Source organism: Paenibacillus sp. NAIST15-1 (assembly GCF_001894745.1).
Lineage (GTDB): Bacteria > Bacillota > Bacilli > Paenibacillales > Paenibacillaceae > Paenibacillus_B > Paenibacillus_B suaedae.
Genome location: NZ_BBYF01000007.1, coordinates 115,344 through 173,014 on the forward strand (window position 1 = coordinate 115,344; position 57,671 = coordinate 173,014).

A 57,671-nucleotide genomic window follows, 5' to 3' on the forward strand; every position below is an offset into this window, starting at 1 on the left:
TTTGCCGGATTGCTTCAATTGGTTGAATGCTTCAGCGACTTCTTCTGGTTCCATCAGAGGATCAGGACGGTGCAGCAGCAATATGTCCAAGTATTCAATACCGAGACGGCTAAGAATGCCGTCGACACTCTCTAAGATGTGAGACTTGGAGAAATCATATCTTCCCGGAATATCACCATCAGCGAAACGAATGCCGCATTTGGATTGGATAATAATCTTCTCGCGTAATCCTGGTTGCGCTTTCAGCACGTCGCCAAATACTTGCTCCGCTTTGCCGCGGGAGTAAATATTCGCATGGTCGAACATATTGATGTCAATCTCAAGCGCCGCTTCAATAGCAGCTTCCGCACGCTTCACATGTTCATTTGTATACGGCTCATTATCCCAGCTTCCGCCCATTCCCATGCAGCCAAGCACGATGCGGCTTGCCGGAATTCCACGTTCATTCAATGGTAACGTTGTCACAAGCAATCACTCCAATGTAGTAGTCAATATTAATAGTAATCGTGTTGCTTCCTAGAGTTCGTCCAAATCATATCTGGATGATGCATTACTAGTTTACTACAGCAGAGTGCTAGATTCCACTATCACATCGACTAAGAACCGCATCGGTTGTAAAATAACCTGAATGTGGTTCTTCTCAATTGGAAGGGTTTGTGCCAAGATAAGAAAGGGGAGTTGAGCACATGTTCCAAGATTTTAAGCTGATCCCGGGGAGACCAGCTTATTTGCAAGTTAGAGATTATTTGCGATTGCTCATTAATCGCGGATGGCTTACAGCTGATCAGAAGCTTCCCTCGACAAGGGAGCTTGGCAATGTATGGGGTGTAAGCCGCAACACCGTTATTGCAGCTTATCAAGAACTTGCTGATGAAGGGCTCATCTATTCAATCCCTGGGCAGGGCAGCTATGCTTCACCTGCTGAACGAGCCGATACAATTGTAGCAAATATGGACTGGAACAAGAGAATGAGCGAGAAGGCGCAAACTGCTGAGCGCATGGATGTGATGAAACACGGTGTACGCGGCGAGCGCGGAATGATCTCGTTTATGAGTATTGCGCCAGATGAATCATTATTTCCACTTCAATATGTTAAGCAGGCATTGGTAGACCGTATTGCAGCCGAAGGCGAGATTATGCTGAATTACGGATATGCTCAGGGATATCAGCCGCTAATTGAAGAGTTGAAGCGATATATGGAATCTAAGGGCATTGATATGAAGGGCAAGGATATGCTCATTACGAACGGCTTCACGGAAGGACTCGATATTGTCCTATCTGCTATGGATAAGCGTCATGGGCGTGTCATTTGTGAGAATCCTACCCATCATAGTGCCATTAAATTGTTCAAGATGCATGGCCTCGAGATCGAAGGCATTGCGATGGAGCACGATGGGATGAACATGGAACAGGTAACGAATGCATTAGAGGAACGTTCCTATGATCTGGCATACTTAATCCCATCCTATCAGAATCCTACTGGAGTGGTGATGTCTCCTAGCAAGCGGATGACTGCAATCCGCTTATTTGCCAAGCATGGCATACCCGTAATCGAAGACGGCTTTAGTGAGGAACTGCGCTATTCAGGTGCGCATGTCGCACCACTTATTGCCTGCGCTGGCGGGGCTAATCATGTTATCTATATCGGGAGTTTCTCTAAAATTTTGTTTCCAGGAATGAGAATCGGCTGGATTATTGCAGATGAGCAGCTCATTTCATATCTCGTTAGTATGAAGAGGGCTCGAACGATCCATACCTCAACATTGGATCAAGCGGTACTCTATCAATACTTACACAATGGGCATTTTGAATCTTATTTGAAAAAAGCCAAATCCGTATATAAACGCAAGTACGAATGGGCTGTACAGTGTTGTGAACAACATATTCCACTCCGCAGATTATGGGGCGATGGTGGACTCCACTTATTTATTGAACTGGATCCTTCGGTTAATGTTGAGGATGTACTTATGAAGTGCCGTGAACAGGGCGTTCTATTTACACCTGGAAGCCGATTCTACACAGATGGAGGAGGCGCCAACACATTCCGAATTGGATTTTCACGCGTATCGGAGCCAGACATCGAGCGAGGGACTCGAATCATAGGGAACGTAATAAAGCAAATCATCCAGGGGGGATAACAGATGAAGGTTGGTATCATTATGGGGGGCGTGTCTACAGAACGAGACGTCTCGCTTATGACAGGTCAGGAAATGATGAAACACCTAACTGGCAAGTATGAGGCGGTACCTATTGTATTGAACAGCAAAGCAGAGCTGATTGACAAGGTTACAGGGATTGATATCGCGCTCCTCGCGTTGCATGGGGCGTTCGGAGAAGACGGCACCATTCAAGGAACACTTGATACGCTCGGGATTCCGTATACCGGGGGCGGGATATTATCAAGCAGTTTATGTATGAATAAGCTGCTGACGAAGAAGCTAGTGAAGTTTGAAGGCTTCGCAACAGCGGATTGGCTTATGCTGCGATCGAATTCCGCCTATGATATCGATCGGATTGAGGCAGACCTAGGTTATCCGCTCGTCATTAAGCCAAACGCAGGCGGATCCAGCATCGGTGTACAGTTGGTGCACAATCGTGATGAGCTTGTCGCGGCCTTAGAGGAAGCGTTCCAATATGATTCGGAAGTGCTGATTGAGCAATATATTCGGGGCGAAGAGATCACATGCTCCATATTAGATGGAGCAATGCTGCCAATTCTATCGATTAAGCCGAAGGGGGAATTTTTCGATTATACCTCCAAGTACGAGGATGGTGGTGCGGACGAGGTAGTTATCGAGCTGCCGGAGCAAGTGATGCAGCAGGTTAGCCGGACTGCTCTTGGCGTATATGAAGCTGCGCAATGCAGTGTATACGCTCGTATTGATATGATTTTACATCAAGGAACTCCGTACGTGATTGAAGTCAATACGCTTCCTGGGTTGACGAAAAACAGCTTATTGCCTAAAAGTGCACAAGCAGCGGGGATATCGTACGGTGAGCTGCTTCATCGTATTATCGAAATCTCACTGCAAGAACGGACTTATATAAACAGGAATGCTGCTGTAGTGAATTCCTAATCCACTACGAACAATGTGATGGATAGGTATGGAAATGCATGTTCATGCACATAATAACCTTCGATCCTAGGTTAGGGAAAGGAGGGGCAGCAATGAACAACAAGCAATCTCAAGATGATCAAGTTGCTACAAAAGCAGAGGTTCAATCCACGAAGCTGAATAAGCTTCCTGTTCCTGAGCAGGCCAATAATGTGGAGTTTAGTGCAGAAGCTTTCGAACAAACGGGAGCGAACCGTTCCGCAGCGAAGGACAACGATACCGTGTAATCGTGTAGGCACCTTGCCTCAGTCTTATCATACAAGACTGGGGCATTTTCCGATTTGACGCGGGCTAAGAAGGATTTTTCTTGCCATTTACTTACAGGTTACAAGGAAACACTTGAAATGTTCGGTTAGTGCTGATAGTGTGTTCTTTAGATAAAATCGATCGCAACTTGGAATAGGAAGGCGATCCGGTTGGCATGGAACGGAGGAACAGAGATGGAAGAGAATAAGAACGATCAATATGATCATCAGAAGGAATTGTTTGAGCAGTTAGGAATTACGCTGGATGCATTCACCATTCATCAGAAGGATTTTCAGATTAAATTCCGTGGATATGATCCCGATGAAGTAGACGCGTTCTTGGATGATATTATTAAGGATTACAGCCAATTCTATGCGGTAATCTCTGATCTGTTGGAGAAATACAAGGAATTGAAGCTGCAAGAACGAGCAAATAAGATCTCAATGATGCATCGTGAACGTGAAGAAATCGTAAACACGGAGCCGTCTGTGGATGTTAAATTCATTGAGGAAATCGTTCGTAAAATGGAGCAAAATATTACGGAACTGAAATATCGTATGACCATTGGTCAGGATTCGAACAAAGAAATGTAAACAGACTAGGCGATGCACAGCTGCATGTTGTACCGCAAGTCGAATACATAAAGATACCCGCGGAGTCGCGGGTTTTTTGGCATGTTCTAAAGTTCGTGTTCTTATCCGGTAAGTCTCTGCGTGCTTCATGGTAATACAGCAGTGTGCCGCAATATCATATTGGCATGCTATATGGATTCGATTCAGAAAAGTGATAGCCGCTTTCAGATTTCTGGCAGCTGCTTGTACTTAGAACGAGACCGATCGATACCAACAGCTAATGACATAGTTAATGCACTCCAATCTTTCTTTCATGAGTAAACCTCGTTTTCCTCTTTATATTTTTACTTTCAGCCTGTTGAGTCTCATAGGTGTAGCGAGAGATGTTCAGCAGCATGCCAACCGAAGTCATACACACAATCAGGGAAGAGCCTCCATAGCTGATGAAGGGAAGCGGGATACCTGTAATCGGCAGAAATCCAGTGGCAGCACCTATGTTCATCACAAGTTGGATGCCTATCATAGAAATAATCCCCGTACCAAGGATTAGTCCGAACGGTTCATTGCAACGCAAGGCTACAAGCAGTCCACGAGCCAGGAAGAGGAAGTAGAGCAAGAGAAAACAGATTGTACCTGATAACCCCCATTCCTCCGCAATGATGGAGAAAATGAAATCTGTGTGTGCCTCTGGCAGGTAAGACATCTTCTGTATGCTCTGCCCAAATCCAGTCCCAGCAATCCCGCCATGGGATACAGCATATAATGATTGAATCAGCTGATAGCCGCTTCCATCAGGATCGTCCCACGGATTCATAAAGGAAGTAATCCGCTTCAACCGATAGCTTTTGAACACGGCGAGGAATATGATAATGGGCGCCAGTCCTAGCAGGATCGAACGAAGATGGGACAGCTTTGCACCACCGACATAGATGAGAACCCCGGTTACAATGATGATAAGCAGGGAAGATCCGAAATCCGGCTGTTTCAATATTAATAAGGCGATGCAGCCAACCACGAATAGGAGTGGAAGCAGCCCGAGCTTGAAGCTGCGAATCTTGTCTCCCTTGCGGGCAATGAGAATAGATGCATATAGCAGCACAAATAGTTTGATGAACTCTGTCGGTTGTATGGTGAAGCCGCCTATCATAAGCCAGCGCCTTGCACCATTTACATCCTTGCCAATGAGCAGGACGAGCAGTAAGGTGGCAATGGAGCCGAAGACAAGCAGGACAGATAGCTTCTTGAGTTTCGGGTAGGGGATGCACATAAACAGCAGCATAAGAACGAATCCCACACAGGCAAATCCGAGCTGGCGATCAATGAAATACCAGGGTTGTTTATAATATTGCAACGCGGTATATGAGCTTGCGCTAAATGTCATCATGATTCCGAAGCTTACCAATAAGACAGTTAGCAGCAGTAGGAGAAAGTCCGGTCTTGTTCTCCGTATTTTCATACTAGTTCCACATCCAATCTACCTAAGACGCTATGTACTGTGATTAAGAACGTATATTCTAGATCTACAAATTGAAAATCCCTCTATATACGCTAGAGGGGGATTCAATTATGCATTCGAAGCTAAACAACAAATGAGTTGCAGTGAATGAAAGGAACGTCCAAAGTCAGGGAGTCGTAAGGATGGAGACGATGTAAATTCCAATATATGGACATATGAACAATCATATCGTAGCTGTTCACGATTGAGCTTGTCAACTAGATTTTGGACTGTTTTACGAGGGAGAACGTGATTTCGAAAGTGTATTTCAAATGTAACATTTACCCACTGATATGATGATATAATCAACAGTGGTGATGTCATATAATGGCATCTCTACTAGCTCTAGTTGAAGTAATCTTGGGAGGTTGCGGTATGATTCGTACAATCCAAATTGAGAAGTATCGACCCGAATTGGCAGCAGCGATCGCCGACATGTGGAATGATAGTCATGAATCATTCGGCGGCGGAAATTCAAGGATGACGGCACAGCAAGTGCGGCAGAGGGAGGAGAGTGCGGATACTCTAGCCTTATACTTAGCGCTAGACGGCGAACGGGTCGTAGGCTATTGCAAAATATGCGAGTATCGGGAAGACACGGGCGCACTGTATGTGCATTTATTAAATGTCCATCCCGACTATCATGGGCAGAAGATTGGCAAGCAGCTCTTACTTCAAGTCATTGATGACACGATTACATTAGGATGGCCAAGATTGGATTTGTACACGTGGCAAAGCAATACGAAGGCGGTTCCTTTATATAAAAAATGCGGGTTCTTCTGGGAGGATCGGGATGAAACGACACATCTCATGAACTTTATCCCAACGGTAGTCCGCACAGAAGCATTGGCATCTCATTTTGAGTATTTTGATTGGTATCAGGATTCCGTGAGAGAAATCACCCTCGCACCAGACGGCATCAAGCAAAATGGGTTCGACTATTATCGGTATGAGTGGGAGAAGTCCGGCAAGAAGCTGAGAGTGGAATTTGAACGAAGAGGACGCGGTATGAGGCTGATTGATACGGATGATTATATATTGACGGCCGAGATCGCGCAGCCGGATCTGATTTGCGGAAGAACCTACTCGATTCACTACCATCTCGTAAATAAGTCAGGGAAACCTCTTCATATCGAACTTCAAGGGAAGAGTGATCGCAATATTCATTTTGATTGGCAGTCATCAATTGATGTAATTGGAGAAGCAACCCTCCAGGCAGAATTCAATGTTCAGCAATTGCAGGAGGAAATCAGCCAGTGGAGAACGACTCCAACTGTATGTACAGAGCTGTTGATCAATGGGAAATCCGCACAGTTCCGAGTCGGTGTTGTTCCGAAACAGCCCGCTGCTGTGGAATTGAGGCTTCCTGATCTCGGCGCCTTCCATAGGAAGCAAGGCGTTGCCTATCTTGACATCGCAAGTCACCTGGCAGAGTCAGCGACGTTCCGCTTCATGCTCCCTTCTCAAGATCAGATCGATTGGGAGCACAGCCAGTTCGAAATTCAGATCGAGCCGCTCTCCTGCAAGTCCATTCCACTCCGGTATCAAGTTCTTCAATTCGGTTATTACCAAACCGAGCTTCTTATACAAGTTGAGACAGGGTCTGGAGAATCATTGTCATTCCTTCCGTTAATCAGTGCGTCATTCCCAGGGATAGGTGCAGCTTACGGGGGGCGTTGCAACTCAGGATGGCAGATTGGACATGGAAAATATGCAGTATCTCTCATGAAGGAGCATAACGACACAACGCTTAGCTGCGTCGGAATGGACAAGCACATGAGTCTCTTATTTCCGAAACTAGGCAAGCCATTTTCGGATGAGTTCTCCAAGGCAGCGCCTAGTCATGTGTCTTTTGCAAAAGAAGAGAACGGAGCCATGGTGAAGGAAGTGCATTACCGCTCCTCAGCTTTCCCGGGCGTCTTATTGAAAGTAATGACTCGGCTTCATGGTGATGGCATCGTTGAACGCTGGTTCGAAGCAACGAATGAAGGGGATAAGCCGCTGCTTGAAGATTTATGGATATCCCAATCCGTTCGGCATGATCTCTACCGTGCAATCATTCCTTATGCGGGTCAGTTTGTAGAAATGAATGATTCTATCGGAAGTGAATATGAGTTCTGGGATAGCAACCTAATAACGGAACGTTGGTTATTCAGCCGCGGAGACGAGCTGCCGATCGGGATAAGCTGGGGTAAGAAATACGAATTGAAGTTTCAAGGCTGGTATATGGATTTGGATACGAATATAGGGATGCTTGATGCTTGGAAGACAGTGAAGAGTGAACCCATATTCATTTCACTGGGAAGCTTTGTGGATTGGAAGGCCTTCCGTGCTTGTACCATGCAGGAGGGATGGGATGAGCATATCGAACTTACCCCTCAGACGCATCTGCAGACAGTCGACCGGAATCCGTTCGTGAAGGGCGAACCTACCATGATCTTGGAGGATCGAAAACAAAGCATATGGAGTGGCAATGTGCAGATGTCATACCGCTATTCGGCAGAGATTGAAGCCCAGTGCTCCATAACGCCTGAAGAAGAGGTGACGCAAGCAAGCGTGACGTTGCGCCCACTACTTCAATCGATTGATGTTGTTGATGCTCACACATGCTTGGATGTAGAGCTAGGGCAGTATCATTCAGCAATCTTCCGTCAGTTATCGAGCCCGATTGATTGCACCGAGACGGTGGATTCGGAGTATACCGTATACACGGTTGATAACGGAGTTATTCGGATGAAAGCGGCACCTGACTATTATTCTTCTCTGTTCTCGCTCGAAGTTGAAGGGGAAGAATGGTTAATGAGTAATTTCCCGGATCGGGACGTTAAGTCATGGTGGAATCCATTTGTCGGTGGGCTTTATTCCAGCCTCGATCAGCTTACGATGCTGTCAGCCTTAAAACAAGAACGGTCTGCACAATTTGTTAAGCTGTTTGATCAGCATCGTAATGAATGGCAGGGAATTCGGGTTGATCTTCATATTCGTGAGCATGAAAAGTATAAAGGAATTCGATTGAGCAATTATTATTTACTGTTGCCAGGTGTACCAGTATTATGCCATTTCACGGATGTGCATCAAGCTTCTCAAGCTTATTTGAATGATCGATTGGAACAAGAAATGTTCATTTATAACGGGGAACCTGAGCAAAATAGCTGGCTCGAAGCGTATTCTTCGAACGGAAAGCCAATCGCTTTCCCTCAAGGTAAGGGAGTTGTCGATGTTTACGAAAATTCTGATTATCGATTCGGTTCCAGCGATAAGACAGCCATTATGCACATCGTGACAGATCATACGATTTCTCGCTCGAGCGTGTATGCCAATAAAGAAGTGACACATACAAATGTGATTCACAAGCTGCACATCCCGAACGGTCATACTCAGCGTACTTCTCCCGTTATGCTGATGTTCTCGATGGAAAGAATCGAACCGGAGGCGTTAACCGATCTTCGTGCTATTCGTTTTCCGCAATCTGAGCCGGAGGTGGTCAAGGGGTGAAAATCATTGATGCCCATATGCACCTGTCCCGAATCGAGGAGTTCCAGCGTACGGCAGACGAATTATCCAAGGTAGATTACAGTGTGAAGGGGCTTCTGCAAGAATACGCACAGCATGGTGTTGTCTTTGGTATCGGAATGGGGCTGGCAGAGACGAAAGCAGAGGGATTCCCTGATGCTGAGGCCCATAACCCGATGGTACTTGATCTTGTTGATGAGCTCCCTCCTTCGATTGCTTATTGTATTGGTATCAATCCCAATCAATGCGATGAAGAGGCATGGGCACGGATAGAGCTCGAACTGCAGAAGCCGCAAGCAGTGGGATTGAAATTATATCTTGGCTATTATCCATTCTATGCATTCGACAGTGTCTATGATCGGGTATATGAGTTGGCTGCCAAGTACGAGGTTCCGGTTGTATTCCACTGTGGAGATACGTATTCAGAACGGGGGCTGCTGAAATACGCCCATCCGTTAACGATTGATGAAGTGGCCGTGAAGCATCGTGATGTGACGATGATGATGGCACACTTCGGTGATCCATGGGTACTGGACGGAGCAGAAGTCGTATATAAGAATCGAAACGTGTATGCAGATCTGTCGGGGCTGCTTGTGGGAGATTCAAGGCGATTTGCACGTTTGGACGAGGAGTCGCCATTATTTTTTCAGCATTTGCGCCACGCCATCGTGTATTGTGACCGCTATGATAAGCTGCTCTTCGGAACAGATTGGCCACTTGCACCGATTGGAACCTACATTGACTTTGTGAAAACGGTCATTCCGGAGCGTCATCATGAGGAAGTATTTTATCATAACGCCTTGCAAGTATTTCCTAAGATCAGACCCCTAGTTGGGTGATGGCACAAAAATACGAATAAAGAGATAGATACCTATACGAGCTGTTGCGGGAGTGCATAGATTATCTTGTAAGGCTTCCGCTCTACCAAGAGTGGAATCACCCATACAAGCAGAGGTAAAGGATGGTCGTCATCATGAGAACGTCTCGACGCAAAGGCTCGAAACCCAAGCACAAGCTGTCCGCCTCGCCTAGAGCAGCCTCACGATCTATCAGCAAGCCGGGCAGAACGAAAGCATCTGCGCCTTACATGAATCAAAATGTAATGGGGCTAACAACCCCAACGGATCCCTCTGCATCCAATGCAGTTGCGAATCAAGAAGCTGCAGGCAACGCAGGCGGTGGTTCTTACACTTCATTGAACAGACAATATGGAATCGATGACCTGATGAATACGTTCGGCAAAATTCAGAAGATGTTCGGCATGTTCCAGCAAGCACGATCCATGTACAGCACTTTTCAGTCATTAATGGGCCCAATTGCGCTCACAAAAGGAAATCGTGCAAAAGCAGGAGGTCGCCGTCATTCTGGAAAGCCAGTACGCAAGTCACAGCCGTCGATCCAATCTCGTTCATCTCGCAGCAATGCCAGCAAAGGACAACGGGGCGCACGGAAGTAGTGCAGCCCCTGACTCCTTACAACGTTCCTTAGGCTGCGAAATCACCTTAAGCCGATAAATAGAGTGCTCACCAGCACATCAGCATGATTACGTGATTCCCATTGATGGGTTATATAAAATAGAACAGGGACAAAAGAAGGAGCCAGCCTTCTATTGTCCCTGTTATCAAATATATTAGCTTATGAGTTAGCTTTGAATTTTTTCAGGCTCCGGATACGTGATGCCGAATGTATTTACAGTAACCTTTTTCATTTTTTGGTCTTTCTCCGGCTTGTCGTTAGCCCCGGTTGGTACATTCACGATCGCTTGCGCGATTTCCATCCCTTTGATCACTTTGCCAAAGGCCGCGTAATCCCCATCCAAGTGTGGTGCGTCTGCTACCATGATGAAGAATTGGGATCCTGCTGAATTCGGATCCTGAGAGCGTGCCATTGATAATACGCCTTCCGTATGCTTCAGGTCATTCTCTACTCCATTGTTCGCAAATTCTCCCTTAATGCCATAACCAGGCCCGCCAATGCCGATGCCTTGAGGATCTCCTCCTTGAATCATAAATCCTGGAATAACACGATGGAAGATCGTCCCGTCATAAAATCCTTTGTTCACGAGAGAAATAAAGTTGTTTACGGTGTTCGGAGCTTTGTCAGGATACAGCTCAATCTCAATGCTGTCTCCGCTTTCCATTTCGATCGTGACAATCGGATTTTTGGAATCGGAAGTCTTTTTGCTATCGCTGTTATCTTTCGGAGCCTCCTTGTTCGTCTCTTGACCAGACTTGGTTGTGTCTGCCGCTCCATTTTGCCCAGTACTTGGCTTGCTGCCGCAACCAGCCGCGATAAGCAGTACGACTAGCATGAGCGTGAAGAATGTAATGGATTTTGTGCGATTCAAAAATATTTCCTCCTTGTCCTTGCTGCAGCAACGCTGCAGTTGTCTCTCTATCACATTACCACATATGAGCAGCGAAGCATAATCTTGAAATGATCGTATCACCAAGTTAATGAGAATGCTTGAATCAGTTATCATGGATTCAAGGGGACGAGTACATCCTATAATTGAGCAATGAATCCCTCAATTTGTCAGTGTTGTTCTCTTTCGTTGTGTGCTAATATGGACAATGTGTTCAAGAAGAATACATATGTATACTGTGTGAGGACATATATATTGATTTGTTTGCGTGCACTGGAGGGGAGTACTTCATGAGAAAACTAGGATTATTACCGCGTATTATTATCGCAATCCTGCTCGGTACTGGAGCGGGACTAATTATGCCAGATTGGTTTATAAGAATATTTGCTACGTTTAATCATTTATTCGGGCAATTTTTGAGCTTTCTCATACCGTTAATCATTCTTGGCTTTATTATCCCAGGCATTGGAGAGTTGGGGAGGGGAGCTGGCAAGCTTCTTGGCATAACGGCATTGATTGTATATGTATCCACGGTATTGTCTGGCATGCTGGCATACGGCGTCGCCAAGACAACATTCCCGTGGCTGCTGTCTGGAGCATCTGGCCTTCGGGCGAGCAATCCAGAAGAGATGCTGCTAACAAGTTACTTCAAATTGGACATGCCACCGGTATTCGACATTATGACTGCTCTGCTGCTGTCCTTCGTGATCGGTGTCGGCATTACGTTTGTGAAGTCTAATGTCTTGCTTACCGCATCGTTGGAGTTCAAGGAGATTGTAGGCAAGGTAATCAATGCGATATTGATTCCACTATTGCCGTTCCACATTGCGGGGATCTTTATGAACATGACACAAGCAGGCGAGGTTGCATTCATTCTGCAAGTGTTCCTTAAAGTTTTCCTTGTCATATTGTTGCTGCATGCTGTGGTCATTGTTGGACAGTATACGATCGCGGGCATATTGAACAAGCGCAACCCAATCTCGATGCTGCGCACGATGCTCCCGGCGTATTTAACAGCGTTAGGGACGCAGTCTTCTTCGGCAACGATACCCGTGACCATGTCTCAAGTGAAGAAGCTTGGTACCGATGAAGAAGTATCGAACTTCGTGGTACCGTTATGTGCAACGATTCATATTACTGGCTCAACGGTTACGATTACTTCCGTAGCAAGTGCGATCATGTACATTAATGGCGCGCCATTATCGGTTAGCACAATGATGCCGTTCATCTTCATGTTAGGCATATCGATGATTGCAGCACCAAGTGTTCCTGGTGGCGGCGTCATGGCGGCAACCGGATTGTTCCAATCCATGCTCGGCTTCGATGAAGCAATGATTAGTCTTGCCATTGCACTGTATATTGCACAGGACAGCTTCGGTACGGCTGCTAATGTAACTGGTGATGGCGCGATTGCCCAAATCATTCATTCGATTAAGAACAAGTGGCAGGGGAAGACAAGGGCGGTAAAAGCATCTGAATAACAGAGATAGGTTGATTATAAGGAAGGGATAGGCGATGCACAGCTTGTCCCTTCTTTTTATATATGTTACATGTGGTAAAATGTAGAAGGGTAGTAAGGCTGCGTTCTATGAAATTCATTCACCAGGTGAGGTACATAAAGGAGGTTGTCATCGTCTTGAAATGGAATAACTCGCTCCCAATGATGAAAATGATCATATCCATGTGCATCTTTGGCTCTATCGGATTTTTCTCCGAGCATACTGGATTACCGTCAATGGAGCTTGTCTTCATACGATGCATTTGCGCAACATTATTTCTGGGAATTTGCTGGGCGGCTTCAGGCCAATACCGGCGTGAACAGTGGAGCAAACGGGAATTGCTGCAAACGATAGCTTGCGGTGTATTTCTTGTGGGCAATTGGGTGTTCTTGTTCAAGTCCTTCGAGTGGATGTCGATTACGATTGCGATATCGATATATCATTTGGCTCCGGTAATTGTCGTGCTAGTTGGAAGTATCTTATTCAAGGAAAAATTAACGGTCTGGTCTATTTTATCTGTGGGGATATGCTTCGTCGGTACTGTTCTTGTTATCGGTATCGAAGGAGGCGCAAGCATGGACGAGCTGTTCACATCAGGGGTAGTGTGGGCATTCATGGCAGCCGTGTTTTATGCAATGACGACATTGTTAGGCAAGGGTGTTGTTCAACTAAGTGGGTATGCGATTACGATTGTGCAGACGAGCCTCGGGATCGTATTGCTGCTGCCATTCGTTGATATGTCGTCTTATGGTGCATTAACATGGAGCAATTGGTTCGCAATTGTGGCGACTGGGTTCATTCATACCGGATTTGTATATTTATTGTTTTTTGACAGTTTGAGAGAGCTGCCTACACGAGTCATTTCAGTACTCGTATTTCTCGATCCCGCCGTGGCAATTTTACTGGATACGTGGATCACTGGATTTCGGCCGACAGGGATGCAGATAGGGGGAATCGTTCTCATCTTTGCAGGTATGGCATGTGCAATGATAAAACCTAAAGCCAAAGCGAGGCTTAGCTATGATGGAACGCAGCATTGAATACATGACCATATCCATTTTGCAGCGATCATGCAGTGATCACCGCAGGAAAGAAGTATATAGCACGATCATGGATGAATGACGGTTCCTATATGGATGAATCCATATAAAATAGCTTGTCCGATGTTAAAAATTCTTGGACAGAAGGACAAGATGAACGAATATACGAAGACGGTAGCGAGTGCTTTGTACGCCATACCGGGAGGGTGTGCCCAAGGGCAATATATCGCCTAGGCATTATTTGAATCCTAATAGGTGAAGTAGTAGGAGATAGAAGAACAACCCCGGCTGAAACAGCCGGGGTTGTTGGCGTAAATTAGAAACCGAAACCGCATCCAAGAGAACGGGTAATAATGACGAGCAAAATGAAGAGAACAAGAATTACGCCAATGCTAGTAAAACCTCCACCACAAAAGCCTCCAATTGATCCACATTCAGACATGTTCATTGGCTCCTTTCGTCATGCATTTATCTTACGTAATAAGTGTATGTAGGTAAGGAGCACGGTGACTAGACGAATGTGGGAAAGAGAACGTCTAATTTGAGCGAGTGGTTGTGCTGTTTGACAAGCCGTTCGTGATGCAACATAATAGCACTATTGTGCCTATTATTCGTGAATTCAATAGGCGAAGAACGATAGTTATGGGGGAAGATGCAGTGATGCAATTATGATGAGTTGGCTTTACTTAATCGGTGCGATTACATTGGAGATTATCGGAACCATCTCAATGAAGATGTCGAACGGCTTCACAAGACCGGTTCCTTCCATTCTCATGATTGTTTGTTATTTGCTTGCGTTTACGAGCTTGAATTTCTCACTGAAGCAGATTAATGTCAGTGTCGCTTATGCGATATGGTCAGGTGTTGGTACTGCAGCCATTGCCGTTATCGGATATTATTTCTTCTCAGAGTCAATGTCTTGGATTAAGGTTATATCGATCTTGCTTATTATTCTCGGCGTAATTGGTTTGAATTTGCAAGGAGGCAGTCACGAAAGCCGTCCAGCCGAGGTGACGCCGCAGTCCATTGATACAGCTGCTTCTCCGGTGACTGCAGAGGACGCATCAACCACTATCTAAGGGAATATATTTAGCGGGGAACCAGACAATTGTTCTGCACAAGGTCAGGAGGAAACACCTTCTGCCTGTATAACTTTCTTAAGGAGCTTGATAGGAAGGGTGAAGGAATTCAACATGTCTGATCCCATTATAGCTATAATCTTTCACTCTCATGAACTGAACGGCAGCCCTCGGCGAGTTACCTCGTCTGAGGGCTTTTTTTGTAGCTGGCAAGAGAAGTATGGGGAGCACAGGGATTGGAAATGGAGTTTGACATTCTGGAGTCGAGTAGAGTACTATGGATTTTGACTAATAAGTCGAAAATAAAACTCACGGGTTCTTAGAAGAGGTGGAGAACATTGTCAACAAAAAAGAAAGGTTCAGGTTCGCTTGTTATCCTCATGGTTAACATGTTCATTGCTATGGTTGGAATGGGGCTGATCATTCCGATTATGCCGAAATATGTGACGGCGTTTGGGGCTACGGGTCAAGCAATGGGGTATTTGGTGGCGGCATTTGGATTAACGCAATTTCTGTGCTCTCCGATTGCAGGCGAGTTGTCAGACAAATATGGCAGGAAGCTGCTAATCGTAACGGGAATTGGATTATTTACCGTTTCACAGCTACTGTTCGGTATGGCTGAACACATGTGGATGTTGTATGTATCACGACTGCTAGGCGGAATGTCAGCAGCGTTAATGACACCTCCGATGATGGCCTATGTAGCGGACATTACAACGGAAGAGAAACGGGGGAAGGGGCTCGGCATGCTGATGGCTTCCATGACGCTCGGCGTTGTCATAGGGCCTGGTATCGGAGGTATGTTGGCGGAATACGGAATACGAGTTCCTTTTTACGCAGCAGCAGCACTTGCTGGATTGTCCACGGTAGTCTCTTTGTTGTTCCTGCCTGAATCTCTGTCTGTCGAGGAACGGATGGCAGCGAGAAGCAACACGAAGAAGAAGGAAAATTTGCTCCGACAGATGGCCGCTTCTGCGAAGGCGCCGTATTTCATGCTGCTTGTGCTGGTGTTCGCATTAACGTTCGGATTGCAGAATTTTGAAGCGATATTTGGTTTATATGTAGATGTGAAATATGGATTTACGCCGAAGGATATTTCCTTAATGATTACACTAGGTGCGATAATCGGAGTCATCTGTCAAGCTGTCCTAATTGAGCGCCTGTTGCGAACATTCGGTGAGAAGAAGATTCTGCTCACGATGTTTGGATTATCTGCCATCAGTATGATTTTGCTATTGTTCGTTTCGAATTATTTTCTTATTTTCTTTGTTACGATGTTGTTCTTCGTGGCAACATCCATCGTACGGCCTGCTATCAATACGCTATTGTCGAAGATGGCAGGGAATGAGCAAGGGTTCGTTGCAGGAATGAACAATGCTTATATGAGTCTTGGCAATATTATTGGGCCAGCGATTGCAGGAATCCTGTTTGATATTCATGTTCAGATCCCCTATGCATTTGGCGCCATTGTGTTGTTCGCAAGTGCGGGCATGCTTATTGGCTGGAAGCGGGATGCATCTTATACCAGTGCAGCACAGCGGGGCGAAATAGTCCGATAAAAGGTGTATCTTGGCTCAATCGGAGTAGATGATAAGTGTATCTTCATATGTCCAAACCCATGTGGTTGCAGGTAATGGCCACTTTTTGTTATGATATTGAGAACTCAATAGTCATATTAAGAACTTGTTAGGAACCAAGTGTGGAGGACAGCGAATGGAAGAGCATATGCCAGAGAAGAAGAAGCAGATTCTATTATCGGCTATGAAATTGTTTGCATCCAAGGGATACGTACAGACGACGATGCAGGAAGTCGCTTCCTTCTGTAAAATGTCAAAAGGAAGTGTGTATCAATATTATAGTTCCAAGGATGAGCTGCTGCTGAACATCTTCATGTATCAATCCAAATTATTGAAGGATCGCTTGCTGATGTTGGAGCGCGAGAAACAGCCTAATCCTCGTGAACGGTTAATAAGCAAAATCGGGGTTTATATTCACATCTGGAACGAACATCCTGAGTTTATCAAGATGCAGATACGGGATAATACGAAGCATACCGAAAGCAAAGAGCTTCGTGAACACATGCAGCAAATGAATAAGTTTAATATAGAGACGCTGATGGAATCCTTGCAAGATATCTATGGGGAGCAATTCAGCCCTTATATGCTTGACAGCGCAACGTTGCTTAGCAGTCTGATTTTTACCTATATGTATATGAAGCTATTCGACAATTTCCCCATCGAGATGGACAGCCTCAGTAGGTACATTGTTACGATCATGGATTATGTAGCCGAGGGGATGTTGAAGCATGGACCGGAGCCAATACTGAATGGAAGCATGGTCGGATTCGATGAGGAGCATTTGAAGCCAAAGCAATTGCATCCGCTTGTGCTTGTGAAGCAGCTGAGAGAGGCTGTAGAGAGTATGGACATGGATTCGAAGGAGAAGAAAAGCTGGAATAAGCAAGATGTTCTGGATTCTATTCAAGTGCTGGAAGAAGAACTGCTGCAAGTACGTCCCCGTAAGGTGATTTTGCTCGGAATGCTGTCAAATTTGAAAGAGATTGCACCTCGGACTTCCTTGTATGAGCGTCTATGCAAATCTATTGAAGCGTTGTCCGGAACGGCACCAAGCACTCTTCGCTAATACGCGGAGAGAGTATTTTTTGCTCACTACGATGTATGTATGAAAATGTCACAATATCGTAGCTTAATAGGGACGCAGATGGTAAAAATAGACTTGCAATTACGATACAATAAGAGTAAAAACGATGTGGTATCGTAATGTGGAGGTCGGTATGAAGAAGATACTTGTAAGTAGTGTAATCGCTATGATTATGATCGTCCTAGTCGCCTGTGGCGGCAAGCCGAAGCCGAATGATTACGACTGGAAGGTTACTGCATTTGAGGCGGTTGATCAAGACGGACAGCCTTTTCGTACCGAACAAATGAAAGGGAAGATATGGCTCGTTAACTTTGCGTTTACAAGCTGCACTACGGTATGTCCACCTATGACCTTCAACCTGACAGAAATTCAACAGAAGCTAAAAGAAAAGGGAATTGAAGACGTACATATACTATCATTCAGTGTCGACCCTTCTATTGATACGCCGGCGAAGATTAAGGAGTTCCTTGGTAAATATAAGGCTGATACGACCCATTGGCGCTTTGTCACGGGCTACAGTCAGGCAGCGATTGAAAAATACAGTCTTGAGATGTTCAAATCACAAGTGCAGAAGGTGGAAGGCGATGATCAGGTGATCCATACCACCTCAGTCTTCCTCGTTGATCAAGAGGGGACCGTGCTCACTCGCTACAATGGATTAGAACCGCCAGAAGATAAGATTGTCGAGGATGTTAAGTCACTGCTAGAGTGAAATCTTGACGGAGGTAGAGTGCATGCTGCGGTCAGCTTGATCATGTACTGAAATCCCATTAGAAAATAATGCGCATGGAACAATCGCAATTAATAGGCTGATTTATTCATGAAACGCAATGATAACGGCACAGGAGCTACTGCTCTTGTGCCGTTTTTTTGTTGAAGGAGTTAGCGGTCAAGAGTCAGTCAAGAAGACGGATAAAGGTGAGAGGGTTCGCAACGAATGAAGCGGGAATAGTGTGTATATGTAACCAAATTGTGGTATCATTTCGATAATAAATCAATGTGATATTCTGAGTCGAATAGAGGGAGTTAACATGGAAGATATTTCGTTTCGACCAGCAATACCGATATTGCGAATATTCGATGAGCATAAAGCGCGTGAATTTTACGTAGGTTTCTTAGGATTCCGAATGGAGTGGGAGCATCGCTACGGGGAAGATTTCCCATTGTACATGCAGGTAGCACGCGGCAATTGCATACTTCATTTATCAGAGCATCATGGGGATTGCTGTCCTGGCTCGGCAGTACGAATTGAAGTTAGCCATATACGGCAGCTGCACGCTGAGATGTGCGGCAAGCAGTATAAATACGCGAAACCTGGACTCGATCCGGATGAACATGAAATGTGTGTCACTGATCCATTTGGCAACCGAATCATTTTTTATGAGCGGGCAAGTTGTTAGAGGAACGTATCGTGCGGATCATTTCATTTACAGATAGATGGCGAGGTGCTCGAATGTGACAAGACGCATCCTTTTTACTGGTGGAGGAACGACAGGACATGTGGCTGTGAACCTTGCTCTCATCCCTAAGTTTATCAACAGAGGATGGGAAGTACGATACATTGGTTCCCGGCATGGAATCGAGGCCGAACTGATTGTTGGCTTAGATGGGGTAGAATACTGTAAGATTGCAACGGGCAAGCTGCGCCGATATTGGGACTGGAACAATGTAAAGGATCCATTCCGTGTATTGAAGGGGACATGGCAGGCGTATCAATATATCCGTACATATCAGCCTGAGGTGGTCTTCTCTAAGGGGGGATTTGTAACGGTCCCTGTTGTCATTGGTGCTTGGCTGAATCGTGTACCGGTTATCATTCATGAATCAGACCTTACCCCAGGATTGGCGAATCGGATGGCCTTGCCCTTTGCCACGAAGGTATGTGTTACGTTTCCGGAGACGATTGAACATGTGAAGCAGCGCAAGTCTATCTATGTGGGAGCAGTTGTTCGTTCCGAGCTGCTGCTGGGCAGTCGATCCAGAGGGTTAAATGCATGCGGCTTTACGCGTACGAAGCCAGTACTCCTCTTCATGGGCGGAAGTCAAGGTTCTAAACGATTGAATGAGCGAATTCGGAGCAGTCTGCCGAAGTTACTGCAACAATATCAGATTATACATTTATGTGGAAAAGGGAATATAGATCCTTCCATTACGTATCGCGGCTATCGACAATACGAATATATGAAGGAAGAGCTTGGCGATGCGCTTGCAGCTGCTGATCTGGTCATTTCAAGAGCAGGTTCCAATGCAATATTTGAGTATTTGAAGCTGCAGATTCCTATGCTGCTGATCCCGTTGTCTATGAAGGCGAGCAGAGGAGATCAAATACAGAATGCCCGTTCCTTTCAATCCGCCGGTTATTGCCATGTTCTGCTTGAAGAAGAAATGGAAGGGTCTGCATTTATCGAAGCCATTCATAGCGCTTATGCCAATAAAGAAGTGATGCGGGAGAAGATGAGACATTATCGTCAAGACGATGCGATCGAACAGCTGTTAGACGTAATCCACTCTGTGGCCGAGCGGTAGCCAGGTAGGGGATAAATGTGTTTGGATTACATTGGTTTTCATAATTGTTTCATACCATTTCATTTTGGTTAAAAAAAGAATAGAAGGACATGATCAAATATGATTATCTAACATGGCATGAACGTGGCTCGCTCACAGAAAGGGGCAACAAATGGCTAAACTTGTACTGATTCGACATGGACAAAGCATATGGAATTTGGAAAATAGATTTACAGGTTGGACGGATGTCGATCTGTCTGAACAAGGACTCATTGAAGCGAGACAGGCAGGCGAGATTTTGCGCAAGCATGGGTTCGTCTTCGACACCGCTTATACTTCTGTGCTGAAGCGGGCCATTCGAACCCTTTGGATCGCACTGCATGAGATGGATCAGATGTGGATTCCAATCCACCATACATGGAAGCTGAATGAACGTCACTATGGGGCGCTGCAAGGATTGAACAAGGCGGAGACAGCAGAGAAGTATGGGGAAGAGCAGGTTCATCTGTGGCGGCGATCGGTGGATGTACGTCCACCTGCATTGGAGCCGACTGATTCACGCTATGAAGCAGCAGATCGGAAATATGCTTCCTTGCAGCCGGGTCAATTCCCGCTAACAGAGAACTTGGAAGATACGGAGAAGCGAGTGCTTGCTTATTGGCATAAGACCATTGCTCCGGCAATTCAAGCAGGGGAGCGGGTCATCATTGCTGCTCATGGCAATACACTGCGGGCGCTTGTGAAGTATCTGGACAACATCCCTGCCGACGGCATTGCAGATCTGAACATACCAACAGGGACACCGCTTGTGTACGAGCTCGATGAGAAGCTGACACCAACACATCGGTATTACTTAGGGCCAGATGGGAGAATCCCAGCAGGCATTATCCCTGAGCACATATAAGTTATTCAAAACGAGGGAGAGCTGTCATATTGTGCGGCTCTCTCTATTTGATTGTGTTGATTGAGCCTCTAATGTTGATATTCCGCTGTACCAAGTGTAAAGTAGAGACACAATATCAGTTCCTATATTACATAAGGACAACACCGAAGGGAGTTACATACATGGAACAACGTATGTTAGTGTTTGTTGGATCGTATGCTGAAGCAGATTCTTCTGGACTTTATGTGTACTCGATGGATGAGAATACTGGCCAATTGACGAAGCTGGATGAAGCAGCAGGGTTGAAAAATCCAACGTTCATCAATGTCGATGTTGATCAGCAGAAGCTCTATTCCATTGGAGAATGTGTCATTGAAGATGGTTCGAAGACTGCGGAGGTAGTTAGCTTCGCGATAGATACAGCTTCAGGCAAGCTGACGCAATTGAACCGCGCCTTCTCACTTGATGCTCCGACATGCCATATTCAACGAGACTCTCAGAGCCGTTACCTGATCGTTGCCAGCTATCATGGCGGCCGCATTGGATTGGTAGAGCTCCTAGAAGATGGACAAGTAGGAAGCCAGCTTGATGTACAGCAGCATCACGGCCAAGGCCCGCATCCGAATCAGAACCAGCCGCATCCGCATTCTGCATTTTTCAGTCCAGATGAGAAGTATATCTACGTGTCTGACTTGGGGATTGACCGGGTGAAGTGCTATTCCATAGATAAGGAGCGCCACATGCTTGTTCCGCACGGTGAATATGAGGTTCCAGCAGGATCTGGGCCGCGTCATTTGACATTCCACCCGAATGGTCAATTCGTCTACGTCATCAATGAATTGAATTCAACGGTGAGTGTGTTCTCTTACGACGCGAGCAATGGTGAGCTCCATGCGATTGAGACGGTCTCGACACTTCCTGCTGATTTCGATGGCGAGAGCTATTGTGCAGAGATCGCCATTTCAGAAGATGGGAAATACTTGTATGGATCCAATCGTGGACACGACAGTATCGTTGTATATGAAGTACAGCCTGACACTGGCAAATTGACGACTGTACAATTTGTTTCAACAGAGGGAGGTCATCCCCGTCACTTTGCATTGACACCTGGTGGAGCGTATTTGCTGGCTGCCAATCGAGATGCGAACAATATCGTCGTATTCCGTGTAGATAAATCGACTGGCAAGCTCACGAGTACAGGGCAGTCCGTTGAGGTGTCCAAGCCGGTATGTGTGAAGCCGGTGTACATCAAGAAGTAATTTCTGTCTAGCGTTCAGATAGACCAGTAAGAATAGAAAAAGCCGATTTTCGCATCTGCGAGCATCGGCTTTTTTGTCGTTAACAGTTGAATGATACGATTGAATGGGATGTAGTTGATTAGGAGACCGTACGAGTCGTGTTCGGGTCCATTGCTGCAGCTGGAGTGGAGTGGTTCGCCCGTCGTTCACTCATGAGGAATATCCATACCCCAGCAATGAGCAGCACACAGGCAATAAATTGGGTAGTCGTTAATGATTCTCCCAATAGAAGCCACGCGAGAACGGTAGCACCTACAGGCTCGCCGAGCACGCTCATCGAAATCGATGTGGCGCTGGTGTACTTCAACAACCAGTTGAACAGCATATGTCCAAGCACGGTTGGGATGACAGCCATTAATGCGAATAAGAGCCATTCTCTAGCTTCATATCCAATAAAGGAGTAGCCTGCGGAAAGGTTGTAAACAGCCAACGCCAGACCAGCTACGAGAAAAACGGTAAAGTTATAGACGTAAGACGAGACGCGCTGTCGCAAATCCTGACCCAGCAGCATGTGTATGACGACCGAAATCGTACCAAGGATAGATAAAATGTCTCCATATAACGCTCTCCCGGAAATGGCCATATCACCCCAGCCAATGAGCAGCATGCCGCATAAAGCAATCCCGACACCAATTAATGAATTTCTCGTCGTTCGTTGATTGAAAATCCAGAATGATCCGGCCATTACAAGTATGGGTTCCAAGGCAAGCAGAACGGTCGAGCTCGCTACAGTCGTATAGCGCAGCGACTCCATCCAGAGGAGAAAGTGCAAACCGAGGAAGAAGCCTGACAGGAACAGACGCAGCCAATCATTGCGCTGGACAGAGCTCCATTCGGAACGATAGGTCCACGCCCATGGCAGAAGCACAATATTCGTTATCAGGAGACGATACATGCCAATGACAGCGGCGGGGGCAGTTGACCATTTCACAAAAATGGCCGAGAAAGAGATTGCGATCATACCTACGATGAGCAGGGCATACAGATGCGATGATTTTCTTGATGACATGAGCAGAAGACACCTCGGTATATGAATGAATGGTAATCACAATGTGCTAGTATACACCAACTGCCCCCAACTTGAAATAAAAATCATGATTATCAACCTAAAAAAAGGACTGTGGGACGAATGACCGTCCCCAGCCCTTAATTGCGCTCATCAGCTTGCGTTGAACAAGTAATGATTGTTTCTATTTGGATTGCTGTACGTTGAGTTGATCGAGGCTTGCAAATTCATATCCTTGTTGACGTGCACCATCAATAATGGCGCCAAGGGCCCCGGCATTATCCTTCGATATGGAGTGGAGCAGAATGACCGCTCCAGGATGAAGCTGCTTTACAACCTTATCATATGCATAGCTCGTTCCCCGTTGGGCATTGACATCCCAATCCAAGTAAGCCACGGACCAGAATACATTCGTGTACCCCATATTCTTCGTGATGGCTAGAGTCCGGTCATTAAAGATACCACGTGGTGGTCGCAGATAAGGCATATCCTGCTTGCCCGTGACAGCTGATACTGCCTGTTTGACCTTATCCAGTTCGGTTCGAATCTGCTCATCCGATATGGTAGTCATATCCGGATGACTCCACGAGTGGTTCCCGATCAGATGTCCTTCATTAATCATTCGCTTCAGTAAATCTGGCTGTGTATTCACATAATGTCCGGTAACGAAAAAGATGGCTGGAACCTTCTTCGCCTTCAACGTATCCAGAATTTGAGCCGTGTATCCATTTTCGTATCCGTTATCAAAGGTTAAGTAAATCATTTTTTTGTTTGTATCTCCGAGAAAAATAGCTCCGTGCTTCTCAATCGTCGGTTTGAAGCCTTCCTCGTCAATCGAAGGAAGCTTGCCGTTTACACTCTTTTTGAATCCAAAGTGAAATGCTGGACCCTGTTCGGCGTATGCGGCTGGCTGAATGCTTGCGGCAAGCAAGCAGAGGAGAGCAGTGGCAATCAGAATGCGTTTCATATGCAAATATACTCCTTGATGTAGGTTAGAATCGATCAATCATGGCTTACTATTCCATATTTGCAGTAAACTTATACGCACTGATACCCATGCATTCCTAATGAGAATACAAGTAATCCTTATTTGTTGTTAGACTGCTTCATCTTCTCCAACTCTTCCGACACGACGAAGGCAAGATCTTCGTTGTTGTACATAGACAGCACGGCGAACAAAGTGTCGTCAGGAATTGGTCCGGCCTCCTCCTTCGGAACCGTAAGATCAATTGCCTGCTGCAATCGATAGTTGTCGCCCTGCTTCGGGTATGCGCGATGATAGAGCTCGGCTGGATCAAGATTATGGTTCACACACCATTGTGCAAAGATAAGAATCATCATTTGCTCATCACGCTCATAATTGTCGATAATTTGTTGTTCTACTGCACTACGCGTCATTGCAAAAACTCCCTTACATAGATTCATACAGCTTATTATAACGAAGATGAATTGTGATTCTCAATCCTATTACTTAATTGAGAGGGAGAGACGTTGCAATGATCGGCCTGTAATGCCAATTGGAGATGAATGCTCATACTTACTTACTCGCTTAGCTTAGAAAGCGTCGGATATATATGGATGAAGTCGCGGAACGAACTGCTCTAGAGTTTCAATACTGTTGATGGAACCTGCAATAAATCCGTTATCGAATAATTCGCATGGTCGCTGATAGCCAAGCAGCATGGTTGTGAGTGCTCTAATGTTCATGGACAGGGTGTTGGTCGTGTTGACAGTGGTACGAACCTGCTTCCTATCTTGAGAGTGAATAGCAGCTTGCCCGTTCTCAAATTGAATGACTACATTATTCCACGGAGCCTGGTCGTCACTTATGTACAGAGAGAGGGGAGGGTGTGCAGGTACAGGTGCAAACGTATATTGCTGTAGAAATAATGTAATATCTACAATTCGTGCCATGACAAAAGGTTGTATGGTACGAACAATTCGTGGAAGGTTCAAGGCGAAAAACAGGCGCTCATTCTCACAAAGACGCATATTTACTTGCTCTACCATAGAATCATGCTGACAAATATAATTCCATAGCCCCTGTCTAGAATCCCTTGTAACGCACATGAATTCATGTACATGCATAGCATTATTTTTTATCTCATACAACATATACCCTTGAGGCTGCGAATGCTCACTATAGTACACCGCCGCGGTGCGATTATGATAGTGAGCAAGCCACCATTCGTGATCGCGAACGACCATACCTGAATGCTGCAATGACCATGCGTCATATACCGCTTCAATATCAGTAGAATGCGTATCCTTGGTATAGCGGCGAACAACGCCTGTCAGTTCAGGATTCAATGGAATTAGATCATGCCGGCTAAATTGGCAAGTCATGCGGTCGCTGAATACTTCCCAGCCTGCTTTGCGATAGAAGGGGATGGAGAAAGGATAGAGCATGGATATAGAAGTTCCAGCGGCCTGCATTACGCGCAGTGAGTGGTGCAGCAATTGCTTGGCATATCCTTTGCGTCGAAATTCAGGATATGTGGCAACCCCACCGATTCCACCCATCTTCAGCTTATTCTGGCCGATATAGATGTGAAAAGGAAGGATATGAAGCTTCGCAGCGAGCTTGCCTTCATCGTACACACCAAAAATCTCATGTTTCCCCAATTTATGCAGATATTCTTCATAGTCTTCAGGTTCAACGCTGTACTGGAAAGCATACTCGGATAGCGATATGGCTTCAGAAAACTGTTCCTTGTTCAAACGAATAATTGACATTGACAATCCCCCTCAATAAATGTGTGTGCCGCTGTATATGATCTATTGTAGATGAAATAGACAGGGATGCAACGATTGAATGAAGAAGGTTTGATTGAAAAGTCGGGATGGTAATATATGCAAATGGTGAAAACTTTCATGAAAATGCGAAATGTCATATTGCTCAATCTGAAAATCTAGATATAATGAAGTCAGGGCATGTCAAGGAAGCAACAGCATGCTACTATGTGGATTGAATATGGATCTTCAGGGCAGGGTGAAATTCCTGACCGGCGGTATGGGTGCAGCTGCGCCCGAGCCCGCGACTCGTTGTTCGCTTACTCGGTTACTTGTAACATGTAAGCATCGAACGGAAGAACAGCGACTGACTTGGTGAGATGCCAAGGCCGACGGTATAGTCCGGATGGAAGAAGATCTCGCACACGTTGTTTGGTACAAATGCATACAACAATAGGTCTTATGCGAATTTTTCTCTTCTGCATGTCTAGATCCTATATTCAACAACCTTGGAGGTTATTGAATATGGAACATCGTATCCAGGCCGACACACGCATGAGCAGCTCCGCAAGAGGAGTATGGTTCGTTGCGATGGGGGCGGCACTGTGGGGAATTGGCCCACTGTTCCGGGTATGGGTCATGGAGTCTATGACTTCGACCCAAATTGTATTGATTGAGCATCTGATGCTCGCCTTGTACGCGATCCCGGTGTTATGGATGCACCGGAAAGAGCTGCGCAACTGCACATGGAGGCATGTACTGGCATTGCTGTTCCTGTCATGGGGCGGCTCAGTAATAGCGACCATTATGTTTACCGAAGCATTTGCACATGGTGATGCGAATGGCGTACTGCTGCTGCAGAAGCTGCAACCAGTCTTTGCAATTATTTTAGCGCGGCTGTTGTTGAAGGAGACGCTCCCGCGTCGCTTCTCGCTACTGCTTATTCTTGCTATTATCGGTACGTATTTATTGACTTTTGGATGGTCTTTGCCAATTGGGCATTACAATGAAGTCATTGGCTTCAGCAGTCTACTGGCACTTGGAGCAGCGTTCCTATGGGGCGGTTCCACAGTTATGGGACGGTTGCTTCTCGACAAAATGGAATATGAGACGGTTACATCGCTGCGATTTTTGATGGCACTCCCTCTGCTCATCGTGCTGACATCATGGGAGTCACCAAGCTGGAATTTCGCCACATCAGAATGGGGGACACTGTCGTTCTACATCTTCTTGCAGGCTCTTCTCCCAGGATTGGTTAGTCTCTTGCTGTATTATCGCGGTCTATCGACTACCAAGGCCTCATATGCGACTCTGGCTGAGTTGTCATTCCCATTGGTAGGGATGATGATGAATTGGTTCGTGTTCCATCAGGCGGTCACTGCAGCGCAAATTTCAGGCTTCGTTCTCATCTGGATTGCGTTGTATATGGTATCAAGACAAAATTAATCGGCGGTGGCAGTGCAATGATTCGTAATAAAGTTGCTGTCAATCGTCTTCCATAAATGATAAGAGACCCTGTCTGCTATGCCTTGAACGCATAGCAGACAGGGTCTCTTATGTTAGTTAGGTTAGAAGAAGGAATTGATAGCGACAAGAATGATGATAGCTCCGCTTAGCACCGTGCTGAATTGTCCTACTGTATAGCGTCCTATGCGAATGTTGGCCATCTTCTGCCCAAGCACGGCACCCAGCCACAATGTGACAAAACTGCCGATCGCAGCGGTTAGGGATATGGCGAGCGGTGATAATCCGATAAGTCCAGCACTTAGGCCATTTGTAAGCGCATTGGCAGACAGTGCAACGCCAAGCACAGCTGCTTCCCATAAGTTAATCGTCCCCGATTTATCCTTATCCGCTTCCTCTGGTCTCTGCAGCATTCGTTCTAGTGAAGAGCTTGAATTAGCTTCACTGCTTGCTTCTACTGCTGTGGTCTCCGTCGAGCTGCCATGGTGAGAGGTCAGTAGAACAATGCGGATGCCGACAATAAGCAGGATGAATGCGGCAAGCAAGGTAGGCAGTATACCAGGAAGAACCTGCGATATCCATTGACCGAACATGAGACCGGCCATACTGAAAATGAAGCAGATGAGCGAAATGAATAGATTCGAAAGCACTCCAATTCGTATTTTCCGTATTCCGTACGATATTCCCACCCCTAAATTATCTATACTCGAAGCGACTGCTAATCCTAAAATCATAATCCATTGCATGATGAATCTCTCCCTTGGTTAATTCCCTTGATTCGAAGTTATAAATGGTTGTTTATTGAATGTCATTTGCCGTCCTGTCAATCGTGAAGCATCTGCAGCACAGTTTCCCTCGGAGGCACGAACACTAGCTGATGCTCACTTCCTGCTGAATAGGGCAGGGGGGGGTTCGAATGACAATCTCCAAGCTGGAATTTGCGTTTGCTCATCTCATCTACATAGAACACATTCCGAAATACTACCGATGTGCCATCCTCTTGATGGACTTTGGAACATTGCAGGCAGTAATACATAGCTGTTCAACTCCTTATTGTGGGTATAATCCGGTGCCGCTTGCAGCACTGTTGAGGTATCATATGTCACGATGTTGAGAGTTGTGAACCGGAATCGCCGAAATGTTGAAAAAAAATCAACAGCAAGCTGATTGGCCTGTGATAAGAATCAACCGCATGCTGATGGGAGATGTGTTGAGGTGGTTGCAATGAATGCTTATCTGTCTACATCTGTGGCCTTCCTCGTTCAAACTTGGTCATACGTTGATGTCAAATTTATGGGGTAGGCTAGGCGAACTTGTGCATATACATGTCATAAACAGAGCGAGAATGGGCAGTAGAATATGACTGCGACAAGGGGTGATAACCATCGAACAGAACAACCCACTCGGTGACATGTTGAAAAAATCGATGAAGGAGCATTCGCTCTCCATGCGCAAATTGGGGGAGCGGACTGGAATGGATACCGCTACGATTTCTCGAATTATCAACGGCAAGCAGCCCGCTAAGATACACCATCTAACTTCATTTTCCAAGCATTTATCAATTCCCGTTGAACAGCTCATGGAGGCGGTTGGCGTCGAGTTCGGCAAATTGAGCACGGTACCAGTGGTACCGATTGGAGATGAATTACAGGAGGATAGCCTTCAATTCATACTCAAGTCCATACAGCTGCTTGATTATCCATTCACGAAGGAGCATGTACGTCTAGAACTGGATAAATACGAGCAATACGCGCAAACCAATGAAGGAGATCGAATGATTCGCGACAATTTCCATGCCAAGGTGAAGGAGGTAAGCGGTTGGGGACCATTTATCGATCAATTGAATGATACGTACACCCAATATTGCAGCGAACAAGCAACAGTAGAAGAACGTGCCGTATTAGGAAGCGCACTGCTGTATTTCATTTTATCGGCAGACATTATTCCAGACTATCTGTTCCCAATCGGATATATTGATGATGTGATGGCAGTGCAGCTGGCGATGGAGAGACTGACGGCCCTTCAGGTTGCAGAGCGCATTGTAGAGAAATAGGGGTGTTCCAGGTCGGATGTTGACCGGAGCACCCCTTAGTCTTGTTTCATTCTTGTTCGTTAATGTCTACGCAACGAGCTTAATCACGTTCGAGACGATATGACATCCTTATGCTCTTGACATTGCATATGGCAGGGTCGCATCTTCATATTGCTGTTGCTGTGGTTCTTCTGACATCGTGAAGGACAACGAAGCCCCATTCGTCAGCTGCCCGTGATCAATATACAGATTGGATACGTGCTCGCCATTTACTTGCACACCTGCAACATATTTCGTCTCCGAAGAGTTGTTCGGCGCCTCAATGACAATCTGCTTGCCGTTGTCCAAGTTGACCGTCATCTTCTTGAACATTGGTGTTCCCAGTACGTATTGCGGTACCCCCGGTGTAAGAGGGAAGATGCCCATTGCACCGAATACATACCAAGCTGCCAAGCTGCCGTTATCCTCATCGCCAGGCAGGCCGTCAGGCTGCGCACTGAACAGTTCGTCCATCGTCTTGCGCACCCAATATTGAGTCAAGGTTGGGTATCCAAGCGCAGTATACACATATGGAATATGGAAGCTAGGCTGGTTGCTGATCGCGAACTGACCGAAGTCAATTGCAGCCATCTCCGACATTTCATGAATTTCGAAGCCATAGGATCCCACTTTGAATTCTGGATCTGCTGCGAACAAGGCATCCAGTCGCTCCTTCAACTTCTCACGTCCGCCAATCAGATCTGCCAATCCAAGAAGGTCATGCTGCACAGCCCAGCTGCTCTGCCATGCTCCACCTTCGGTATAAGGACCGCCCCATTCTGTGGCGTCGAATGGCTCCAGCCAGCTTCCGTCTTCGAGTTTACCGCGCATGAAACCGATTGTTGGATCATACAGGTGCTTATAGTTGCGGGCACGTTCCATTAATTGCGCATACTCCGCATCGCGTCCCAGATGCTTCGCAATTTGTGCAATACAGAAGTCACCGTACACATAATCCAGTGTATTGCAGACACTCTCATGGGTATGGATGTCAGCAGGCAAGAAGCCATGCTTCAAGTACTCCTGCATTCCTTTGCGTCCTACACGATGATCATCCGCTACAGTCATCGCATGCTTCAACAAACCTTCGAAGGCAGTGGCAACATCAAAACCAGTAACGCCTTTGGCTACGGAATCTGCGAAGCTGACGTCGATCAACGTACCAGGCATCATGCTGCGCTCACCTGGGGAAGCCCATTTCGGCATCCATCCGCCTTCCTTATAAGCATTCACCCAGCCCTGCATCATTTCATTCATGAAGGACGGATAGAGCAGGTTGTACAGTGGGAACGAAGTACGGTACGTATCCCAGAATCCAATATCTGCGAAGAGAGGGCCATCTTCAATCTTCCCATTGTACGGGCTGAAGTGGATTTGCTTATCATTCGCATCAAATTCATGGATTTGATGTGGGAACAGGGAAGTCCGATACAGACAAGTATAGAACGTTTCCAGCTTGTCCTTGTCATCACTCTCGACCTGAATGACACCTAGCTGCTTCTCCCATACATCTGCAGCCAGCTTCTGTACTTCATCGAAGCTGCGCTCGCCGATTTCGCGATTCAGGTTGATGAAGGCCTGCTCTTCACTGATGAAAGAAGTACTTACCTGAACGTGAACAACACGGTTGGCTGGCACGTTCAGTCCTACATAAGCACCAAGGCGCTCATCTGTACCAGACAAGCCAGCAACCGGCTTGGATTCATGGTTCGTCAATCCGCTTGCATCTGCATCGATTGGGCAGTCGAACTTCGCAACGAAGTACATGCGATAATTGTCAGGGGTTCCTCCAGCCTTAGCCGTCGTGTAGCCTGTCAATGTACCGTTCTTCGGATCAATCTTCATCGAAGATTCACCAGGGAATGGAGACAGGATAAGACGAGACTGCTCAGGACGGTCAAAGGTCAGACGCATGCTTGCGCAGCGCGTCGTTGGCGTCAATTCCAATGTAGCCTGATAGCGCAGCATCCGAACCTTGAAATAGTCAGGACGCACGATCATGTCCTGTCTGCGGAAAGAGGAGGAACGCTCAGGTGCCCAAGCTTTCAATGGTCCGGATTGCGGCATAAATGTCATATGTCCGTAATCTCCAATCCAAGGGCTCGGCTGGTGGGTAAGACGAATGCCTTCAAATCGATTGTGATTCGGGTTGAAGAACCAGCCGCCACCAGCTTCAGTTGTCTGTGGACTCCATGCATTCATCGCAAATGGCATGGAAATAAGCGGCAATGTGTTCCCGTTGGAATAAGGATATATCGAATCCGTACCTTGAAGTGGGTTTACGTGAGATAGCAAGCTCATCGGTGTTCGCTCCTTTGTAGAAGGTTGCGCAGGAGGAGCAATGAATACTCCCATCATACACAACTCATGAAATGTTATATCAAATATGACTTACACAATGTATTATATGACATAATTATATTTATCTCCTATCATTAATTTAAAAAAACTCTCAACTTTTATGATACAATAATCTTAACAAATAATCGAAAGATAATGAGGAGGAGAGCGGATGTATCCATACTATTTACAGGGAGATGAGGAGATCTACGGAGACTTTCCGTTCACACTGAAGATCCATCATCTTGAAGCACCGGTCCCCGCTCATGTGCATCATTTTATTGAGTTTACATACGTCATAGAGGGTTCAGGCAAGGAGTTGATCAATGGGGTAGAGAAGGAGCTCACTCCAGGAACCTTCACCCTTGTATTCCCGCATCAGGTTCATGAGTTGGATATACGGGAAGGAGAGGAACTGAAGCTGTATGTTGGGGCAATCGGACTTAAGGCCTTCTTTGGGGCTGGAGAATCTCTGCTTGCGCTTCACAGCTTGCTCAAAGGCGCAGAGGGCGACAGCAATACGACATACCATCTGGATCCAAGCACCGCTGAGCGCATTCATCTGCTGCTTCAAGACATGTTTGAGGAAATGCAGGAGCATAAGCCTTGGAGCCGGATGATCTATCTTGCGAAACTTACCGAGCTATTCGTGTGGTTCGACCGATATCGTATCTCCCACCTTCATGAGGGTGCCCATACTGGCGAGGATCATTTGCGAAGGGGAATGTGGGAGGTTGTCTACTATGTATACCAAAATTTCAAAGAAGAGATTACGCTTGAGTCCTTAGCGCAAAAGTATAATTACAGCTCGTCCTATATTAGCACGGCCTTCAAGCAAATGGTCGGAGAGAACTACTACTCCTTCTTAGAGCGGATACGAGTGGCACATGCATGCAACTTGTTAATCAGTACGGATATGAAGATAACGGAAATAGGATTTGAGGCAGGGTTTCGTTCATATCCGACCTTCAATCGGGTATTCCAGAATCGAATGGAGACGAGTCCAACGAAGTACCGACAACAAAATCATATCGCATTACTAAAATCATGAGAAAAGGAGCCTCTATCGCGATAAGTACTATTGTACAACCGCTTAGAGGCTCCTCGCCTAGTTAATGATGAAGGCTATGGATGTCTATTAACATAGTTGCATGGGACATCACATCATTGTCATGATACGGAACGGGTTGACCGTCAGAGAGACAGCGCCATTACAGACGCAGCTTAATCGACCGCTTATATAGTGGATACAACCACTTCACACCACGAGGGGTTAAGGTATCTGCAATGAGATGGGAACCGTAGCCAAGTAAGGATACGAGCGCAATTCCTTCGAGCTCCAAGTGTTGTTCTAATCCCCAGCCAATAGCTCCCCATAAAAGAGCAGCCCAGATGGTGTGGGATAATCCCCGATGATTCAGCCATGGCACCCAGGCAACGAATACGCCCAGGCCGATGAGCCAGCTCCAGCCAAGCAGGATGCCGCCTATGAGCATGCTCCCACCGACACAGCTGACGATGATGTTGCGAATTAACCCTTCCTTCGCTACAAATCCGAGCAGAAGCACGACAATTGTAAGAACGATGGCCTCTTGGCTTAACGAACCATTCGCTCCATATTGATAGATGGCACCTGCAGCACAGCATACGCCAAGCCACATCAATAGAGTATGTACCCGTTTGGCAGCCTTGCCAATTCGTCTGCTTAGTATGCTTGGGCCATCAAGATCCGCGCTCAGCGCAGATAACGCAGCAACTGCGAGGTAGATGGACGCATTCTGGATGGAGAACGGGTAATGCGCCGCAGCTGCGGCTCCGATAGCCACACCGATACTAAGGTGTGTTGAACCTTTCATAATATCTCCTTTCTAAACAAGCACATGGTACTCATTTATGCAAACATATGTTTGCCAATCTATTATATAGCTAATAACAAAAAAATTAAATATAATGATTTTCCAAATGAGAAATTGAACATTTAGTGAAACAGTATTACAATCAAAGCGAGCGTTGCTTTTTCTGTCTTATACATGAACCTACTACTCATGAGAGAAGGAAAGGGAATCCAATGATTATGAACCCGACTCGTATCGAAAAAGACTTTTTAGGGGAAAAAGAAGTACCAGCCGAAGCCTACTATGGCATTCAAACACTTCGCGCCGTAGAGAATTTTCCAATATCGGGCACGCGGATGAACAAGGAATTGATTCGTGGCTTGGCTATCGTCAAGAAGGCTGCCGCTCTTGCCAACATGGAGGTGAAGCAGCTTCAAACAGACACTTGCAATGCGATCGTACAAGCCGCTGATGAGATTATTGGCGGTCAATGGCATGATCAATTCATCGTTGACCCGATTCAAGGCGGGGCAGGCACGTCGATGAATATGAATGCGAACGAAGTTATTGCGAACCGAGCGCTTGAATTGCTTGGCAAAGCGAAGGGCGACTACGCAAGCCTAAGCCCGAACAATCACGTCAATCGTTCGCAATCGACGAACGATGCATTTCCAACTGCAATTCATATTTCTGTCTTAACGCTCGTAGATAAGCTGCTCATTGTTATGAAGGAGCTTCACAGCGCATTCTGCAGCAAGGCGAAGCAATTCGATCATGTCATTAAGATGGGGCGCACACATCTTCAGGATGCGGTACCGATTCGCTTGGGACAGTCCTTCGAAGCATATAGTCGTGTTCTCGCGAGAGATATGCACCGGATTGAGCAATCGAAGCAGCATTTATATGAAGTGAATATGGGTGCAACGGCTGTAGGAACAGGCTTGAATGCAGATCCGCGATACATTCAGCGTGTTGTTGAGCTGCTTGCTGAGATTAGTCAATTGCCGCTCGTGCATGCGGAGCATCTTGTTGATGCAACGCAGAATACGGATGCGTATACAGAGGTATCTGCTGCGCTCAAGGTATGCATGATGAATATGTCGAAGATGGCCAATGACCTGCGTTTGCTTGCTTCAGGTCCACGTGCTGGGTTTGGTGAAATTCGATTGCCGGCACGCCAGCCAGGTTCATCCATCATGCCGGGCAAGGTGAATCCGGTTATGTGCGAAATTGTCAATCAAGTAGCTTTCCAAGTTATCGGAAACGATCATACGATCTGTCTTGCTTCAGAAGCGGGTCAGCTTGAATTGAACGTCATGGAGCCAGTACTTGTATTCAACCTGCTGCAATCGCTGAGCATGATGCAAAATGTGTTCACCGTATTCCGGACGCACTGTCTTGAAGGAATTGAAGCAAACGAAGACCACTGCCGCGAGTTAGTGGAGAACAGTGTCGGCATTATCACTGCGCTGAGCCCGCATCTGGGGTATGAAGTATCGGCACGTATTGCGCGGGAAGCTACAGAGAATGGCAAGTCAGTTCGGGAGCTATGTCTGTTATATAACGTATTGACAGAGGAAGAGCTGGATACGATTCTGGATGCGTACGAAATGACGAAGCCAGGAATTGCTGGTGCAGCCTTGTTCGATCGGGAATAATTGTATATTGAAGAATGTTAGAGACATCTCACGTGAGATGTCTCTTTTCTATAGTCGGATCGGCATACATTTTGCTTTGACAGGTGACGCTAAGTAATGATATATTTTATCGGCCTAATGGTAAATGAATGCTGATTGGAAAGGGATGTACTGGAAAGTGACAACGAGTCAAGACGACAAACCGAAATTGATAATCACAAAAATTCTGAAATGCAGAAATCCGGAATGCAAAGCATGGGTAAGAGACGAATTTGCCTCTGGTGAGCAATCTTGCCCACTCTGCAAAGGACCGATGATTCGAAGCATGAAGCATTTGCCTGCTGTTCAGAATAAAATAAAGCGTCAGCCTAAGAAAAAGAAAGAAGAGCTGTGGTAAGCAAGCGAAGCTGCACTTATAGCCTCTAGGTAAAAGAGCCTCTGTGAAGATAATTTCGGGGAACCGTTATTGTTTTGCAGCGGCTCTTTTGCGATGTGGGATGAAGTGATGAGGTATTGCAAATAATAGACTGAAAGGATATACGCTTTGATATGTCTATTAGTAAGGAGTAGATAACCGCAATGTCAGAATCAAATTCACCCCATATTCCTCAGCCGAAGACATTTGGTCTGCTGGGGAATTTGCCGCAGCTGAACTTGGAAGCTCCAGTTCAATCCATGGTACAGTTGGCTGAGGAGTATGGTCCTATATTTCGCATTGATTTACCAGGGAGAAGCGAAATTTTTATCTCTGGTCATGAGTTGGTAAAGGATGCGTGCGACGAATCGCGCTTCGATAAAAACGTATGGGCGCCCTTGCGCAGTGTGCGGGCATTTACCGGCGACGGACTGTTCACAAGCGAAACAGAAGAGCCGAACTGGCAGAAGGCGCACAATATATTGCTGCCGAGCTTTAGCCAGTCGGCTATGCGCGGTTACCATGAGATGATGGTTGATATTGCGGTGCAGCTTATCCAAAAATGGTCGAGGCTGAATCCGGATGAGAGTATCGATGTGCCTGAAGACATGACCCGTCTGACACTCGATACGATTGGTCTCTGTGGATTCAATTATCGATTCAACAGCTTCTATCGCGATCAGCCCCATCCGTTTATTACAAGCATGGTTCGTGCGTTAAGCGAAGCAATGCATCAGCTTCAGCGCCTCAATATTCAAGATAAGCTCATGGTAGTCACGAAGCGGCAGTATCGGCATGACATCCAGTTTATGTACTCGCTCGTAGACAAAATCATTGCGGAGCGGAAGCAGCAGCCGGATGAAGCTGGTCAGGATTTGTTGAGCCATATGCTGAACGGAAAGGATCCAGCAACCGGGGAGTCATTGGTTGACGAGAATATCCGATACCAGATTATTACGTTTCTAATCGCGGGTCACGAGACGACAAGCGGTCTGCTGTCGTTTGCAATCTATTACTTACTGAAGCATCCCGAATGCTTGCAGAAGGCTTACAAGGAAGTGGATCGTGTGTTGACGGATCCTGTTCCGACGTATGCACAAGTGAGACAATTGCCATACATACGGATGATACTTAATGAATCACTTCGCTTATGGCCGACCGCCCCGGCTTTCTCACTATTTGCGAAGGAGGATACACTGCTGGCTGGCAAATACCCGCTTGCAAAGGGCGAGAGTGTGAATGTCCTTGTACCGAGGCTTCATCGAGACCGTGCTGTATGGGGTGAGGATGTAGAGCAATTCCGACCCGAACGTTTTGAAGACCCGAGCCAAATTCCTCATCATGCCTACAAGCCGTTCGGCAATGGCCAACGCGCTTGTATCGGGCAGCAGTTCGCGCTGCAAGAGGCTGCGCTCGTTTTGGGCATGGTGCTCAAGCATTTTGAAATAATCGATCATACCAACTATCAGTTGAAGGTGAAGGAAGCATTGACGCTGAAGCCTGACGATTTTCGGATTCGCATTCGGCTGCGGAAGCAACTGGGGGCAGGCGCTTTGTCTGAAAAGGGAGCGCTGGGTGGCGAATCAGAATCGTCGCATGAAAGTACTCAACAACAAGCTCCATTGGCCGAAGCACACGACACTCCGCTGCTCGTCCTATACGGCTCCAATCTCGGAACGGCCGAAGGCATTGCACGCGAGCTGGCGGATGAGGGACGCTATCAGGGATTCCGCAGTGAGGTCGCTCCTCTAAACGACTATGTAGGCAAGCTCCCGAAGACAGGGGCCCTCCTCATTGTAACCTCTTCCTACAACGGCAGGCCGCCAAGCAATGCACAGGCATTCGTGGAGTGGTTGGAGCAGCTTGACGATGGCGAGCTGGAAGGTGTCCGCTATTCCGTATTTGGATGTGGGGATCATAACTGGGCCAGCACCTATCAAGATGTACCGCGATTCGTTGACGAGCAGATGCAGAAAAAGGGTGCTGAACGGCTGATGAATCGGGGCGAAGGGGATGCGAGCGGCGACTTTGAGCTGAATGTCGAGAGCTGGCGTTCCAAGCTGTGGCCAGATATGATGAATGCGCTAGGATTACAGCTGAGCAAGCAATCCGAAGCCGTTCGCAGCACGCTTACCGTGGAATTCGTAAAGGATTATGCAGGCAGCAGGCTTGCCAATTCGTATGAAGCGGTTCATGCCGAGGTTGTAAGCAATCGCGAGTTGCAGCAGGCAGGAAGCGGGCGCAGTACCCGTCATATCGAGATCGCACTCCCTGATGGAGTCACCTATGAGGAAGGCGATCATTTGGGAGTGCTGCCGCGTAATCATACTTCTCAGGTGAATCGCGTGCTGCAAAGATTCGCGCTGAACGGCAGCGATCATTTGATTGTTAATGCAAGCGGACGCAGTGCGGCTCATCTGCCTACTGGCCAACCGGTCAGCCTGTCCGATTTATTTAGTCATAGTGTAGAATTGCAGGAAGCTGCGACCCGGGCTCAACTTCGTGAATTGGCGTCTTATACAGCTTGCCCGCCTCATAGACGTGAGTTGGAATCGCTTCTAGACGAGGATAAGTATGTAGCTGAAGTGCTGCGCAAACGGGTTTCCATGCTTGATTTGATTGAGAAATACGAAGCTTGCGAGATGCCGTTCGAGCGTTTTTTAGAACTGCTGCCTCCGCTTAAGGCTCGATACTATTCCATTTCCAGTTCACCTCGCATTCAGGAGAAGCAGGCGAGCATCACGGTCGGGGTCGTCCTCGGCCCGGCTTGGAGCGGCATGGGAGAATATCGTGGAGTTGCTTCCAATTATTTGGCTTCGCGTGAAGCGGGCGACTCGATTCTGATGTTCGTACGGACACCTGAATCCAAATTCCTGCCCCCTGCCGATCCTGCAACGCCGATCATCATGGTTGGACCTGGAACCGGGGTCGCACCTTTCCGCGGCTTTTTGCAGGCTAGACAGGCACTGCAGCAAGAAGGGAAATCGCTTGGACAAGCGATCCTCTATTACGGCTGCCGGAATGAAGCAGATTACTTATATCGTGAGGAACTGGAGAGATTCGTGCAGGATGGAATTGTGACCGTGCATACCGCCTTCTCGCGTAAAGAAGGCGAGGCTAAAACGTATGTCCAGCACATTATAGCTCAGCATGCGGAACAAATCGTAGAATTACTGGATAAGGGAGCCCACTTATATATCTGCGGAGATGGAAGCAAAATGGCGCCTGATGTGGAAGCTGCTGTGCGGCAAGCTTTTCAGAACGTGCATCGTGTTCATGAGGAGGAGGCGAAGCATTGGCTGGAACATTTGCAAGCGGAAGGGAAATTCGCAAAGGATGTGTGGTCTGGTTTGTAGCATCAGACCATAATTCTGCACCATCTATGGTCGTCTGGATATACACCATTTCATCGGATGGTTGGGAATTTGCGCAGAGGAAAGAAACAACTAGCAATGACAGAGAAAACGACGATGTTGTCGTTGCATGTCATTGCTTTTTTAATGCAGAAAATGCTTCAAAATGTCTTTCTCAACTGATTAATTATTTGTGGTAATATGTGGATAGGTGTGCAATTGAAATTGAGAAGCGAAAAAAGGAGGAATGGAGTTGACTGTACATCACATAAAAAGAAAGTTTCTTGCTGGTGTGCTGCTTGTTTTTGCCTTGCTGGGATGGAGTGTCATTATTGATGATACCGCTGCTGCTGCGAAATCAAAATATGCAATTCAGCTAGGAAATGCAACGGTACCACAAAATGAGATATTGAATGAGCATGGGATGATCCTAGTTCCACTATCCACAATAACGGGTTCTATGGGGCTCGACATGTCCTATGCTTTTCAACCGGGATTATATGATTATCATGTATACGCTATGCCGCAAAAGACCAAGACAGTCGAAGTTGGGGGGAATGACTATCGTGGATATTGGGTCAGCACACATCCGAATGGCAAGGAGGAGTACGAAGATTACACCCATGTTTATCAACCAGATCAGGATTGTGCTCCAAACTCGGATGTCTGTAGAGTGTTGAAGAAGTCATACCGCGGACCAATCATCCGAGACGGCCAACTGTATGTACAAGTACGATGGGTTACGCAAGCATTTGATTGGAATTTAACAATTATTCCGCGTGGGAAGGGGCAATTCGTGATTAAGATTACATCCAACACTGAGGGGAGCTAATGCATGGAGAAACGATCAACAAGGCCAGGCCGAATGTTAACGTTCATCTTGAATCATAGATTGATCTCGTTTTTGTTGATTGTGTTGTTAGTTAGTTTGAACGTGTTACTTTTCACGAAAATCTCATTTATCTTTTCTCCATTCATTATTTTCATTAAGACAGTACTGTTTCCAGTGCTTTTAGCAGGTGTGCTCTATTACTTGCTGAATCCGATCGTTGATCTTCTGGAACAATGGAGAGTCAAACGATTCATATCCATTCTCATTCTCTATATTCTCATTATCGGCATTATTACGGTCGTCGTTCTTGCTGTTATTCCTGTCATTAAGAAGCAAGTTATGGACTTGATTGCCAACTTTCCAGGGTTCAGCACCCAGATTGAGACGTTGTTCCGCGACATGATCGGCAGTGAGTTCTTCAACCGTATCCAGCAGAGCATCGATATTAATTCCAGCAACTTCGTAAGCTCCTTGTCCGAGCGGGCTACCTCGCTCTTAAACAACACATTCAATGGAATCGGTGGATTTCTAGGTGCAGTCACCGAAACGATTCTCGGCCTTGTCATCGTTCCATTCGTTCTTTTCTATTTGCTGAAGGATGGCCGGCGGCTGCCTGATTATATCCTTACATTTTTGCCGACTACGCTGCGCAAGCAATCCCATCAAGTGATGTCCGAGATGAATAATCAAATCAGTTCCTACATACGGGGTCAGATTATTGTAAGCTTCTGCATCGGCATCTTACTGTATGCGGGCTATTTAATCATTGGGCTTGAATATTCACTAATTCTAGCAGTAATTGCAGCTTGTACGAGTATTGTACCGTATTTGGGCCCTGCAATTGCAATCACACCCGCGATGATTGTGGCGCTTGTCACTTCACCGATGATGCTGCTGAAAATGATCATCGTCTGGACGATTGTCCAATTGGTGGAAGGGAAGTTCATTTCGCCGCAAATTATGGGGAAGACACTCCGCATTCATCCGATTACGATCATTTTCGTCATCTTGACAGCCGGCAACCTGTTCGGTGTAGTGGGCATTATTCTGGCTGTGCCTGGGTATGCAGTGCTCAAGGTTGTTGTTACGCATTTATTTGACTGGTTCAAGCGCCGCTCTAATCTCTATGACGATCATCTTACGATGTAAGTTGACTCTGCAGCTTGGGCAATTGATAATATTCATATGCAGCGCCATTTCAACGTTTGTATGCGATGAGATGGCGCTGTTTCATGTGTTCATCGCTTATTCTGCATCCTGAGATAACGGCAGTTGCTGCACCGCAAAATTTTGATGATCTAGTATCGAATCTATTTATTTTTTATCCTGCCAAAGGAGGAATGATCACAACGACCTATTTGTCAAGAAGAGGGAGATGAGAAATTTATAATGTTGCTCTAATAGATTACAAAAAAGTAAACAACAGCAATGTTTCAGCTCTTCTCTAGAAAATAATGGATAAAAATTATGTGTTATGGTATGTAACGTCGCTGGTGAGCACATCAGCACTATCCATTTTTCTGGGAGATGAGAATATTGTTGAATAAAAAGAAGTTTGGAAAAATATTTGTATGCGTAACATTAACATTGTCCTTTGCACTGTCAGCAGGTGCAGTAATGCCTGTTCAAACAGCTAGCGCGGCTTCTACATCGCAAAGCTCCAAGGCAGACAAAATTATAGCAACAGGGAAAAAATACTTAGGTGTTAAATATAAATTCGGTGCCAAGTCGGGAAGCACGAAAGCATTCGACTGCTCTTCGTTCACACAATATGTATATGGCAAACACGGAATCAAGCTTCCACGCACATCGAAGCAGCAATCCAAGGTTGGAGTTGCAGTTAGCAAAAAGAATATGAAGAAGGGTGATCTCCTGTTCTTCTACTCTCCGGTTCATCATGTAGGAATCTATATGGGAAATGGAAAAATCTTGCACACTTATGGCAAGGGCGGAGTAAGAATTGACAACTTGAGCAAGTGGGAGTCCCGCTTGACGAAAGTTCGTCGTGTAATTAAATAGTTTATAATGGACAAGCCTAAAGCAATACGATGTACTGCTTTAGGCTTGTTGTATGTTCTCAGGCGTTGTGCGAGTACGGTATGCACACAATAAATGTGCTGCCCTGTCCGATCGTGCTCTCAACTCGAATGGTGCCATGATGCTGCTCTACGAGCTCCTTCGCAATAGGCAGCCCTAAGCCCGTGCCTCCCGTTACGCGAGAGCGAGCCTTATCGACTCGATAAAATCGATCGAAAATTTTATCTAATTCTTCTTCGGGTATGCCAATTCCGGAATCCGATACTCGAAGGCATGCATTTTCTTTCTCTTGATAGACGGCAACTTCGATCCAGCCCAGGTCATTGGTATACCTTATGGCATTTTCAATGAGAATAATGGCAACCTGGCGCAATTGTTCCTTATCCCCATGTACATAAGCAGCCTTATTCAGATGCAAACGCAAGGAAATTTTGGAATCGGATTTCCATAGCTGCTTGATTGCTTCTCGGACAATGTCGGTAAGATTCACTTGTTCCTTCGGTGAGGGGCTTTTGCCTGAACGGGCTAACGTCAGTAGCTGAACAATTAGCCGCTGCATTCGCTGGCTCTCTAGGTCTAGCGAATCCAGTGATTTTTGCAGAACCTCAGCATTTTGATTCCCCCAGCGCTTCAGCAGCTTCACATGACCACGAAACGCGGTCAGCGGAGTGCGGAGCTCGTGTGAAGCATTTGTAATAAAGTTCATCTCCCGTTCAATCAGTTCTTCATGCTCATCTAACAACTGATTGAAGCGCTCCGCCAATTTCGTTAACTCCACCGGCGTTTTGGGGACATGAACCCTCTGCCTTAAATTCGGTGAATTCTTCATCTGAACAATTGAATTCATTATGCTGAACAGGGGGGAGAGGTTCCTCCTTGTTATTTGATAAATAAGCAGCGATCCTGCAGTTGAGCTGGCAAGTGCAGTAATGACGAGTACTTTAGTCATAATGAGCAAGATGCGTTCAATGGAGTGGAGCTGAACATGAATATAGATTCGACCGACCTGCCCGTTGGTTTGATTCCATATGACTTCATCTCTGATGAACAATCCATAGTCGGTGTTCCACTGCACGGTATCAAACCATCGGAATCGATTTTTCTGTTCGGCGAGGAAAGCCTCGTCCCAGTTGCGAGTTTGTGCTAATTTGCGTCCATCAGAGGACACAATTTGAACATCATAGTTCGCGTGATCGGGGTATAGCAGTTCATCGAGAAGGGATTGCCACTCCAGAAAGCCATCTTGAATACTTTCCCTTAGTTTGCGTTCGACGGCGAAAAGTTCCTGCTTGGAGTCTTGGAGCAACAGATGGGTAACTGCTCCCATAATACAGATCCCGATCAACAGAATGACAGCTAATAGGCTAAGAACATACCAGATCGTGAAGCGGAACATTAACGTATTGGCAGAATGCTTAAGCTGCTGGATAAGTGACTTGAACATGGTCATTTCTGATTCCCTATGGTTCACGCAGCACATATCCGACACCGCGAACGGTCTGGATTAACTTATGCTGATAGCCGCGATCCAGCTTGTTGCGCAAATATCGGATATAGACATCGACGACATTCGTCTCACCAACAAAGTCATATCCCCACACAGAGGACAATAGCTGTTCACGGCCAATCACTTCACCGAGATGTTCCATTAAGTATTGAAGTAATTCGAACTCACGCTGCGTTAATTCGATTCGATCCCCAGCACGGGTTACGACTCTTTTCTTCACATCCAAGATGAGATCGGCAAGCTGGTATACTTCCTTCTCTTCCGGATTAGCGGCATGGTTGGGGCGTCGTAAAGCGGTGCGTATGCGGGCAAGCAGTTCCTCAATCTCGAACGGCTTCGTAATATAATCATCTGCACCTGTATCGAGACCAGCAATGATATCTCCAACATAATCACGAGCAGATAAGAGGATAATTGGGACATCACTGACGCGCCGAATTCTCCGGCATACTTCAAGGCCGTTCAGCTTGGGCAGCATCCAGTCTAGCAGGATGAGGCTCCACTCGCCTTGTTGAAAGAATTCTAATGCTTGTTCCCCGTCTACAGCGACAAGTACCTCGTACCCTTCATGCTCAAGTTCAAGCTGGATGAATTGAGATACACTTTGTTCATCTTCGACTAGTAATATGGAGTGGGCTGACATGTGTTCACCACGTTTACACAAAGTTTTCCTATAGTATGACCTTGGGGTTGGGAATGCATTCTAGACTGCTGGAAAAGGAAATAGCTCTCGTCGCTACGTAGAGATTCGACGAGAGCTATCTTGTGGTTAGCGCGGAATCGGCTGAGCAAGCAATGTGCTGATCAAGGCAGCTGCTTCTTGCTTGAGCATGCTGCGTTTGGCTTCATAATTCAGAGTGCCATCTGCGTTAGCTTTAATTTCGGGGCCGTATTTGTGCATAGCGGCAGCATACTTGACACCGTCTAATGCCCAGACGTCAGTATCGCCAACCAGTTTCGCTTCTTGCACTGGAGATCCGAACACTTGGGCGATTCGCCACGCAATCATTGCCGCTTCTTGCCGTTGAATGGGTTGATCAGGTCGGAAGAGCTCACCTGATGCTCCGGTGATAAGCCCCAGCTCATACGCCGTTTGAACGTCTTTGGCAGCCCAGTGGCCTTTCATATCGGTGAAGGAGACTGCGTTCAACGAAGGCTGCATGCGCAAGCACTGCATGAGCATGGAGACGAATTCAGCCCTCGTTATGGTAGAGGAGGGACGGAACTGTCCTTGATGTTCGGATACTCCACTCCTCATCATGATATCTTGAATGTATCCATAATACGGATGATTCTTGTCGATATCTGAATAGAGGACTTTAGGAACAGTGAGCTTCTCGAACCATGCTACGTTGCTGTTATCCATGTAGGAAATTTCCCCATTGTCTTCCTGTTTGAAGCCAACTAACTTTCCATGATCCGTACGGAACAGCCATGGTTCGATCTGAGTCAATGGATGGGTTCCGTAGAATGGATCGATAAGGGATAATTTTTTGTCAGATTGCTCAGCAATTTGAACGACCTGGATGCCCATCCGAAGATTACGGTAGTGGCCAACTAGCTTGCTTTTCACCTCTTGCGAGGGCTCTGTTTTCGGTTGGGCAGGCCGTTTGTCCGGATAATAGTGATTCATAAAGGAACGAAATACCGTGTTGCGATAATCTACACTAGAGTCTTCGTTGGAATTGTATGCGACCAAAAAGCCGACATTTTGTTCTGGCAAGAGACTTAACCAAGAGCCGAACCCTGGAAGATTTCCACCCTTGCTTATGACGGTTTCACCATGATAGGCTTCTTGAAACAAGGATTCGAAGCCGTATGTCGTATTCGGAATTTTCGGATGAGCGGATACACGGATTTTTACCATCTCGCGTACGGTTTCAGGCTGTAAGATTCGCTGCCCCTTGTACGTACCGCCATTTAAAAGCGCGATCATAAATTTAGCCATATCCGCACCGGTTGATACAAGGCTCCCGTCGGGGCCGTCTGCGGGAGATACCTCGTAATAAGGAAGAACTTCACCTGTCTTCTTATAGCTTGTCGCTAGATCCTTCTTAGCATCAGGCGTCATCACGAAGCTGCTGTTCGTCATTCCAAGAGGCTGCAAAATATGCTGCATGCCATATTCATGGAAAGGAGCTCCAGTTATGCGCTCAACGAGATAGCCTTGAAGGCGAAAGGCGAAATTGTCATAGCTGTATACAGTGCCTGGCTTGCGTACAACCGTTGGCATATACTTGCGAATATACTCAGCATTCGTCTTGACTGCCATGTCGTCCGGAGCTTCAGGGTAGTCGAAACCAGTCGTGTGCGTCATGAGATGCTCAGCTGTTAATGACCCTTCGACTTTTCGAGGAATGGCGACATCCCCCATGTACGCGCTGATGTCTTTCTTCAGATCAATCTTACCCTGCTCGGCGAGCTGAAGCAGGGCCAATGATGCGAAGGGCTTCGTTATGGAAGCAAATCTTAGAATCGTATGATCGGGATCCATGGACTTTTTGGTTTCTATATCTGCATAGCCATACCCTTTGCTTAATAAGACTTGCCCATCCTTGACGACGACAAAGACAGCTCCCGGAAGCTTCTTCATTGAAGGTGAGGAAAATAACTTGTCAGCAAATGCTTCAACCTCCTTAGGATCGGAGGGGCCATTAGTCACGATTGATGGGATCGAGGCTTGTGTGTTCCGTACTACTGTGCTTGCGGACGGGGAAGATTCTGTACTCGAATCAGCCGCATACGCAGGAGCGACAGTTGTGAGTGCCACGGCAAGTGAGAGTATTATCATCAGCTTCCGAGCACGACGATGATTCAGATTAGGGCTGGCAGATGTTCTTTCTGAAGAATGTGGTTGCATGTTTCTCTCCTCCAATATGGATAAGGATTAATGGAGACTGAACTTGCGAGTACATATGAGACTGTGTCATTCTTGCACGGTACTTCAATTGCTGAGCATCTATTTGCGCTGTTTTTTAGTAAATATGGGCTCATGCTGAAAATCTTCTTACTTGCATGAAGGAGATAGATTGAGTTACTGTGGGTTAACCATTCTTTTTTTGTTGGTTTGAGTTGGTTATGATAGAAATCATAGTATAATCATTTACATATAGAAGAGAGGCATTCATCGAGTTACCTATCGAGCTACACGAATTAATAGGCTACGCGTCATCGAAGATGTTGCGAAAATGGTTCGTTAGGGATATCCTCTGCTTCGACATACATACATATGCAACTAAGAAATCTAGCTTACAAGGAGGGCACAGTTTATGCTTCATCCGTCGTTAATTGAGAATGTGCTTACCGCCGCTTTAGCAACTGGCGGGGATTTTGCTGAGGTATTTATGGAAGATCGGACGACGTCTAGCTTGGGGATGATTGGTGGGATCGTAGAACATGCACTTGGCGGTCGAGATTATGGCGTCGGCATACGCATATTCAACGGGGTGTTCGCGGTATATGCGTATACGAATGATTGCACCGCAGATAATCTGATCAAGGTAGCTGCTTCAGCTGCACAAGCGATCCGTGGTCAAACCAGAGATATTGTGATTGATTTGCGTCGAGCTACCATTGCTGATCTTCATCCTGTTCTTATTCCGCCGAATGAAGTAGGGAAGGGACGCAAAATAGAATGGATGAGGCGCGCGCATGAATCATCCAAGGCGTACAGCCCGACGATTACGCAAACCTCGATAGCACTGAATAACTGGGTACAAGATATTTGCATTGCCAATTCCGAAGGACTGCTGGTGGAAGATCGCAGGACCTATACGAGAATGAGCTTCAGCTCGATTGCTGAAGCGGGGGGCGTCAAGCAAGGAGGATATGTCGCTCCTGGTGCTCACGCGGGTCTGGAGTTAATCGACTCAATGAATATTGATTGGTACGCAAGAGAAGCGTCCCGTATCGCGACTACAATGGTAGGCGCCGGCTATGCGCCGAGCGGCAAGCTGCCGGTTATTATCGATAATGCCTTTGGCGGTGTCCTATTCCATGAGGCATGCGGGCATGGACTTGAGGCGACAGCTGTGGCGAAGAAGGCTTCTGTGTTCGCCGACAAGCTCGGTGAGCAAGTGGCGTCTCCACTTGTAACTGCCATTGATGACGGGACGATTCCGAACGCATGGGGCTCACTGAATATCGACGATGAAGGATCGCCAACACAGCGTAATGTGCTCATCGAGAATGGGGTGCTGAAGGGCTATTTGATTGATAAGCTGGGCAGCCGCAAGATGGGAATACCGTCAACGGGATCTGGCCGCCGGCAATCCTATCAATTTGCACCGACCTCCCGCATGAATAACACCTACATTGCAGCAGGTCATTCCACACCGGAAGAGATTATTGCCAATACAGAGTATGGCCTGTATGCCAAGACAATGGGCGGAGGCTCCGTGAATACAGCGACAGGTGAATTCAATTTTGCGGTCAATGAAGGCTACATCGTGCGCAACGGAAAGATCGAAGAACCGGTCAAAGGTGCAACGCTCATCGGCAAGGGAATCGATGTTCTCCAGAAAATTGATATGGTAGGCAACAATCTAGATCACGGTCAAGGCATGTGCGGCTCATTGAGCGGCAGTATTCCCGTCAATTGCGGTCAGCCAATGCTTCGTGTATCCAGCATGACGGTTGGCGGAAGAAAGGGGGAATAAACGATGGCATTGGAGATTGCAGCATTTCAACAGCATCTATTTGAAGAAGGGCGTAAACAAGGCTGCGTGAAGATGGAAGTCTATTATGAACAGATTCGTTCAACTTCTGTGCGTGTCTCTAAGGGAGATATCGACGCATTTACAATTAAGGAGACGGGCGGCGTCTCATTTCGTGGTGAATTCAACGGCAAAATGGGCTATGCCTATTCGGAAAGATTAGAAACGGATGTCATTGCATTTCTGATTGAAGAAGCAAGAAGTAATGCGTATGCACTCGAAAGTAGCGAAATAGACCAGTTGTTCCCTGGAGCACCCACTTATCAGCAGGTCAAAACCCATGAAGCGGAGCTGCTGCTTACGGCTCCACAGCTTCTCATTGATGCAGCGATGGACATGGAGCGAATCGCGCTAGCATCCGATGAACGGATTACCTTAGTGAGAAGCTCTTCCGTTACGCTCACTGAGAATGAGGTCACGATCGCTAATACAGAGGGGTTGAATTGTAGCGCATTATACAGCACTGCAGTTGGCAGCCTATCCGTTGTGGCGACACAATCTGGCCAGACGACGACAGGCGATTGGTTCGATTACTCCATGGAACGCTTCGAGGATATCGACTTCGAGGCTATTGCTCACAAGGCAGTTGAGGAAGCGGTGTCGAAGCTGGGGGCGGATACCATATTGTCCGATCAATATCCAGTTATATTCCGTCATGATGCAGCCAGCAAGCTGCTAGGTTCTTATACGTCCATCTTCTCGGCAGAGGCGGTAAATAAGGGCTTCTCAGGCTTGAAGGATAAGATCGGTGAGCAGATAGCGGGAAGTAATGTCACCCTTGTGGATGACCCGCTCATGAATGGCGTTCTGGGTGCTTGCTCGTTCGATGCAGAGGGGTATGCCTGCACATGTACGGAAGTGATTAAGGAAGGCAAGCTGCTCACTTATTTGCATAATGGGAAGACGGCAAGCAAGGCAGGTTTGGTCTCAACAGGTCATGCCTCTAAGGGCGGGTACCGCGGTAAAATCGGTATTGCGCCTCACAATATGTATGTACTTCCAGGTTCGACGGCGCTTGAGGACATGATTGCAGGCATGGAGAGAGGTGTAATGATTGTACAACTCCAAGGTCTGCACGCGGGGACGAATGCCGTATCCGGCGAATTCTCGTTATCCTGCACCGGCTTCCTTATCGAGCAGGGGAGAGTCGTACGTCCTGTCAATCAAATCACGGTATCCGGCAACTTGTTCGAGATGTTGAAGCAGATAGAGGTTGTAGGCAGTGATATCCGATTCACAGGCAGATGTAATGCGCCATCATTGAAGGTAAAGGGCTTGACGATCTCAGGAGCATAAATCTGAAGCAAATGCAACACAGGAATTGGATTTGACAGGAAAGAAGCCCGCTTTCTATAATGAATTGTTATAATAAGGTCGGTAGATAACAGCAGGAGATGCAGCATGACTGAACTATCAAAAAAAGAAACGTTTGTTTTTGGGTTAATGTTATTTGCTTTATTCTTTGGTGCAGGTAACCTCATATTCCCACCTGCGGTGGGATATGCGGCAGGTTCAAGTGTATGGCAGGCGATGGTAGGGTTCTTAATTACCTCAGTAGGACTGCCGATTCTAGGTGTTGCAGCAATCGCTAAATCTGGTGATTTGCAGTCGCTTACAAATCGCGTCCACCCAGGATTTGGGTTTGTGTTTACGCTAATTACGTATTTAGCGCTAGGGCCGTTTCTCGTCATTCCGCGTGCCGGCAGCGTAGCGTTTGAGATGGGAACAGTCCCACTCCTTCCAGAGCCGCTTCGAACAAGCGGCTGGTCATTATTGACGTATTCCGTGATTTATTTTGTCATCAGCTATTGGTTGTGCTTGAATCCATCGAAGCTGTTCGAGCGCATCGGCAAAATACTGACACCGATATTGTTGGTGATGATTATTATCGTCTTCATTCAAAGTTTATTCCATCCGCTCGGGGACTATGGTATGCCTGCAGAAGGGTATGTACAATATGCTGCTTTTAAGGGTGGTATAGATGGTTACTCAACGATGGATGCCTTGTCTGCTCTATTGCTTGGTAGTGTCGTCGTATCGGCAATACGCAAGCGTGGCGTTACGAACACACAGAAGCTGTCTGCCATCACGATTAAGGCTGGGCTGATCGCAGGTGTATGTCTCGCCATCATTTACATGATGATCGGGTACCTTGGATCCACGAGCCATTCTGTAATCGAAGGGGCTGCGAATGGCGGTCAAATATTGACTGCAATCGTGCTATTCTTATTTGGCAAATGGGGCACCGTACTGCTTGGGATTGTATTCCTTCTTGCTTGCTTAACGACTTCGGTCGGCCTGTTGGCAGCGTGTGGAGAGTACTTCCATTCCATTATGCCGCGGATTTCGTATAACAAGTGGATTGGAATCTTATGTGTCGTAAGTGTAGCCGTAACCAATTTGGGGCTTGATCAGATTATTTCATTTTCAGCGCCAATCGTGTCCGCCATTTACCCACTTACCATTGTCCTTATCATTTTGGCGTTGCTTCATCGCATGTTCCATGGACATTCAGCCGTATATATTGGCAGCTTGCTCGCAACTGCATTAATCAGCATTGTGGATGGCTTGAAGCAGGCGAATTTTGAAATGGGAGCGGTGGAGAGACTGTACAGCCATCTCCCGTGGTATACAGCTGGACTTGGCTGGGTCGTTCCTGCCATTGCGGGGGCAATTATCGGCTATTTGTGGGCATTCGCTCGCAAGGAATCACAGGATAGTCAGCCAACCGAAGCAACGGAAGCAATTGAATAATGGTAGAGTGAGTATAAGCTTAATTTCCTTAGTTAGGAGATTAAGCTTTTTTTCATCTCGCTGTATGAATTAACAGAAGGAATACACGAACGGGGAGCGAATAGAATCAGGATATGTTGTCGAGCATTTGCTTAGGCAGTATGTAAGAAAGGGGATCAAGATACGATGATCGTGAAAATGACACATTCGAATAGGGATGATTACAATAAGCCAAACGACGACGGATTTACTGTGATTGGTCGGATTGTTCCCACCTATAAAAATGATACATGGTCTTATACAGAAGAACGATTTGATGAGCCGTATTTCAAGCAATATGAAGAGGAAGAATTTGATAACCGTTATATAGAGGACAAAGATAAGGCAGTGTTCTTCTATTACGGGGAGGACAGCTGCGTCGGACAAATGAAAATTTGTTCAAACTGGAATGGATTTGCGCTCATTGAACATATTCAAGTTGCAGCAGCTTGGAGGCACAAGGGAATTGGAACTGCATTATTGAAGACGGCTGTGGAATGGGCGATGCAAAATAACTGTGCGGGTCTTATGCTTGAGACACAGGATGTGAACATTCAAGCGTGTCGCTTATATGCCAAGTATGGCTTTGTCATTGGCGCAGTAGACAGTATGATGTATGCGAATTTTGCAACTGCGAAGGAAAGAGCGATTATTTGGTATTATAAGTTTTCGCGTTAGTTGCAAGGGAATCATAACGGCTAGATGAAGCCTCCTTCTCCATAGGGCAGGCTTTTTTTTTTTTTTTGCGCTGAAATAGTGCCTTTGTGTTGAAGCATGTGTTTTCGATTCGCTCTAATAAATGTGTTCGCAAGGTAGAATTACCGACCCTGAATATAAATGTGTCTTTAATGTGAAAAATATGTGTCAATTCCGTTAACGTTAATGGTATAATAAGGAATGACAACAAAGAAACTTCATACAACCTATCATGCATATCAGAATGGGGCGGATGAAATGAATTATCAGGTGAAGGTTCCTACGCGAACAAAAGCGATATTGGGTGGCTCTCTGTTATTCAGTGCCGGAATGCTGCAAATTGCGGCCATGACAGAGCGGACATTTCCTGTATTGTTCTTCATGCAGATGGCGGTTATTGGCATTGTCATAATGTCATTGATCGCGGGAGCATACGCGACATGGGTTAAGCGGACAGTCGAAATACATCCAACTTCAGACACGATTCGCTTGCATGGCAATGTGTATCATGCAAATGAGATCGAATCCATTAAGATAAAAGGCGTCAATTCCCCTGCAATCGGTATACAATTAAAATCGAAGCATATAATTCCGTTGAAATGTTGTTTTTCCTTCACGAAGGGAGAACAGCGTGGAAATGAGGAGCTTCTGAAATGGGCGGAACGCAATGGCGTTCCCGTGAAGCAAACGTACTTCATTACGTGGATCTAACGACAGATGTTATGCCAGGGAAGGGAGGCGCTGAAATGATTCGAGAAGTTGCAACATTATCCATTAAGGCTGGTATGCGCAATGATTTCGAAAGCGCCTTCCGTCATGCATCTTCGATATTAGAAGCTGCAAGAGGGTATATCACACATGAATTGCATAAATGTGTAGAGGCAGCCGATCGATACATAGTAATTGTACAGTGGCACTCTTTGAAAGAGCATGCGGTTGGTTTTCGTCATACCGTGCAATATGAACAATGGAATGCGCTGCTGGAAGCTTATTATGAGTCACCTCCACAGGTGGAGCATTATGTGCAGATCCCGGTTCACTTGAAGTAGTGTGTTTATCATTTCATGTTGTCTACTCTTTTGTCTATATACAGCGTGCCGTCACGTTGTATCTCCGCATAGAAGATTTCCTCGATTTGCTCGGGAGAGCATCCAGCTTTACGCAGCGCTTGACTTAACCATTCCTTCGTCAGGTTAAGGTCAAGTAGATTTTTATAGACGATAGAGCCATCAACGATAATCTCGGTAGGCATATACAATGTAGGCTGTACGCACACTTTCAGGTCCTCTTTCGTAGGGGACTCTTTTTCGGCTTTTTTGAGCACACTCATTCTTCCATGCGGTTCCAGAATTGCATAATCAACATCTTGAATGGAGAAGACATCCTTTTCGCGAAGCAGCATGCTAATATCGTCCATATTGAGATGCATGGACGCCATTGCTTTTTCGAGAATCTTTCCTTTTTTGATGACAATGGTAGGTTCACCGTCTAAGAGTACGCGAATTCGTGGGAACTTTAAGGACAGCTTACCGATCCCTATTGTTAGCAGGCTCCATACTGTTAAGCTTATGATTCCGTCAACAACGGAAATATGAGTCTCAATCGCGATATCCGCAGCGATAGAACCAAATGTGATTCCAGTGATGTAGTTGAATAAAGTAATGTGGCTCATTTGTTTTTTGCCTAGCAATCGGCTAAATGCAAGCAAAGAGATGAATGCAAATATAGTACGAGCTATGATGTCCACGGATGCACGCTCCTTTGTAATTGGAGTTTGTCCCACCCTCTTTGATATTATTCGAATATAAGTCCTGACTACGGATACATAGAGTACGTTCTTTGCAGCAAAAGGCTAAATGATCATCCATCTACATAGGATATAGGGTTGCTGAAGCTGCTATAGATGAGGGGGATATACATAATGGCTTGTCAACAAGAAGATTTGACCGTTGATATAATAAATGTACCTACTTCTGTATTTGTTGATGTAGAAAGTGCGTTCGCCAGTGATCAACGCCGACTCATGGTTAGCGATAATCCTGAAATATTAAATGAGTCCTCATTCCCAGGAACAGCGTGTACCTTATGGCATGATATTGTGCGCACCGATGAGGAATCTGTCACGCATCGCCTATTCGGATGGCATCGCAATGAAACAGGACAGCCGCTGCAGCTGGGGGTGACTGTACAAAACCTGTCCACATCTACCCGGATAGCCATTCAGCATATCCGCAGGGATATTCATATTCAGCCGGTGTCAGATCAGATGATTAAAGTAGGACAATGTCTTGCAAAGTCTTGTTTAAGCGGAACGCTGGATCATTATACTTCCGTAGACCAACACGCAGATGTGACTAGCACAGCAATGATTGAGTCGGTAAGGCTGGATACCAACTATTTTGCAGGGTTTATCTATGAGTTCACGATAGAACGGGATTCAGGGGCAGGGGAGATGGAGTATGCGATCCGTACAGTCGCAAGTCGGGATGTCACTGCCGATATAAGACTCATTCATTCAGATCCGCTGACTCCGTACGGCACTCATCCTAGAGGAAGCTGGCCTTATGCCGAGGTTCATGCTAGGATGCCTGCCTATGTTATAGGGACAGAGCGTGTATACCGTGTGTGTGCCCGAAAGAAGATGAATGGAGAAATGGCTTCTGACTTTTTGTTTGCCGCAAGTGCAAGCGAATTACGGGAAGGTGCGGTTGATAATACCGGTCAATTCGGTGCTATTTACTTGTTGGATATTCCGCTGCATAATGATACGGAGGAAGAAGCAGTTGTTAGCATTTATGTAAATCCTCGAGGGGGAGCATTTGCAGGGGCTATATTCGTTGATGGAAAAGTAATCGGTGTACCGCTCATGATGGACAACACGAATGTATGCTTGATCGCGAAGGTTGTGGCTCCTGTTGGTGTTCGTACCTTTCAATGCAAATTGATGACGGCAGGGGAATCCAATTTACCGCTCGGCATTTATTTGAAGTAGTGGTTTAGAGTAGTGGTATGAAGCAGTCACGGAAATGAAGAACTGAAGATTGGAACTAAGGGATGTGGTCGTTTTCAATGCAAATGTATGTCGGGTTACTGCGTGGAGTTAACGTAGGTGGCAAAAACAAGATAAAAATGGCAGATTTGAAGCTTCTTCTTGAAAATATGGGACTTGCCCATGTACGAACGCTGCTGCAGAGCGGCAATGTTGTATTTGCTTCATCAGAAGCAAGGGAATGGCTAGAAGCACGAATTCAGGAGGAAATAGGGAATGTATTTGGCTTCAAGCCGAACGTCATGCTGCGGACGGCTCAGGAAATGAAAGCTATTGTAGCTGATTGTCCGTATGACGCTGCTGCGCTGAAGGAAGGAGAGGGGATTCAGATTACAATGTGCAAGGACGAGCCTTCGCCTGACACCGCCAGTATATTGTCTAAGGGTATGCAAGAAGTTGATGAATTCCAGATACAAGGTCGTGAGATATATTGTTTGTATCGCCAGAGGGTCTTAGATTCGAAGCTGGCAAATAATTTTCAGAAGCTAGGATCGAATGTAACGACACGGAATTGGAATACCATGACGAAACTTACGGCGCTTGCGGGTGAACTTGATGATTTCCTGAAGCGTGAGAATGGTAATGGAAATGATTAATCTATTGGTTCGTCCGATGGAGACTTACTCTATTGACAAAATGGGTGTTTTCACATCATAATATGTAATGTTTAAACATATAAACATACGAGGTGAGAATCATCACGACTGAGCACGGACAATATGATTGCAGCAGTAACAAAGAGCAGGTGCTGGAGAAGTTCCAGCAGGCGACCCCCATTTTTCAAGCGCTCGGAGACACGAATCGGCAGCAGATCATTATACTCCTGCTTGAACATAGCGCTCTGAATGTGAACCAAATTACCGAACATATGGAGATATCGAGACCGGCCGTCTCGCACCATCTGAAAATCTTAAGACAAGCCGGGCTCATCACGTTCGACAAGCAGGCGAATGAGAAGCTGTATTCCTTGCGTGCAGGGGGATTTATGACGACGATTAAAGAGTTGATGCTGTCCATTGAAGCGGGAGTGTAACCAATGAAGGCAGATTGGTTCGGATAGAAGATGCGTATCGTGTTACAGATACTCCATGAATTCAAGTCGATTTCCAAATGGATCGTTTACATAGAATCGAATTACACCTTCTTCTATCCGGGCAGAGTCGTCGGCCACTTCAATATGATGCTGCAGGAGATGGGACTGTAGGGATTCAAGATTGGTAACAACGAAGGCGGGATGAGCTTTTGTCGCAGGAACGAAGTCTTGCTGCACGCCGATATGGACTTGGTGACTTCCACATTGAAACCATACACCTCCACGCTGCTGAAGAGCTTCGGGCTTCGGAATCTCTGACCAGCCCAATAATTCGTGATAGAATTTCCGTGCTACGGATTCACATTCGACGGGGGCGGCTAACTGGATATGGTCAAGACCATGAAAGATGTGGGACATGAGTAACCTCCTTTGCTGTTCCATTCTGTGGAACTAAGTTTCAAATTCCTAATCCTATTATATAGGATCAATATGTAAAATCCAATGGGTAAAGTGTTTCTGTGCAAGAAGTGCTTATTTTTTTTGCTAAGTATGTTTAAATGTTTAAACATATTATATAATTAAAGGGTGAACGATTATCATGAGTAATCAAAAGTCTAACCGAAGCATTTATGTGCTTATGCTGCTCGTGCCGTTATTTTGGGGTGGATCATTTTCTACAGCAGCTCATGTCATTACCGAGATTCCTCCACTCGTAGCCGCAACGATTCGATTTGCATTGGCAGGGATGATCTTAGCGGTGCTGCTCACGATGCGATCAGAGTGGAATATCCGTGCATGGAGGGATAATTGGAAGGGGCTTCTCATTGTATCGCTTACGGGAATTTTCGGATACAATGCGTTGTTCTTTATGGCGCTGCATTATACGTCTGCAATTAACGGTTCACTCATCATTGCGACGATGCCGCTGTTCGTATCGCTTGGTGCGATGTTATTCTTCAAGGAACGATGGAGCGGAAAGTTTGGGATTAGCCTTGTGCTGTCCTTCATCGGTGTGGTTATCGTAATTACGAAGGGCTCATGGCACCGATTAGCTAGCTTGTCCTTCAACGAAGGAGATTTATTGTTTCTGGCAGCATTAATGTGCGGGGTCATATATAGTCTTGTTGGGAAAAAGGTAGTGCATGATGTCTCTCCCTTGTTCACGACTACAGTAATGACCTTGTTAGGTTCTCTGTTTCTGGGAGTCAGTTCGCTATTTGAAGGGGGTTGGGGTAAAGTTCCCGATATGTCTCTGCAAGGTTGGACGGAGATGGCGTATATGGTCGTATGCGGTACACTTATTGGTTATATTATTTTCAATCTTGGCGTGCAGCAAATCGGTGCGAGCAAGGCGAGCATATACTTGAACTTGACGCCAATCGTAACCTCACTATTGTCCGTATGGCTGTACGGCGACAGCATGACGTGGTCGATTACTGTGGGTCTTGTCTTCGTGCTGGCAGGTGTATGCTTGGCAACCATTCAGCCGAGACGAAGAGCTAGAACATCAATCATCGGTCAATCGGTGAAGTGATAGAAGATGATATGGTCGACCGACCGCCGTCATACAGCGAAACACAGCACGTTGGGAGTTGCCCGTGGACGAAAAGATAGATATTGAATAGTTACGCTGCGGTCAGAAGGTTGCGATCAGTCAGGTTGGATAGATCAATATGACTATTTGGCGAATCATCTCTCTTGGATAGCGAAGGTAGGGAAGAAACTCTCCTAGTTGGATCAGGGAGAGTTTCTTTGATGATCATTTTGAATTATCTATCTTACCGGATCTAAAGAAATTTAGACGTGCGGGCCGGTGAACGGGAAGCACAATGCGGCCATATAGGCGAGCGTGATTAGTCCAGCCATAAGCAGAGTGAACCATACATCGCGCCAATGGCAGCGTG

General features: G+C 46.3%; 56 protein-coding genes and 1 riboswitch (2 of these 57 cut by a window edge). Of the genes, 38 read left to right on the top strand and 18 right to left on the bottom strand.

What is annotated here, in order from left to right; translation table 11 throughout:
* Positions 1 to 465 carry the beginning of an aldo/keto reductase gene (locus tag PBN151_RS16775; RefSeq protein ID WP_072729913.1) on the bottom strand. It extends 507 nt beyond the left edge of the window, so the window shows 465 of its 972 coding nt (coding positions 1–465); its start codon is at positions 463 to 465; its stop codon lies off the left edge, out of view.
* 221 nt (positions 466 to 686) lie between these two features.
* Between PBN151_RS16775 and pdxR the strand changes: the two genes are divergently transcribed.
* The 4 genes from pdxR to PBN151_RS32320 all read left to right on the top strand — a co-directional run bounded on the left by pdxR (position 687) and on the right by PBN151_RS32320 (position 3,955).
* Positions 687 to 2,138: a MocR-like pyridoxine biosynthesis transcription factor PdxR gene (gene pdxR / locus PBN151_RS16780; protein WP_072729914.1), complete on the top strand. Its 1,452-nt coding sequence runs from the start codon at positions 687 to 689 to the stop codon at positions 2,136 to 2,138.
* A 3-nt stretch (positions 2,139 to 2,141) separates the two neighbouring features.
* On the top strand, positions 2,142 to 3,077 hold the full coding sequence (locus PBN151_RS16785; protein WP_072729915.1) for a D-alanine--D-alanine ligase: 936 nt from the start codon (positions 2,142 to 2,144) through the stop codon (positions 3,075 to 3,077).
* 92 nt (positions 3,078 to 3,169) lie between these two features.
* Positions 3,170 to 3,343: a hypothetical protein gene (locus PBN151_RS31365; protein ID WP_175560738.1), complete on the top strand. Its 174-nt coding sequence runs from the start codon at positions 3,170 to 3,172 to the stop codon at positions 3,341 to 3,343.
* Positions 3,344 to 3,556: 213 nt separating this feature from the next.
* On the top strand, positions 3,557 to 3,955 hold the full coding sequence (locus PBN151_RS32320; protein WP_072730012.1) for a DivIVA domain-containing protein: 399 nt from the start codon (positions 3,557 to 3,559) through the stop codon (positions 3,953 to 3,955).
* Positions 3,956 to 4,223: 268 nt separating this feature from the next.
* Here the strand turns inward: PBN151_RS32320 and ftsW are convergent, their stop codons facing one another.
* A complete protein-coding gene (ftsW, locus tag PBN151_RS16795) occupies positions 4,224 to 5,390 on the bottom strand; it encodes a putative lipid II flippase FtsW (RefSeq protein WP_072729916.1) in 1,167 nt (388 codons plus the stop codon).
* Between the two features lie 414 nt (positions 5,391 to 5,804).
* On the opposite strand from ftsW, the gene PBN151_RS16800 reads away from it, so the two are divergent.
* The 3 genes from PBN151_RS16800 to PBN151_RS16810 all read left to right on the top strand — a co-directional run bounded on the left by PBN151_RS16800 (position 5,805) and on the right by PBN151_RS16810 (position 10,398).
* The gene (locus tag PBN151_RS16800; protein WP_072729917.1) at positions 5,805 to 8,924 is read left to right on the top strand and encodes a GNAT family N-acetyltransferase; all 3,120 of its coding nucleotides are present in this window, start codon (positions 5,805 to 5,807) and stop codon (positions 8,922 to 8,924) included.
* Positions 8,921 to 9,781 carry an amidohydrolase family protein gene (locus PBN151_RS16805; RefSeq protein WP_072729918.1) on the top strand — a complete coding sequence of 287 codons (861 nt, stop codon included), beginning with the start codon at positions 8,921 to 8,923 and terminating at the stop codon, positions 9,779 to 9,781. Before PBN151_RS16800 ends, PBN151_RS16805 begins: the two co-directional genes overlap by 4 nt.
* Positions 9,782 to 9,915: 134 nt before the next feature.
* Positions 9,916 to 10,398: a hypothetical protein gene (locus PBN151_RS16810; RefSeq protein WP_072729919.1), complete on the top strand. Its 483-nt coding sequence runs from the start codon at positions 9,916 to 9,918 to the stop codon at positions 10,396 to 10,398.
* A 186-nt stretch (positions 10,399 to 10,584) separates the two neighbouring features.
* Here PBN151_RS16810 and PBN151_RS16815 read toward each other — a convergent pair whose 3' ends face one another.
* Positions 10,585 to 11,289, bottom strand: coding sequence for a peptidylprolyl isomerase (locus tag PBN151_RS16815; protein WP_370510427.1), 705 nt, complete (start codon positions 11,287 to 11,289; stop codon positions 10,585 to 10,587).
* 308 nt (positions 11,290 to 11,597) lie between these two features.
* Between PBN151_RS16815 and PBN151_RS16820 the strand changes: the two genes are divergently transcribed.
* The 3 genes from PBN151_RS16820 (at position 11,598) to PBN151_RS30770 (ending at position 14,080) form a co-directional block, all read left to right on the top strand.
* Entirely contained in the window at positions 11,598 to 12,788 is a 1,191-nt protein-coding gene (locus PBN151_RS16820; RefSeq protein ID WP_065291183.1) for a dicarboxylate/amino acid:cation symporter, read from the top strand.
* 179 nt (positions 12,789 to 12,967) lie between these two features.
* The gene (locus PBN151_RS16825) at positions 12,968 to 13,846 is read left to right on the top strand and encodes a DMT family transporter (RefSeq protein ID WP_065291218.1); all 879 of its coding nucleotides are present in this window, start codon (positions 12,968 to 12,970) and stop codon (positions 13,844 to 13,846) included.
* Positions 13,847 to 13,924: 78 nt separating this feature from the next.
* Complete coding sequence (locus PBN151_RS30770; RefSeq protein ID WP_370510428.1) at positions 13,925 to 14,080, top strand: hypothetical protein; 156 nt, start codon at positions 13,925 to 13,927, stop codon at positions 14,078 to 14,080.
* Positions 14,081 to 14,162: 82 nt separating this feature from the next.
* Here PBN151_RS30770 and PBN151_RS31995 read toward each other — a convergent pair whose 3' ends face one another.
* A complete protein-coding gene (locus tag PBN151_RS31995; protein ID WP_227774755.1) occupies positions 14,163 to 14,288 on the bottom strand; it encodes a YjcZ family sporulation protein in 126 nt (41 codons plus the stop codon).
* A 226-nt stretch (positions 14,289 to 14,514) separates the two neighbouring features.
* On the opposite strand from PBN151_RS31995, the gene PBN151_RS16835 reads away from it, so the two are divergent.
* From PBN151_RS16835 to PBN151_RS16870, 8 genes are all read left to right on the top strand, one after another.
* Positions 14,515 to 14,925: a DMT family transporter gene (locus PBN151_RS16835; protein WP_083545184.1), complete on the top strand. Its 411-nt coding sequence runs from the start codon at positions 14,515 to 14,517 to the stop codon at positions 14,923 to 14,925.
* Positions 14,926 to 15,263: 338 nt separating this feature from the next.
* On the top strand, positions 15,264 to 16,484 hold the full coding sequence (locus tag PBN151_RS16840; RefSeq protein ID WP_083545185.1) for an MFS transporter: 1,221 nt from the start codon (positions 15,264 to 15,266) through the stop codon (positions 16,482 to 16,484).
* 154 nt (positions 16,485 to 16,638) lie between these two features.
* A complete protein-coding gene (locus PBN151_RS16845; RefSeq protein ID WP_072729920.1) occupies positions 16,639 to 17,568 on the top strand; it encodes a TetR/AcrR family transcriptional regulator in 930 nt (309 codons plus the stop codon).
* A gap of 151 nt (positions 17,569 to 17,719) precedes the next feature.
* A complete protein-coding gene (locus PBN151_RS16850) occupies positions 17,720 to 18,298 on the top strand; it encodes an SCO family protein (protein ID WP_072730016.1) in 579 nt (192 codons plus the stop codon).
* Between the two features lie 319 nt (positions 18,299 to 18,617).
* Complete coding sequence (locus PBN151_RS16855; protein ID WP_072729921.1) at positions 18,618 to 18,986, top strand: glyoxalase superfamily protein; 369 nt, start codon at positions 18,618 to 18,620, stop codon at positions 18,984 to 18,986.
* Positions 18,987 to 19,041: 55 nt separating this feature from the next.
* Entirely contained in the window at positions 19,042 to 20,112 is a 1,071-nt protein-coding gene (locus tag PBN151_RS16860; RefSeq protein ID WP_072729922.1) for an undecaprenyldiphospho-muramoylpentapeptide beta-N-acetylglucosaminyltransferase, read from the top strand.
* 151 nt (positions 20,113 to 20,263) lie between these two features.
* Positions 20,264 to 20,995, top strand: coding sequence for a 2,3-diphosphoglycerate-dependent phosphoglycerate mutase (gene gpmA, locus PBN151_RS16865; RefSeq protein ID WP_072729923.1), 732 nt, complete (start codon positions 20,264 to 20,266; stop codon positions 20,993 to 20,995).
* Between the two features lie 161 nt (positions 20,996 to 21,156).
* Complete coding sequence (locus tag PBN151_RS16870; RefSeq protein ID WP_072729924.1) at positions 21,157 to 22,233, top strand: lactonase family protein; 1,077 nt, start codon at positions 21,157 to 21,159, stop codon at positions 22,231 to 22,233.
* 118 nt (positions 22,234 to 22,351) lie between these two features.
* On the opposite strand, the gene PBN151_RS16875 is transcribed toward PBN151_RS16870, so the two are convergent.
* From PBN151_RS16875 to PBN151_RS16890, 4 genes are all read right to left on the bottom strand, one after another.
* Positions 22,352 to 23,281, bottom strand: a complete 930-nt coding sequence (locus tag PBN151_RS16875) for a DMT family transporter (RefSeq protein ID WP_072729925.1) — start codon at positions 23,279 to 23,281, stop codon at positions 22,352 to 22,354.
* A 181-nt stretch (positions 23,282 to 23,462) separates the two neighbouring features.
* Positions 23,463 to 24,245: a delta-lactam-biosynthetic de-N-acetylase gene (gene pdaA / locus PBN151_RS16880; RefSeq protein ID WP_072729926.1), complete on the bottom strand. Its 783-nt coding sequence runs from the start codon at positions 24,243 to 24,245 to the stop codon at positions 23,463 to 23,465.
* Positions 24,246 to 24,364: 119 nt separating this feature from the next.
* Entirely contained in the window at positions 24,365 to 24,676 is a 312-nt protein-coding gene (locus tag PBN151_RS16885) for a hypothetical protein (RefSeq protein ID WP_072729927.1), read from the bottom strand.
* A 156-nt stretch (positions 24,677 to 24,832) separates the two neighbouring features.
* Complete coding sequence (locus PBN151_RS16890; RefSeq protein ID WP_072729928.1) at positions 24,833 to 26,014, bottom strand: GNAT family N-acetyltransferase; 1,182 nt, start codon at positions 26,012 to 26,014, stop codon at positions 24,833 to 24,835.
* Between the two features lie 238 nt (positions 26,015 to 26,252).
* Positions 26,253 to 26,433, top strand: a riboswitch (FMN riboswitch).
* Between the two features lie 103 nt (positions 26,434 to 26,536).
* On the opposite strand from PBN151_RS16890, the gene PBN151_RS16895 reads away from it, so the two are divergent.
* Positions 26,537 to 27,457 carry a DMT family transporter gene (locus PBN151_RS16895; protein WP_072729929.1) on the top strand — a complete coding sequence of 307 codons (921 nt, stop codon included), beginning with the start codon at positions 26,537 to 26,539 and terminating at the stop codon, positions 27,455 to 27,457.
* Positions 27,458 to 27,579: 122 nt separating this feature from the next.
* On the opposite strand, the gene ytaF is transcribed toward PBN151_RS16895, so the two are convergent.
* Together ytaF and PBN151_RS32540 are read right to left on the bottom strand one after the other, a co-directional pair.
* Positions 27,580 to 28,221 (bottom strand): sporulation membrane protein YtaF, encoded by a 642-nt coding sequence (gene ytaF, locus PBN151_RS16900; protein WP_072729930.1) that lies wholly within the window; start codon positions 28,219 to 28,221, stop codon positions 27,580 to 27,582.
* Positions 28,222 to 28,298: 77 nt separating this feature from the next.
* Positions 28,299 to 28,511: a DUF3973 domain-containing protein gene (locus PBN151_RS32540; RefSeq protein WP_021253678.1), complete on the bottom strand. Its 213-nt coding sequence runs from the start codon at positions 28,509 to 28,511 to the stop codon at positions 28,299 to 28,301.
* Between the two features lie 342 nt (positions 28,512 to 28,853).
* Here PBN151_RS32540 and PBN151_RS16910 point away from each other — a divergent pair, with 342 nt between their 5' ends.
* The gene (locus tag PBN151_RS16910) at positions 28,854 to 29,528 is read left to right on the top strand and encodes a DUF1232 domain-containing protein (protein ID WP_227774790.1); all 675 of its coding nucleotides are present in this window, start codon (positions 28,854 to 28,856) and stop codon (positions 29,526 to 29,528) included.
* Between the two features lie 108 nt (positions 29,529 to 29,636).
* On the opposite strand, the gene PBN151_RS16915 is transcribed toward PBN151_RS16910, so the two are convergent.
* A complete protein-coding gene (locus PBN151_RS16915) occupies positions 29,637 to 31,847 on the bottom strand; it encodes a GH92 family glycosyl hydrolase (RefSeq protein ID WP_072730017.1) in 2,211 nt (736 codons plus the stop codon).
* 211 nt (positions 31,848 to 32,058) lie between these two features.
* Between PBN151_RS16915 and PBN151_RS16920 the strand changes: the two genes are divergently transcribed.
* The gene (locus PBN151_RS16920; protein ID WP_072729932.1) at positions 32,059 to 32,937 is read left to right on the top strand and encodes an AraC family transcriptional regulator; all 879 of its coding nucleotides are present in this window, start codon (positions 32,059 to 32,061) and stop codon (positions 32,935 to 32,937) included.
* A gap of 160 nt (positions 32,938 to 33,097) precedes the next feature.
* On the opposite strand, the gene PBN151_RS16925 is transcribed toward PBN151_RS16920, so the two are convergent.
* Complete coding sequence (locus PBN151_RS16925; protein ID WP_072729933.1) at positions 33,098 to 33,742, bottom strand: metal-dependent hydrolase; 645 nt, start codon at positions 33,740 to 33,742, stop codon at positions 33,098 to 33,100.
* A 218-nt stretch (positions 33,743 to 33,960) separates the two neighbouring features.
* Between PBN151_RS16925 and aspA the strand changes: the two genes are divergently transcribed.
* From aspA to PBN151_RS16955, 6 genes are all read left to right on the top strand, one after another.
* Positions 33,961 to 35,379, top strand: coding sequence for an aspartate ammonia-lyase (gene aspA, locus PBN151_RS16930; RefSeq protein WP_139295368.1), 1,419 nt, complete (start codon positions 33,961 to 33,963; stop codon positions 35,377 to 35,379).
* Positions 35,380 to 35,503: 124 nt separating this feature from the next.
* On the top strand, positions 35,504 to 35,755 hold the full coding sequence (locus PBN151_RS16935; protein WP_227774756.1) for a cold-inducible protein YdjO-related protein: 252 nt from the start codon (positions 35,504 to 35,506) through the stop codon (positions 35,753 to 35,755).
* A gap of 182 nt (positions 35,756 to 35,937) precedes the next feature.
* Entirely contained in the window at positions 35,938 to 39,129 is a 3,192-nt protein-coding gene (locus PBN151_RS16940; RefSeq protein WP_072729935.1) for a bifunctional cytochrome P450/NADPH--P450 reductase, read from the top strand.
* Between the two features lie 250 nt (positions 39,130 to 39,379).
* Positions 39,380 to 39,958, top strand: a complete 579-nt coding sequence (locus PBN151_RS16945) for a hypothetical protein (RefSeq protein WP_072729936.1) — start codon at positions 39,380 to 39,382, stop codon at positions 39,956 to 39,958.
* Between the two features lie 3 nt (positions 39,959 to 39,961).
* Positions 39,962 to 41,107, top strand: coding sequence for an AI-2E family transporter (locus PBN151_RS16950; RefSeq protein WP_028531490.1), 1,146 nt, complete (start codon positions 39,962 to 39,964; stop codon positions 41,105 to 41,107).
* Positions 41,108 to 41,485: 378 nt separating this feature from the next.
* Positions 41,486 to 41,977, top strand: a complete 492-nt coding sequence (locus tag PBN151_RS16955) for a C40 family peptidase (RefSeq protein WP_036590961.1) — start codon at positions 41,486 to 41,488, stop codon at positions 41,975 to 41,977.
* A 58-nt stretch (positions 41,978 to 42,035) separates the two neighbouring features.
* On the opposite strand, the gene PBN151_RS16960 is transcribed toward PBN151_RS16955, so the two are convergent.
* The 3 genes from PBN151_RS16960 to PBN151_RS16970 form a co-directional block, all read right to left on the bottom strand.
* Complete coding sequence (locus PBN151_RS16960) at positions 42,036 to 43,445, bottom strand: sensor histidine kinase (RefSeq protein WP_072729937.1); 1,410 nt, start codon at positions 43,443 to 43,445, stop codon at positions 42,036 to 42,038.
* A 10-nt stretch (positions 43,446 to 43,455) separates the two neighbouring features.
* On the bottom strand, positions 43,456 to 44,145 hold the full coding sequence (locus PBN151_RS16965; protein WP_021253666.1) for a response regulator transcription factor: 690 nt from the start codon (positions 44,143 to 44,145) through the stop codon (positions 43,456 to 43,458).
* A 126-nt stretch (positions 44,146 to 44,271) separates the two neighbouring features.
* The gene (locus PBN151_RS16970; protein ID WP_227774758.1) at positions 44,272 to 46,095 is read right to left on the bottom strand and encodes a serine hydrolase domain-containing protein; all 1,824 of its coding nucleotides are present in this window, start codon (positions 46,093 to 46,095) and stop codon (positions 44,272 to 44,274) included.
* Positions 46,096 to 46,114: 19 nt separating this feature from the next.
* On the opposite strand from PBN151_RS16970, the gene PBN151_RS32000 reads away from it, so the two are divergent.
* From PBN151_RS32000 to PBN151_RS17000, 7 genes are all read left to right on the top strand, one after another.
* Positions 46,115 to 46,315, top strand: coding sequence for a hypothetical protein (locus PBN151_RS32000; RefSeq protein WP_227774760.1), 201 nt, complete (start codon positions 46,115 to 46,117; stop codon positions 46,313 to 46,315).
* A gap of 456 nt (positions 46,316 to 46,771) precedes the next feature.
* A complete protein-coding gene (locus PBN151_RS16975; RefSeq protein WP_072729939.1) occupies positions 46,772 to 48,160 on the top strand; it encodes a TldD/PmbA family protein in 1,389 nt (462 codons plus the stop codon).
* Between the two features lie 3 nt (positions 48,161 to 48,163).
* Complete coding sequence (locus PBN151_RS16980) at positions 48,164 to 49,513, top strand: TldD/PmbA family protein (protein ID WP_227774761.1); 1,350 nt, start codon at positions 48,164 to 48,166, stop codon at positions 49,511 to 49,513.
* Positions 49,514 to 49,618: 105 nt separating this feature from the next.
* Positions 49,619 to 50,971 carry a branched-chain amino acid transport system II carrier protein gene (gene brnQ / locus PBN151_RS16985; RefSeq protein WP_072729940.1) on the top strand — a complete coding sequence of 451 codons (1,353 nt, stop codon included), beginning with the start codon at positions 49,619 to 49,621 and terminating at the stop codon, positions 50,969 to 50,971.
* A gap of 165 nt (positions 50,972 to 51,136) precedes the next feature.
* The gene (locus PBN151_RS16990; RefSeq protein ID WP_072729941.1) at positions 51,137 to 51,667 is read left to right on the top strand and encodes a GNAT family N-acetyltransferase; all 531 of its coding nucleotides are present in this window, start codon (positions 51,137 to 51,139) and stop codon (positions 51,665 to 51,667) included.
* 219 nt (positions 51,668 to 51,886) lie between these two features.
* A complete protein-coding gene (locus tag PBN151_RS16995; RefSeq protein ID WP_227774762.1) occupies positions 51,887 to 52,396 on the top strand; it encodes a 6-phosphogluconate dehydrogenase in 510 nt (169 codons plus the stop codon).
* A 35-nt stretch (positions 52,397 to 52,431) separates the two neighbouring features.
* Positions 52,432 to 52,734, top strand: a complete 303-nt coding sequence (locus PBN151_RS17000; RefSeq protein WP_021260318.1) for an antibiotic biosynthesis monooxygenase family protein — start codon at positions 52,432 to 52,434, stop codon at positions 52,732 to 52,734.
* 8 nt (positions 52,735 to 52,742) lie between these two features.
* Here the strand turns inward: PBN151_RS17000 and PBN151_RS17005 are convergent, their stop codons facing one another.
* Positions 52,743 to 53,432, bottom strand: a complete 690-nt coding sequence (locus PBN151_RS17005) for a DUF421 domain-containing protein (RefSeq protein WP_072729942.1) — start codon at positions 53,430 to 53,432, stop codon at positions 52,743 to 52,745.
* Positions 53,433 to 53,606: 174 nt separating this feature from the next.
* On the opposite strand from PBN151_RS17005, the gene PBN151_RS17010 reads away from it, so the two are divergent.
* The 3 genes from PBN151_RS17010 to PBN151_RS17020 all read left to right on the top strand — a co-directional run bounded on the left by PBN151_RS17010 (position 53,607) and on the right by PBN151_RS17020 (position 55,767).
* Complete coding sequence (locus PBN151_RS17010; RefSeq protein WP_072729943.1) at positions 53,607 to 54,677, top strand: hypothetical protein; 1,071 nt, start codon at positions 53,607 to 53,609, stop codon at positions 54,675 to 54,677.
* A gap of 62 nt (positions 54,678 to 54,739) precedes the next feature.
* Entirely contained in the window at positions 54,740 to 55,330 is a 591-nt protein-coding gene (locus PBN151_RS17015; RefSeq protein ID WP_227774783.1) for a DUF1697 domain-containing protein, read from the top strand.
* 92 nt (positions 55,331 to 55,422) lie between these two features.
* Complete coding sequence (locus tag PBN151_RS17020) at positions 55,423 to 55,767, top strand: ArsR/SmtB family transcription factor (RefSeq protein WP_065291150.1); 345 nt, start codon at positions 55,423 to 55,425, stop codon at positions 55,765 to 55,767.
* 42 nt (positions 55,768 to 55,809) lie between these two features.
* On the opposite strand, the gene PBN151_RS17025 is transcribed toward PBN151_RS17020, so the two are convergent.
* A complete protein-coding gene (locus tag PBN151_RS17025; protein WP_072729945.1) occupies positions 55,810 to 56,184 on the bottom strand; it encodes a VOC family protein in 375 nt (124 codons plus the stop codon).
* A gap of 181 nt (positions 56,185 to 56,365) precedes the next feature.
* On the opposite strand from PBN151_RS17025, the gene PBN151_RS17030 reads away from it, so the two are divergent.
* Positions 56,366 to 57,301, top strand: coding sequence for a DMT family transporter (locus PBN151_RS17030; protein ID WP_072729946.1), 936 nt, complete (start codon positions 56,366 to 56,368; stop codon positions 57,299 to 57,301).
* A gap of 263 nt (positions 57,302 to 57,564) precedes the next feature.
* On the opposite strand, the gene PBN151_RS17035 is transcribed toward PBN151_RS17030, so the two are convergent.
* Positions 57,565 to 57,671: the 3' end of an energy-coupling factor transporter transmembrane component T family protein gene (locus PBN151_RS17035; RefSeq protein WP_072729947.1), read on the bottom strand. The gene runs 682 nt beyond the window's last position; the window shows 107 of its 789 coding nt (coding positions 683–789); the start codon falls outside the window, past its right edge — the gene reads right to left on this strand; the stop codon is at positions 57,565 to 57,567.

Bases quoted from the DNA above. Each gene is read 5' to 3' on its own strand.
- pdxR (WP_072729914.1), top strand. From the start codon at position 687: ATGTTCCAAGATTTTAAGCTGATCCCGGGGAGACCAGCTTATTTGCAA.
- PBN151_RS16785 (WP_072729915.1), top strand. From the start codon at position 2,142: ATGAAGGTTGGTATCATTATGGGGGGCGTGTCTACAGAACGAGACGTC.
- PBN151_RS31365 (WP_175560738.1), top strand. From the start codon at position 3,170: ATGAACAACAAGCAATCTCAAGATGATCAAGTTGCTACAAAAGCAGAG.
- PBN151_RS32320 (WP_072730012.1), top strand. From the start codon at position 3,557: ATGGAAGAGAATAAGAACGATCAATATGATCATCAGAAGGAATTGTTT.
- ftsW (WP_072729916.1), bottom strand. From the start codon at position 5,390: ATGAAAATACGGAGAACAAGACCGGACTTTCTCCTACTGCTGCTAACT.
- PBN151_RS16800 (WP_072729917.1), top strand. From the start codon at position 5,805: ATGATTCGTACAATCCAAATTGAGAAGTATCGACCCGAATTGGCAGCA.
- PBN151_RS16810 (WP_072729919.1), top strand. From the start codon at position 9,916: ATGAGAACGTCTCGACGCAAAGGCTCGAAACCCAAGCACAAGCTGTCC.
- PBN151_RS16820 (WP_065291183.1), top strand. From the start codon at position 11,598: ATGAGAAAACTAGGATTATTACCGCGTATTATTATCGCAATCCTGCTC.
- PBN151_RS16825 (WP_065291218.1), top strand. From the start codon at position 12,968: ATGATGAAAATGATCATATCCATGTGCATCTTTGGCTCTATCGGATTT.
- PBN151_RS30770 (WP_370510428.1), top strand. From the start codon at position 13,925: ATGACGGTTCCTATATGGATGAATCCATATAAAATAGCTTGTCCGATG.
- PBN151_RS31995 (WP_227774755.1), bottom strand. From the start codon at position 14,288: ATGTCTGAATGTGGATCAATTGGAGGCTTTTGTGGTGGAGGTTTTACT.
- PBN151_RS16835 (WP_083545184.1), top strand. From the start codon at position 14,515: ATGATGAGTTGGCTTTACTTAATCGGTGCGATTACATTGGAGATTATC.
- PBN151_RS16845 (WP_072729920.1), top strand. From the start codon at position 16,639: ATGGAAGAGCATATGCCAGAGAAGAAGAAGCAGATTCTATTATCGGCT.
- PBN151_RS16850 (WP_072730016.1), top strand. From the start codon at position 17,720: ATGAAGAAGATACTTGTAAGTAGTGTAATCGCTATGATTATGATCGTC.
- PBN151_RS16855 (WP_072729921.1), top strand. From the start codon at position 18,618: ATGGAAGATATTTCGTTTCGACCAGCAATACCGATATTGCGAATATTC.
- gpmA (WP_072729923.1), top strand. From the start codon at position 20,264: ATGGCTAAACTTGTACTGATTCGACATGGACAAAGCATATGGAATTTG.
- PBN151_RS16870 (WP_072729924.1), top strand. From the start codon at position 21,157: ATGGAACAACGTATGTTAGTGTTTGTTGGATCGTATGCTGAAGCAGAT.
- PBN151_RS16875 (WP_072729925.1), bottom strand. From the start codon at position 23,281: ATGTCATCAAGAAAATCATCGCATCTGTATGCCCTGCTCATCGTAGGT.
- pdaA (WP_072729926.1), bottom strand. From the start codon at position 24,245: ATGAAACGCATTCTGATTGCCACTGCTCTCCTCTGCTTGCTTGCCGCA.
- PBN151_RS16885 (WP_072729927.1), bottom strand. From the start codon at position 24,676: ATGACGCGTAGTGCAGTAGAACAACAAATTATCGACAATTATGAGCGT.
- PBN151_RS16890 (WP_072729928.1), bottom strand. From the start codon at position 26,014: ATGTCAATTATTCGTTTGAACAAGGAACAGTTTTCTGAAGCCATATCG.
- PBN151_RS16895 (WP_072729929.1), top strand. From the start codon at position 26,537: ATGGAACATCGTATCCAGGCCGACACACGCATGAGCAGCTCCGCAAGA.
- ytaF (WP_072729930.1), bottom strand. From the start codon at position 28,221: ATGCAATGGATTATGATTTTAGGATTAGCAGTCGCTTCGAGTATAGAT.
- PBN151_RS32540 (WP_021253678.1), bottom strand. From the start codon at position 28,511: ATGTATTACTGCCTGCAATGTTCCAAAGTCCATCAAGAGGATGGCACA.
- PBN151_RS16915 (WP_072730017.1), bottom strand. From the start codon at position 31,847: ATGAGCTTGCTATCTCACGTAAACCCACTTCAAGGTACGGATTCGATA.
- PBN151_RS16920 (WP_072729932.1), top strand. From the start codon at position 32,059: ATGTATCCATACTATTTACAGGGAGATGAGGAGATCTACGGAGACTTT.
- PBN151_RS16925 (WP_072729933.1), bottom strand. From the start codon at position 33,742: ATGAAAGGTTCAACACACCTTAGTATCGGTGTGGCTATCGGAGCCGCA.
- aspA (WP_139295368.1), top strand. From the start codon at position 33,961: ATGAACCCGACTCGTATCGAAAAAGACTTTTTAGGGGAAAAAGAAGTA.
- PBN151_RS16935 (WP_227774756.1), top strand. From the start codon at position 35,504: ATGAATGCTGATTGGAAAGGGATGTACTGGAAAGTGACAACGAGTCAA.
- PBN151_RS16940 (WP_072729935.1), top strand. From the start codon at position 35,938: ATGTCAGAATCAAATTCACCCCATATTCCTCAGCCGAAGACATTTGGT.
- PBN151_RS16950 (WP_028531490.1), top strand. From the start codon at position 39,962: ATGGAGAAACGATCAACAAGGCCAGGCCGAATGTTAACGTTCATCTTG.
- PBN151_RS16955 (WP_036590961.1), top strand. From the start codon at position 41,486: ATGAGAATATTGTTGAATAAAAAGAAGTTTGGAAAAATATTTGTATGC.
- PBN151_RS16960 (WP_072729937.1), bottom strand. From the start codon at position 43,445: ATGACCATGTTCAAGTCACTTATCCAGCAGCTTAAGCATTCTGCCAAT.
- PBN151_RS16965 (WP_021253666.1), bottom strand. From the start codon at position 44,145: ATGTCAGCCCACTCCATATTACTAGTCGAAGATGAACAAAGTGTATCT.
- PBN151_RS16970 (WP_227774758.1), bottom strand. From the start codon at position 46,095: ATGAAGAAGCTTCCGGGAGCTGTCTTTGTCGTCGTCAAGGATGGGCAA.
- PBN151_RS16975 (WP_072729939.1), top strand. From the start codon at position 46,772: ATGCTTCATCCGTCGTTAATTGAGAATGTGCTTACCGCCGCTTTAGCA.
- PBN151_RS16980 (WP_227774761.1), top strand. From the start codon at position 48,164: ATGGCATTGGAGATTGCAGCATTTCAACAGCATCTATTTGAAGAAGGG.
- brnQ (WP_072729940.1), top strand. From the start codon at position 49,619: ATGACTGAACTATCAAAAAAAGAAACGTTTGTTTTTGGGTTAATGTTA.
- PBN151_RS16990 (WP_072729941.1), top strand. From the start codon at position 51,137: ATGATCGTGAAAATGACACATTCGAATAGGGATGATTACAATAAGCCA.
- PBN151_RS16995 (WP_227774762.1), top strand. From the start codon at position 51,887: ATGACAACAAAGAAACTTCATACAACCTATCATGCATATCAGAATGGG.
- PBN151_RS17000 (WP_021260318.1), top strand. From the start codon at position 52,432: ATGATTCGAGAAGTTGCAACATTATCCATTAAGGCTGGTATGCGCAAT.
- PBN151_RS17010 (WP_072729943.1), top strand. From the start codon at position 53,607: ATGGCTTGTCAACAAGAAGATTTGACCGTTGATATAATAAATGTACCT.
- PBN151_RS17015 (WP_227774783.1), top strand. From the start codon at position 54,740: ATGTGGTCGTTTTCAATGCAAATGTATGTCGGGTTACTGCGTGGAGTT.
- PBN151_RS17025 (WP_072729945.1), bottom strand. From the start codon at position 56,184: ATGTCCCACATCTTTCATGGTCTTGACCATATCCAGTTAGCCGCCCCC.
- PBN151_RS17030 (WP_072729946.1), top strand. From the start codon at position 56,366: ATGAGTAATCAAAAGTCTAACCGAAGCATTTATGTGCTTATGCTGCTC.